Annotated in this window: 20 protein-coding genes (1 of these 20 only partly in view); 6 read left to right on the top strand and 14 right to left on the bottom strand. The window is 76.1% G+C overall.

Annotation, left to right across the window (positions count from 1 at the left end; all coding sequences use genetic code 11):
- Positions 1 to 239: 239 nt before the first annotated feature.
- The 3 genes from ACFVUH_RS21045 to ACFVUH_RS21035 all read right to left on the bottom strand — a co-directional run bounded on the left by ACFVUH_RS21045 (position 240) and on the right by ACFVUH_RS21035 (position 1,849).
- On the bottom strand, positions 240 to 746 hold the full coding sequence (locus ACFVUH_RS21045; RefSeq protein ID WP_387914857.1) for a hypothetical protein: 507 nt from the start codon (positions 744 to 746) through the stop codon (positions 240 to 242).
- A 10-nt stretch (positions 747 to 756) separates the two neighbouring features.
- Positions 757 to 1,245 (bottom strand): NADAR family protein, encoded by a 489-nt coding sequence (locus ACFVUH_RS21040; RefSeq protein ID WP_387914856.1) that lies wholly within the window; start codon positions 1,243 to 1,245, stop codon positions 757 to 759.
- Between the two features lie 91 nt (positions 1,246 to 1,336).
- Positions 1,337 to 1,849, bottom strand: coding sequence for an AAA family ATPase (locus tag ACFVUH_RS21035; RefSeq protein ID WP_387914855.1), 513 nt, complete (start codon positions 1,847 to 1,849; stop codon positions 1,337 to 1,339).
- 116 nt (positions 1,850 to 1,965) lie between these two features.
- Between ACFVUH_RS21035 and ACFVUH_RS21030 the strand changes: the two genes are divergently transcribed.
- Complete coding sequence (locus ACFVUH_RS21030) at positions 1,966 to 2,370, top strand: hypothetical protein (protein WP_387914854.1); 405 nt, start codon at positions 1,966 to 1,968, stop codon at positions 2,368 to 2,370.
- Positions 2,371 to 2,426: 56 nt separating this feature from the next.
- On the opposite strand, the gene ACFVUH_RS21025 is transcribed toward ACFVUH_RS21030, so the two are convergent.
- The 8 genes from ACFVUH_RS21025 to ACFVUH_RS20990 are packed head-to-tail and all read right to left on the bottom strand — an operon-like array spanning position 2,427 to position 37,690.
- Complete coding sequence (locus ACFVUH_RS21025; RefSeq protein ID WP_387914853.1) at positions 2,427 to 2,654, bottom strand: MbtH family protein; 228 nt, start codon at positions 2,652 to 2,654, stop codon at positions 2,427 to 2,429.
- A 29-nt stretch (positions 2,655 to 2,683) separates the two neighbouring features.
- Positions 2,684 to 3,427 (bottom strand): 3-oxoacyl-ACP reductase FabG, encoded by a 744-nt coding sequence (gene fabG, locus ACFVUH_RS21020; RefSeq protein WP_355368216.1) that lies wholly within the window; start codon positions 3,425 to 3,427, stop codon positions 2,684 to 2,686.
- The gene (locus ACFVUH_RS21015; protein WP_387914852.1) at positions 3,424 to 14,073 is read right to left on the bottom strand and encodes an amino acid adenylation domain-containing protein; all 10,650 of its coding nucleotides are present in this window, start codon (positions 14,071 to 14,073) and stop codon (positions 3,424 to 3,426) included. Before ACFVUH_RS21015 ends, fabG begins: the two co-directional genes overlap by 4 nt.
- Complete coding sequence (locus ACFVUH_RS21010; RefSeq protein ID WP_387914851.1) at positions 14,070 to 19,922, bottom strand: SDR family NAD(P)-dependent oxidoreductase; 5,853 nt, start codon at positions 19,920 to 19,922, stop codon at positions 14,070 to 14,072. The genes ACFVUH_RS21015 and ACFVUH_RS21010 overlap by 4 nt, the downstream gene beginning before the upstream one ends.
- 33 nt (positions 19,923 to 19,955) lie before the next feature.
- On the bottom strand, positions 19,956 to 23,306 hold the full coding sequence (locus ACFVUH_RS21005; RefSeq protein WP_387914850.1) for an amino acid adenylation domain-containing protein: 3,351 nt from the start codon (positions 23,304 to 23,306) through the stop codon (positions 19,956 to 19,958).
- Positions 23,299 to 26,667 (bottom strand): type I polyketide synthase, encoded by a 3,369-nt coding sequence (locus ACFVUH_RS21000; protein WP_387914849.1) that lies wholly within the window; start codon positions 26,665 to 26,667, stop codon positions 23,299 to 23,301. Before ACFVUH_RS21000 ends, ACFVUH_RS21005 begins: the two co-directional genes overlap by 8 nt.
- Positions 26,664 to 31,346, bottom strand: coding sequence for a beta-ketoacyl synthase N-terminal-like domain-containing protein (locus ACFVUH_RS20995; protein WP_387914848.1), 4,683 nt, complete (start codon positions 31,344 to 31,346; stop codon positions 26,664 to 26,666). Before ACFVUH_RS20995 ends, ACFVUH_RS21000 begins: the two co-directional genes overlap by 4 nt.
- Positions 31,347 to 31,351: 5 nt before the next feature.
- Positions 31,352 to 37,690: an SDR family NAD(P)-dependent oxidoreductase gene (locus tag ACFVUH_RS20990; protein WP_387914847.1), complete on the bottom strand. Its 6,339-nt coding sequence runs from the start codon at positions 37,688 to 37,690 to the stop codon at positions 31,352 to 31,354.
- A gap of 577 nt (positions 37,691 to 38,267) precedes the next feature.
- Here ACFVUH_RS20990 and ACFVUH_RS20985 point away from each other — a divergent pair.
- The gene (locus ACFVUH_RS20985) at positions 38,268 to 38,951 is read left to right on the top strand and encodes a DNA-binding response regulator (RefSeq protein ID WP_387914846.1); all 684 of its coding nucleotides are present in this window, start codon (positions 38,268 to 38,270) and stop codon (positions 38,949 to 38,951) included.
- A gap of 39 nt (positions 38,952 to 38,990) precedes the next feature.
- Here the strand turns inward: ACFVUH_RS20985 and ACFVUH_RS20980 are convergent, their stop codons facing one another.
- The gene (locus ACFVUH_RS20980; RefSeq protein ID WP_387914845.1) at positions 38,991 to 39,929 is read right to left on the bottom strand and encodes a LuxR C-terminal-related transcriptional regulator; all 939 of its coding nucleotides are present in this window, start codon (positions 39,927 to 39,929) and stop codon (positions 38,991 to 38,993) included.
- Between the two features lie 309 nt (positions 39,930 to 40,238).
- Complete coding sequence (locus ACFVUH_RS20975) at positions 40,239 to 41,324, bottom strand: DUF5937 family protein (RefSeq protein WP_387914880.1); 1,086 nt, start codon at positions 41,322 to 41,324, stop codon at positions 40,239 to 40,241.
- A gap of 106 nt (positions 41,325 to 41,430) precedes the next feature.
- Between ACFVUH_RS20975 and ACFVUH_RS20970 the strand changes: the two genes are divergently transcribed.
- The 4 genes from ACFVUH_RS20970 to ACFVUH_RS20955 all read left to right on the top strand — a co-directional run bounded on the left by ACFVUH_RS20970 (position 41,431) and on the right by ACFVUH_RS20955 (position 47,367).
- Positions 41,431 to 41,667 carry a hypothetical protein gene (locus ACFVUH_RS20970; protein WP_355368246.1) on the top strand — a complete coding sequence of 79 codons (237 nt, stop codon included), beginning with the start codon at positions 41,431 to 41,433 and terminating at the stop codon, positions 41,665 to 41,667.
- A 68-nt stretch (positions 41,668 to 41,735) separates the two neighbouring features.
- Positions 41,736 to 43,400, top strand: a complete 1,665-nt coding sequence (locus ACFVUH_RS20965; protein WP_387914844.1) for a WD40 repeat domain-containing protein — start codon at positions 41,736 to 41,738, stop codon at positions 43,398 to 43,400.
- Positions 43,401 to 43,574: 174 nt separating this feature from the next.
- Entirely contained in the window at positions 43,575 to 46,391 is a 2,817-nt protein-coding gene (locus ACFVUH_RS20960; protein ID WP_387914843.1) for an SdrD B-like domain-containing protein, read from the top strand.
- A 163-nt stretch (positions 46,392 to 46,554) separates the two neighbouring features.
- Positions 46,555 to 47,367: a hypothetical protein gene (locus ACFVUH_RS20955; protein WP_355368255.1), complete on the top strand. Its 813-nt coding sequence runs from the start codon at positions 46,555 to 46,557 to the stop codon at positions 47,365 to 47,367.
- Between the two features lie 60 nt (positions 47,368 to 47,427).
- Here ACFVUH_RS20955 and ACFVUH_RS20950 read toward each other — a convergent pair whose 3' ends face one another.
- On the bottom strand, positions 47,428 to 47,459 hold the 3' portion of the coding sequence (locus tag ACFVUH_RS20950; protein WP_387914842.1) for a right-handed parallel beta-helix repeat-containing protein. 1,261 nt of this gene lie beyond the right edge of the window; the window shows 32 of its 1,293 coding nt (coding positions 1,262-1,293); its start codon lies off the right edge, out of view; it ends in the stop codon at positions 47,428 to 47,430.

The raw sequence follows: 47,459 nt of genomic DNA, 5'->3' as shown, positions 1-47,459 counted from the left end.
GTGTCCCTCCGCCCGGCGCGCCGCCGGGCGGCGCCCAAGACCCAGGCCCTTTTCCCGGTTCTCCGGGGTGGGCGGGGCGGGCGCGTTCGATGTCGCGCCAGTACGTCTCGGCGTCGCGCGGGGCGGCCACGTCGCCGCACAGGATCGCGGTCCGCGCCCTGGCGGCGGCGGAACCGGCGGGTGTGAACACGGCGCGCAGGAGCTCGGTGAAGGCGGGCGGCAGCCGGGTGGGGCGGCCTTCAGGCGGGATGCGGCGACGGTGATGGTCCGGCCTCGACCACGACCTGCCGGAGCAGTTCGACGGGCTCGTCGCCCGGTTCCTCCCGGAGGAGTCCGTCGGCGCCGCGCACGCTGTACGGCCCCATGAGCCGGGTGTGGGCGGTGCTGGCGAGGAACCATCGGCCGGCGACCAGTGCCAGGGCGTAGTACGGATCCTGGGGGTCGACGTCGACGAGGGACGGGTGGGCGCCGCACAGGACGTCCAGGCCGAATCGTTCTCCGATGTGCTGCGCGAGGCGCAGGTCGGGGTGGGGTCCGAGGTCGAACGCGTGGACGTGCACCACGAGGCCGAGCGGCCACGCCGGATCCTCGGTGGGCTCCAGGCTCGCCCACAGGCTTCCGACGTCGTCCGGAACGTCGGCTCCGGGGGGCTGCACCACCAACTGCGCGCCAGGTGGGGCCAGTTCCACGAAGGTGGCGACCACGTCGGCCACGGTGAGCGCCCGCGACACGGTGATGCTGAACATGGTCGTCGGATCACCGTCGCCCGGGGGAACCGCCCCGACCGGGTCGGCCGGTTTCGGGGGGTTCGGCGCTCAACCGGCTGCGGGTGCGGACCAGGATCCGCCCGAGCATGTTCCTGCCGTTCCCGGTTCTGCCCCGGCCCCAGTAGTGGTCGGTGGTGGTGTCCTCGACGATCTCCTCGTCACCGGTGGACAGCAGGAGGGCGCGGATGTCGGCGTGCGCGCGGAACTTGGCGTCCACCGCGCGGCGCATCACGTCGTCCTTGACCCGTTCCCAGTCCCTCCGCAGAGGTCCGGACGGGTCGCGGCCGAGCTCCGCCGCCCGCAGCGGCGTGCTTGCGCGCCGGACGAGGTCCGCGTGGCGGGCGCCCTTGAACTTCTGTGCCTGGAAGTAGTGTTCCGAGCTCGGCCACCAGAACCCGTCGAGGTCGAAGCCGTGATCGGAGAAGTTCGAGAAGCATCCGTAGGGGACTTCGTCGGCGCCGTAGAAGTAGATCGTCAAGGGAACCTCGCAGGTGTCACGGACACCCGCACCGTGTCAGAGGGGCTCCGGCCGCCGCAAGCGGATTTGGCACACGGTCCGCCGTTGACGGTCAGGAGACCGCGGCCAGGTACGCCAGGGCCGTCGCGGTGTTCCGGGACGGGTCGAGCACGCTGTCCAGCACCAGCCGGTGGTCGGCCCACGGAGCGAACTCCTCCCGCCGCCGCTCCACCGCCTCCCAGGTCGGCTCGGGAAAGCCCTCGATCCCCCGCGACCGGCCCTGGAGCCGCCGGCGGTGCACCGCCGGATCCGAGCACACCACCTCGATGAACCTCACCGGCACGCCGCGGCGGGACGCCAGGGCGCGCCACTGCGCCCGAGCCTCCTCCACCGCGTTGACGGCGTCGACGATCACGCTCTGGCCCAGGGCCAGCACGCCGTCGGCCACGGTCTCGGCCACGACGTACGCGGCGAGGCCGGTCGGCTGGCTCCGCGTCACCCCCGCCCGCCACATCGCGGCCTCGATCGGGTCCACCGACACGACCGGAGCGGCCAGCTTCCGCCCCAACTCCTCGGCCACCGAACTCTTTCCCGCACCGGGCAGCCCGGCCATCGCGATCAGCACGGGCCCAGACTCGCACGCCCGGCCGACCGCCGCCGACGGAGGGGCCGGTGTCAGGTGATCGTCCGGGGCGACCCGGGCGGGACGGTCGGGTGGGCCGGGTCGTGGATGATCGGGGTGTGCTGGTGAAGACCGAGTCGGTGAGTACCGCGTTGCCGCCGCCGGGTCCGTCGGGGTTTCCGAGGGTCCGGGTGCACACGCCTGTCGGCAGCGCCACGGCGGTGTGGCGCGGTGGCGTGGAGGACGCGGTTGGCAGGCACCGCATCGAATGGGCCGTCGACGCGAACCTCCTCTGGGGCCGCAACACGTGGCCGGCCGAACTCGCCGAACCGGGGGTACGCGAGGAGGCCGGCCGGGTCGTCCTGCGAGGACGGCTCCGGCTGACCGGAGACGGCGCCGCTGTCCTTGAACTGGGCGACTCGCAGGTGCTGTTCGACGTCGGTTCACCGCCACCGCCGGACAGCGCCTGGGTGGAGATCGGCGTCGAAGTGGACAAGGTGGAGCTGTACCCCTACCTCCTCTGACCGCACATCGCCGGACGCCGGCCGAGCGGCGTCCGGCGATGTGCGGTGGAGGTGGGCTACCCCGCCGAGCCGGAGCCGGAGCCGGAGCCGGAGCGGGGGCGCAGGGACAGGGGGCGGAGGTCGGCCCAGTGGGTGTCGGTCCACGAGGCGCAGGCGTCCTCGGTGCCGGTGAAGCCGGTGGGGTGCCAGCCGGCGGGGGTGGGGAGGTGGGCGGGGTGGAGGGCGTGCTGGTCCTCGTCGTTGACCAGCACGGTCCAGTGGGCGGCGGCGGGGGAGTGGGACATCGGGGCTCCTGACGGCGGGGGGAGGACGGTCAGCGGAAGCCGCCGTCGATGCGGACGACCTCGCCGGTGAGGTAGCTCGCCCGGTCGGAGAGCAGGAAGGCCACCAGGTCGGCGACCTCCTCGGGGCGGCCGAGGCGGCGCAGCGCGACCTGGTCCAGGGACTGCTCGACGGCCTCCTCCGGCAGGTCGGCGACCAGGTCGGTGTCGATGTAGCCGGGGGCGACCACGTTGGCGCGGATGCCGTAGCGGCCGACCTCCTGGGCGAGCGAGCGGGTGAAGCCGATGATGCCGGCCTTGGTCGCCGCGTAGTTGGTCTGGCCGGGGTTGCCGCAGACCCCGGCGACCGAGGAGAGGGTGACGATGGCGCCGTGCCGGCGCAGCGCCATGCCGTCGATCACGGCGCGGCAGGCGTGGTAGACGCCGCTGAGGTTGACCTGCAGGACGTCCTGCCAGTCCTGGTCCTCCATCAGCAGCAGCGGGGTGTCGCGCAGGATCGCCGCCGAGGCGACCAGCGCGGTGACCGGGCCGAGGGCGTCCTCGGCGCCGTCGACCAGCTCGCGGACGGCGGCGGCGTCGGCGACGTCGGTGCGGCGGACGTAGGCGGCGCGGCCGAGGTCCCGCAGCTCCTTCTCCAGGGTGCGGGCGGACTCGGCGTCGCTGCTGTAGCACAGGGCGACGTCGTAGCCGTCCTCGGCCAGCCGCAGGGCGGTGGCGCGGCCGATGCCGCGGGTGCCGCCGGTGATCAGCGCGACGGGGGTGGCCGTGCGGTTCATCGGGTGCCTTCCGGTCGGGGGAGCGGGGAGGTCAGGACGCGGTGGCGCAGCTCGGTGAGCGGCAGGTCGGGGTGGCGGGTCAACAGGTCCAGCACGAGCGGCCACTGGCGCATCATGGCGGCCATCGAACGCGGGTCGACGCGGTCCGGCGCGTACAGCCACAGGCCGCGCAGTCCGGCCTCGGACTCGTGCATCATCAGGTAGAGGTCCGCGTTGTGCGGGCGCATCTCGGTGATCAGCTCCGGGATCACCTCGGCGTCGCCGACGTTGAGGTTCAGCGGCGCCGCGCTCAGACCGTGCAGGTCCAGCGGCTCGCCGGCGACGTTGAGCAGGTTGAACAGCAGCCGCAGCGGGTTGCGGTCCTCCCCGGCGTCCCGGCGCAGCCAGCGCAGCGGGACCTCCTGGTGCAGATGGGCGTCCAGGACGCCCGCGCGCACCGCGGTGACCAGGTCGCGCACGGTGGCGTCGTCGGCCGGGCGGGGGCGGACCACCACCGGGTTGATGAAGAAGCCGATCATCTGCTCGGTCTGCGGGTGCTCCCGGCCGGCCAGCGGGAAGCCCACCGCGAGATCGGCGTCGCTGTCCGCGTAGCTCTGCAGCAGCAGGTGGAAGGCGGACAGCAGCAGCATGAACAGGGTGGTGCCCTCGCGCTGCGCGGCCTCCTTCAGGGCCGCGGTGATCTCCGGCTCCAGTACGAAGCCGCTGGTGTAACCCTCGACGGCGTCGGCCTTCTGGTGCTCGGGCGCCTCGAAGCGCGGCAGCTCCGGCAGGTCGGCGAGCAGCCCCTCCCAGTGGGCGACGTGCTCGTCGAGCTCGCCGTCGGCCAGCCGCCGCCGCTGCCAGGCCGCCCAGTCCGGGTACTGGACGGCGGGCTCGGGCAGCCGGGGCTCGTGGCCCAGCACCCGGGCCGCGTACAGCTCGCGCAGTTCCCGGCCGAGCAGCGCGTACGACCACAGGTCGACCACGATGTGGTGCAGCACCAGCACCAGGACCCAGGTGTCCGGGCCGGTGGTGACCAGGGTGCCCCGCACCAGCGGGCCCTCGGCCAGCCGGAACGGGCGGTCCACCTCGGCCCCGACCAGCCGCCGCAGCGCCTCGGTCCTGGTCGCCGCGGGCTCGTCGCGCAGGTCCACGGCGGCCAGCGGCCAGCCACCGGACGGGTCGGTCAGCTGGTGCCAGGAGCCGGCGCCGTCCTCGGTGATCCGGGTGCGCAGTGCCTCGTGGCGGGCCACGATCGCGTCCAGGCTGTCGCGCAGCGCCGCCGGGTCGAGGGTGCCGGTCAGCACCGTCGCGGTGATGACGTTGTGGTGCGAGGCCTCCGGGTCGACCGGCTGGTGCATGATGTCCAGCTGGGCGAAGGAGAGCGGCACACCGCCGGTGCGGTCGGCCCGGGGGACGGCGCCGCCGCGAAGCGCGGGCCGGGCCCGGCGGGCCGGATGCCGTCGGGCCGCCGGGGGGCGGACGGGCGCCGGGCCGCCGGCGCCGGGCAGGGCGGCGCAGCTGCCGACGGCCGCGAGCGCGGCGAACCACAGCTCGGCCAGCTCGCGCACGGCGGGCTCGTCCAGCACCCCCTCCGCCCAGGTCCAGCCGGCCGCCAGGCGCGGGCCGTCGGGGCCGTCGTAGCTGACGGCGTTCAGCTCCACCGGGTGGGTCCGCAGCTCTGCCGGAGCGTCGGCCCCGCTGCCGGTGTCGGTGGCGCCCAGGGCGAGCGCCGCGTCGGCCGTGACCGGCGCCCAGGGGGTGTCCGGGCCGGTGCCGGCGAAGCGCCCGAGGTAGTTGAACGCCACCTGCGGGGCGGGCAGCGCGGCCAGCTCGGGGGCGGTCCGCGGGTTGAGGCGGCGCAGCAGGCCGTGGCCGAGCCCGTCGCCGGGCAGGTCGGCCAGCTGCTCCCTGATCCGGACCACGGCGGCGGCCAGTTCGGGCCCCGCGTTCTCGACCGACGGCCAGCCGAGCGGGCCGGCGGCGAGCCGCACCGGCTGCACGCTGGTGAACCAGCCCACGGTGCGGGACAGGTCGACGCCCTCGGCGAGGTCCTCCTGGCGGCCGTGGTTCTCCACGGCGACCAGGACCCCGCCGTCGGGCGCGCCGTGCGGGGCGCGGCGGCGGCGCCACTCCTCCAAGGCGATGCCGAACGCCGCCAGCAGCACCTCCTGCACACCGGTGTGGAAGGCACCGGGGGCGGCGGCGAGCAGCGGGGCGGTGGACTCGGGCGGCAGCGTGAGGACCAGCCGGCCGGTGCCCCCGGACGGCCCGGCGGCATCCGGGATCAGCGCCGGGGTGTCAGCCAACAGGCCTTGCCAGGAGGGAAGTTCGGCCAGACGGTGCGGATCTGCGGCCTCCTCGGCCAGCAGCTCGGCCCAGCGGCGCACCGAGGTGCCCACCGGGGCCAGCACCACCGGCCGGTCCGCCAGCACCGCCTCGCCCGCGGCCCGAAGGTCCGGCAGCAGGATCCGCCAGGAGACCCCGTCCACCACCAGGTGGTGCAGCACCAGCAGCAGCCGCCCGGGCCCGTGCGGCCCGGCGTCCAGCCAGACCGCCTGGAGCATCACCCCGGCCCGCGGGTCCAGCCGGCGCCGGGCGGCGGCGGCCTGGCGGGCGGTCAGCGCCCGCAGCTCGGCCGCGTCCAGGCCCTCGGCGTCGACCCGCAGCAGGTGGTCGGCGACCCGCACCGAGCCGGCCGGTCCGGCGTGCAGCACCCAGCGGCCGTCCGCCCGGGCGGCCAGCCGGGAGCGCAGCACGTCGTGGTGGTCGACCAGCGCCTGCAGCACGGCGGCCAGCCGCGGCAGGTCCAGCTCCCCGCCCGGTGGTACGGCGAGCACCGCCTGCTGGCTGAACTCATCGATGGGAACGTCCAGTTCGCGCAGCCACTCGGTGATCGGGGTGGGGCCGATCTCGCCCGTCCCGAGGTCCTCGACGCCCGCCGCGTCCTGCGCGGGCACGGCCACCGACGCGAGCGCGGCCACCGACGGGTGGGCGAACACGTCGCGCGCGCCGATCACCAGCCCGGCCGTCCGCGCCTGCGAGACCACCTGGATCGCCTGGATGCTGTCGCCGCCCAGGTCGAAGAAGCTGTCCCCGGTCCCGACCTCCGGCAGGCCCAGCACCTCGGCGTAGATCGCGCACAGCGCCTCCTCGGCGGGGGTGCGCGGAGCGTCGGAGCCGGTGGCCGCGGTGAACTCGGGCGCCGGCAGCCGGTCCCGGTCCACCTTGCCGTTGGCGGTGAGCGGCAGCTCCGCCAGCACCACCACCGCGGCCGGGACCAGGTACGGCGGGAGCTGCGCGGCCAGCGCGGCCCGTACCGCCGCCGGGTCCGGCGCCGCCCCCGGACGGGGGACGACGTAGCCGACCAGGGCGCGCCGGCCCGGCTGGTCCTCCCGGACCGCCGCCACCGCCTGGGCCGCCTCCGGCAGCGCGGACAGCGCCGACTCGATCTCGCCCAGCTCGATCCGGAAGCCGCGGACCTTCACCTGGTGGTCGGTGCGGCCGAGGAAGTCCAGCTGCCCGTCCGCCCGCCACCGCACCAGGTCCCCGGTGCGGTACATCCGCTCCCCGGGCGGCCCGTACGGGTCCGGCAGGAAGCGGCGGGCCGTCAGACCGGGCCGGCCCAGATAACCGCGGGCCAGCCCGGCGCCCGCCACGAACAGCTCGCCGGGCACCCCGGGCGGCACCAGGCGCAGCTCGTCGTCCAGCACGTACACCCGGGCGCCCGGGATCGGCCGGCCCACCGGCGGGACGCCGTCGCCGGGCACCAGCGGCCCGGTCAGGGTGGCGCACACCGTGGTCTCGGTCGGCCCGTAGGCGTTGACCATCCGCCGGTCGGCCGACCAGCGGTCGGCCAGCGCGGCCGGGCAGGACTCGCCCGCCACCACCAGCGACAGCCCGGTCGGCAGCCCGCCCTCCGGCACGGCGGCCAGCACGCTCGGCGGCAGCGTCACATTGGTGACGCCGTACCGCTCGCAGGTGCGGGTCAGCGGCTCGCCCGGGAGCAGCTCCTCCTTCGGGACGACGACCAGCGCGGCGCCGGTCAGCAGCGCGTCGCAGCGCTCGGCCACCGAGGCGTCGAAGCTCGGCGAGGCGAACTGCAGCACCCGGGCGCCCTCGTCCAGGCCGAAGCCCTCGGCCTGCGCCGCGACCAGGCCCGGGATGCCGGTGTGGGTGACCACGACACCCTTGGGGGTGCCGGTGGAACCCGAGGTGTAGATGACGTACGCCGCGTTCGCCGGGCTCAGCGGCCCGCTGCGGTCGGCGTCCGTCGGCGCGGTCGCGGGGTGCCCGGCGAGCTCGGCCGCCACCTCCGGCCCGTCCAGCACCAGCACCGGGACTTCGCCCGGCGCCAGCGCGCCGACCGACCGCCCGTCCGTCAGCAGCAGCACCGGGCGGGCGTCCTCCAGCAGGAAGGCGATCCGCTGCGCCGGGTAGTCCGGGTCCACCGGCAGGTAGGCGGAGCCCGCCTTGACCACGGCCAGCATCGCCACCACCGAGGCGGCCGAGCGCGCCAGCGCCACCGCCACCGGCCGCTCCGGGCCCGCGCCGCGGGCGATCAGCAGCCGGGCCAGCCGGTTGGCCTCCGCGTCCAGCCGCGCGTACGTCAGCTCCCGCTCGGCGTCCAGCACCGCGAGCCGCTCCGGGGTGCGGGCCACCTGCGCCTCGAACAGCTCCGGCAGGGTGGCGGAGGGCAGCGCACGCGAAGCCCCGTTCCAGCCGGTCAGCAGCCGCTGCCGCTCCTCGGGGTCGAGCAGCTCGACCTCGCCGATCGGCAGCCCGGGTGCCGCGCAGACCGCCAGCAGCATCCGGCGCAGCCGCTCGGCCAGCAGCTCCACGGTGGCCGGGTCGAAGACGTCGGCGTTGTACTCGATCACCCCGTCGATCCCGGCCGGGGCGCCGTCGCCCGGGGTGCGGCGGCCGGTCAGTGAGAACACCAGGTCCATCCGGGCGCCGCCGGTGTCCACCGGCAGGACCTCCTCACGCAGGCCCGGCAGGCCGAGCACCGCGTCGGGGACGTTCTGCCAGGCCAGCATCACCTGGAACAGCGGGTGGTGGGCGGTGGAGCGGGCCGGCCGCAGGGCGTCCACCAGGAACTCGAACGGCACCTCCTGGTGGGCGTAGGCGTCCAGGCCGCGCTCGCGGACCTGTGCCAGCAGCTCCCGGAAGGTCGGGCGCCCGGCGGCGGAGACGCGCAGCACCAGGGTGTTGACGAAGAAGCCGATCAGTTCCTCGGTGGCGGCGTCGGTGCGTCCGGCGACGGTCGCCCCGACCGGGACGTCCTCCCCGGCGCCCAGCCGGTGCAGCAGTGCGGCCAGCGCGGCGTGCACGACCATGAACTCGCTGGCGTCGTGCGCCCGGGCGAGCCCGGCGACGGCGGCGTGCAGCCCGGCGTCCCAGCGCAGCGCCACGGTGCCGCCGCGCCGGCTCGGCCCGGCCGGGTGCGGTCGGTCGACGGGCAGCGCGATCCGCTCCGGCAGGCCGTCCAGTGCCTGCCGCCAGTAGGCGAGTTGACGGTTCCAGGTGCTGTCCGGGTCGTCCTGGTCGCCGAGCAGCCGGCGCTGCCACAGCGTGTAGTCGGCGTACTGCACCGGCAGCGGCGCCCAGCGCGGCCGGCGGCCGTCGCGGCGGGCGGCGTAGGCGACGGCCAGGTCGCGCCCGAGCAGGGCGACGGACCAGCCGTCGGCGGCGATGTGGTGCACCACCAGGACCAGGGTGTGCCGCTCCGGGCCGTGCACCAGCAGCTCGGCGTGCACCGGGAGTTCCCGGACCAGGTCGAAGCGGTGGCGGGCGGCGGCCAGCACGGCCGGCGCCGCGTCCGCCTCGGGCACCTCGGTGACGGCCGGCGCGGCCTGCCCGGCGGCGGGGCCGAGCACGTGCTGGCGCGGGACGCCGGCGGTGTCGGGGAAGACGGTGCGCAGCGCCTCGTGCCGCTCGACCACGTCGGCGAGCGCGGAACGCAGCGCGGCGGTGTCCAGCGGGCCGCTCAGGCGGACCGCCATCGGGATGTTGTAGGTGGCGGACGGGCCCTCCAGCCGGTCCAGGAACCAGAGCCGGCGCTGGGCGAAGGAGAGCGGCAGCTCGTCGGGCCGGGCCTCGGGCGCCAGTTCGGGGCGCGGCGGCGCGGCGCCGTCACCCCCGGGGCCGCCGCCGGCCAGGTGGCGGGCCAGCCCGGCCACCGTCGGGGTCTCGAACAGCGCCCGGACCTGCACCTCGGCGCCCAGCGCGGAGCGGATCTGGGAGACCAGCCGGGTGGCGAGCAGCGAGTGGCCGCCCAGGTCGAAGAAACTGTCGTGGACGCCGACCGCGGGCACCCCGAGCACCTTGGCGAACAGCGCGCACAGCGCCTCCTCGCGCTCGTCGCGCGGGGCGACGTACGCGGCGGCGAGGTCGCGGCGCTCGCCGTCGGGGGCGGGCAGCGCCTTGCGGTCGGTCTTGCCGTTGGGGGTCAGCGGCAGGGCGTCGAGCAGGACGTAGGCGGAGGGGACCATGTAGCCGGGCAGCCGTTCGGCCAGGGCGGCGCGCAGCACCGGGACGAGCCGGCGGGTCAGCCGACGGCGGGTGCCGCTGACGTGGCGGCCCCAGTCGGGCTCCTGCGGCGGGACCTCGGCGAGGCGCGGCAGGGCATGGACGGGCGTGCCGTCGGCGCCGGTGCGGCGGGCGACGAGGGTGAGCGCGCCGTCGGGGCCGTGGCCGGACCAGTCGAGGTCGATCCGGTAGCCGGTGGCCTCGCCGAGCGCCCACAGCTGCTCGGGGTCCACGGCGTCCGGGCGCTCGGTGGGCGGGGTGCCGGCCGCCGCCGGCTGCCCGAGGGTGTCGGCGAGGTCGCGCAGCCGGGCGTTGGGCACCGCGCGGACGGCCAGCAGCGCGGGCCGTCCGGTGGCCAGCCGCTCGCGCAGCGCCTCCACGGTCAGGCCCTCGGCCGTCCAGTCCAGCCAGGCGGGGGCGGGCTCGGGGGCGGGCCGGCCGGTGGTGAGCACGACGTCGTAGCGGAAGCGGGTCAGCTCGTTGGCGGCGGCGGCCCGCTTGGGCAGCACCCGGACCTCGGTGATCGCCGGGAAGCGCCGGGGCAGGGCGGTGAACAGCTCCGGGTCGAAGACGAGTTCCTCGTCCTCCTCCGTCCGGCGGCGCACCCGGGCGAGCAACTCGGCGGCGGGCAGGCCCGGTTCGGCGTGCGCCTCCTGCACCGAGAGATGGAACGCCGACAGCAGCGGCAGGCTGCGGATGTCACCGAGGAACAGCGAGCCGCCCGGGGCGAGGCGGGCCAGCGCGCCCTCGACGACCCGCAGCAGGTAGCGCTCGTCCGGGAAGTACTGGACCACCGAGTTGAGCACGACGACGTCGAAGAGCCGCTCGGGCAGCCGGTCGAGCCGGTCGGCCGGGCAGGCGTGCAGGGCGACCTCGCCGAAGGCGCCGGCGGCGGCGTCGACCACCGTGCGCAGGCCGTCCAGGGCGACCTCGGAGATGTCGGTGCCCCAGTACCGCTCGGTGTGCGGGGCGACCCGCTGGAGGATCAGGCCGGTGCCGCAGCCGATCTCCAGCACCGAGCGCGGGAGCAGGTCCAGCACCCGTTCGGCGGTGCGGTCGGCCCACTCGCGCATCTCCCCGGCCGGGATCGGCTCGCCGGTGTAGCTGCTGTTCCACCCGCGCAGGTCCTCGCCGGGGATCCCGGCAACGGCAACGGCAAGGGCAGCTGCGGCGGGGGCCTCCGGGGCGTCCTCCGGCTCGTCGTAGGCGGTGTCCCAGATCCGGCGCCACTCGTCGACCTGGTCGGTCCACTCCTCGGCCGGGCCGCCGCCGCCGTCGCTGTCGACGCCGTCGGCGGCCGGCACCACGTACGCCACCAGCCGCTGGTCCCCGGGCACGTCCTCGCGCACCGTCACCACCGCGTGGCCGACCTCCGGGCGGGCGGCCAGCTCGCTCTCGATCTCGCCCAGCTCGATCCGGAAGCCGCGCAGCTTCACCTGGTGGTCCAGCCGCCCCAGGAACTCGATGCCCCCGCCGCGGCGTCGGCGCACCAGGTCCCCGGTGCGGTAGAGGCGCGCCGCCGGGTCCGGGTCGAACGGGTGCCGCACGAACCGGTCCGCCGTCAGCTCCGGCCGGCCCAGGTAGCCCCGGGCCAGGCCGGCGCCGCCGATGCACAGCTCCCCGGGCACCCCGGGCGGCACCAGCCGGCCCCGCTCGTCCAGCACGTGCAGCTCGGTGTTGGCGATCGGCGCGCCGATCGAGACCGGGCCCTCGCCGACCTCGGCCACCGCCGACCAGATGGTGGTCTCGGTCGGCCCGTACATGTTCCACAGCTCCATGCCGCCGGCCAGCAGCCGCCGTGCCAGTCCGTCCGGCAGCGCCTCGCCGCCGGCCAGCACCTTCAGGCCCGGCGCGCCCCGCCAGCCCGCGTCCAGCAGCATCCGCCAGGTGGACGGGGTGGCCTGCATCACGCTCGCCCCGGAGGAGGCCAGCAGCCGCGCCAGCCGCTCGCCGTCGGCGGCCGCGGCGCGCTCGGCGACCACCACCCGGGCGCCCTCCACCAGCGGCAGCAGCAGCTCCAGCAGCGAGATGTCGAAGGAGTGGGTGGTGACGGCGAGCAGGGTGTCCTCGGCCGTGAGGCCCGGCCGCTCGCCCATCGAGCGCAGGAAGTTGGTCAGCGCCCGGTGCGGGACCTGCACGCCCTTCGGCCGCCCGGTCGAGCCCGAGGTGTAGATGACGTAGGCGAGGTCCGCCGGGTCCACCGGCGCGCCCGGGTCGCCGGCCGGCTCGGCGGCGAGCTCCGCGCTCAGCTCGTCCAGGCAGAGCACCTCGGCGCCGGACGCGGGCAGCCGCTCGGCCACTGGCCGCTGGGTGAGCAGCACCGGCAGCCCGGAGTCGGCCAGCATGAAGGCGATCCGCTCCGGCGGGAACTCCGGGTCCAGCGGGACGAACGCGCCGCCGGCCCTGAGCACCGCCAGCAGTGCCACCACCAGGTCCACCGAGCGCTCGGTGCAGACGCCCACCAGGACGTCCCGGCCGACGCCGTGCCGCCGCAGCCGGTGCGCCAGCCGGGCGGAGCGGTCGTCCAGCTCGGCGTAGCTCAGCGCATCGGCGCCGCAGCGCACCGCCTCGGCCTGCGGGGTGCGGGCGGCCTGCTCGGCGAAGCGGTGGTGCACCGGTCCCGGCCCGGGCCACTCCCGGCGGGTGTCGTTCCCGCGCTCGCGCAGCTCCCGCTCCTCGTCGGCCGAGAGCAGCGGCAGCTCGCCGACCGGGCGGTCCGGGTCGGCGAGCAGCCGCTCCACCAGCAGCCGCAGATGGCCGGCGAGCTGGTCGACGGTGGCCGCCTCGAACAGGTCGCTGTTGTACTCGAAGCGGCCGTTCAGGCCCTCCGGGCGGTCGAAGACCTGCAGCTCCAGGTCGAAGCGGGCGGTGCTGCTCGCCACCTCCATCGGCTCCAGGTGCAGTCCCGCCACCTCGAAGGAGGGCATCGCGATGTTCTGGTAGACGAAGGAGACCTGGAACACCGGGGTGCGGGAGAGGTCGCGCTGCGGGTGCAGCTCCTCCACCAGCCGCTCGAACGGCAGCTCCTGGTGGGCGAAGGCACCCAGGCAGACCGGCCGCACCCGGGCCAGCAGCTCCCGGAAGGACGGCGCTCCCGACAGGTCGGTGCGCAGCGCCAGCATGTTGGCGAAGTAGCCGATCAGCCGCTCGACCTCGGGGCGGCCCCGGTTGGCGACCGGCACCCCGACGACGACGTCCTCCTCCCGGCTGTAGCGGTGCAGCAGCACCTGGAAGGCCGCGAGCATCGTCATGAACGGGGTGACGCCCTCGGCCCGACTGAACTCCCGCACCCGGTCCATCAGTTCGGCGGAGAGCGCGAACGGGCGGGAGCCGCCGCGGGTGGTCCGCACAGCCGGCCGGGGCCGGTCGGCGGGCAGCTCCAGGGCGACCGGGGCCCCGGCGAGCGCCTCGGTCCAGTACGCGAGGTCGCCCGCCGCCCCGTCGCCCTCCAGCCGCTTGCGCTGCCAGACCGCGTAGTCGGCGTACTGCACCGGTAGCTCGGGCAGCGTGGCCTCGGTGCCGCCGGCGTAGCCGCCGTAGAGCGCGACGAGTTCGTCCAGGAACACCGAGGTGGACCAGAGGTCGCCGGCGATGTGGTGGATGGTCAGCAGCAGGACGTGCTCGTCGGCGGCGAGGCGCAGGAAGCGCATCCGCACCAGCGGGCCGGTGGCCAGGTCGAACGGGCGGGCGAACTCCTCCCGGGCCAGGGCCTGCACGCCCTCCTCGCCGTCCGGCCCGGCCAGGTGCTCGCAGCGGACGACGGCGAACTCCGGCTCGGCGCCCTCGGTGACCACCTGCACCGGCTCGCCGTCCACCTCGCGGAAGGTGGTGCGCAGCGCCTCGTGGCGGCGGGCGATGGCGGAGACGGCGCGCCGCCACAGCTCCAGGTCGAGCGGGCCGCGGATCCGGGTGGCGCCGCAGACGTTGTAGGCGGTGTCGCCGGGCGTCAGCTGGTCCAGGAACCACATCCGCTGCTGCGGGAAGGAGGCGGGGAAGCGGTGCCGGCGCGGGCGGGCGGCGGCCTGCTTGCGGCGCAGGCGCTCGGCGAGCAGGGCCCGCTTCTCGGCGGCGGACAGGGCCGACGGGTCGGGGGTGGTCATCGCGGGTCCGTCCTCGTGAGTGTCGCGGGTGCTCATTCCTGGTCCCCCAGGTCGGTGGACTCCTCGGCGAGCAGGGCCTGGAGCCGGGCCTCCACCTCGTCGTCGGACAGGCCGTCCAGGTCGTCCAGGTCGTCGAGCCCGTCCAGGGCGGCCGGCCCGGCCAGGTCGGCCGCGGCGTCCGGGCCGTCCGGGTCGTCCGGCGCTTCGAGGCCGTGGAGCTCGACGGAATCGTCCCGGCTCAGGGCCTCGATGGCCTCCCCGCGGTCGCCGCCGCCGGCTCCGGCCAGCAGCCGGACGGTGTGCGCGACGGTGGGGGAGTGGAAGAAGTCCCGCAGGTCGAGTTCGGTCCCGAAGCGGCTCTGGATCCGGGTGTTGATCTGCACGGCCGCCAGCGAGTGGCCGCCCAGGGCGAAGAAGTCGTCGTCCACGCCGACCTCCTCGACGCCCAGCACCTCCCGCCAGAGCGCGGCGACGGCCTCCTCCTGCTCGGTGGCCGGCGCCACGAACGGGGTCGCCAGGTCCGGGCGCGGGTGGCTGCCGCCCAGCGGCGCCAGCTGCTCCAGCTCCCGGGCCAGCAGCTCCGGGGTGATCGAGCGGGCCAGCCGGCGCAGCGCGTCGAAGTCCTGCGGGGTGACGACCAGGTGGGCCGGCAGCTCGGCCTGCGCCAGCACCCGGGCGAAGGCCGCCCGGCCGTCCGGCTCGCCGAAGCCCTCGCCGAGCGCCGCGAGCACCCCGGTGGCCTCCGGCCGCGGGGCGTCGTCGGCGGTGTCGCCGCCCGCCGACTCGGCCTCCGCGACGGTCTGCGCGATCTGCTCCAGCAGCGCGTCCACGTCGTTGATCCGCTTGACCGTGAAGTCGGTCACCCGCACCAGCAACCGGCCGTCCGGGTCAAGGAGTTCGAGATCGCAGCTGAGGGTCTCGCCGGTCGACCCGGCCGGGTGCCGGATCTCCACCGCGACGTGCACGGTGCCGGTCAGCGGGTACAGGATCCGCAGGGAGCGGTAGGTCAGCGGCAGGTAGTACGGGTCCTCGGCGTGCAGCCGGAAGACGCCGCCGGCCATGTCGAGCAGCGCCGGGTGCAGCGGGTAGGCCTCCAGGTCGGCGAGGAAGGCGTCGTCCAGCCGCAGGGTGGCGAGCATCCGCCGCCCGCCGGTGCGGATCGTCTCCAGCACCTGCCAGCGCGGCCCGAACCAGAACTGCAGCGGTCCGCCGCCCTCCTCGAAGCGCTCCACGCCGAGCCGGCTGCGGATCTCCGCCTCGGTCGACAGCACCTCGGTCACCTCGCAGCGGGCCTCCACCTCGGCCAGGTCGCGCACCGTGTCCGGGCCGCGCTCGTGGAACGACGCCGAGCCGGTGGCGTGCTCGCGCCAGGGCGCGCCCTCGGCGGGGCGGCTGCGGACGGTGAACCGGGTGCGGCCCTCGTGCTCCTCAGCCGTGGTGTACACCGTCCGGTGCTGCCCGTCGGGGACGATCACCGGCGTCATGAACAGCACGTCGTGCAGCTCCGTCTCGCGCCCGCCGGCCTGCCCGGCCAGCGCGGCGCGGACCAGTTCCAGGTAGGCGGTGCCCGGCACCAGGCCGTGGCCCATCAGCCGGTGGTCGTCGACGATCCAGCTGTCCGCGGTGGACAGCACCGTCTCGTAGACCCGGGTGGTGCCCTCGGAGCGGACCAGCCGCAGCAGCGGGTGCCCGGTCTCCGCCCCGGCGGCGCCCGGCCGGGCGGTGAGTCCGGCGGCCATGCCGACGCCCTCCCAGGTGCCCCAGCCGAGCGAGGTCACCGGGCGGCCCTGCGCGCGCCGCCACTGGGCGAAGGCGTCCAGGAAGGCGTTGGCCGCGCCGTAGTCGCTCTGGCCGGGCCCGCCCAGGACGGCGCTGACCGAGGAGCAGAGCAGCAGGAAGTCCAGCGGGTCGTCCGCGCAGAGCCGGTCCAGCAGCAGGGTGCCGACGGTCTTCGCCGCCAGCACGCCGTCCGCCTCGGCCGGCGTGCGGCGGGCCAGCATCCCGGCCGACGGTGCCCCGGCGGCGTGCACGACGCCGTTCAACGGGCCGAACCGCTCGCGCAGCTCGGCCAGCCGGGCGGCCAGCCCCGACTCGTCGGTGACGTCGGCGCGCAGCACCGCGATCCGGGCGCCGCGCTCGCGCAGCCCGGCGAGCCGGCGGATCCGGACGCTGGTCGGGTCCTGCTCGCCGTGCGTCTCCAGCCAGTCCGGCCAGGCGTCCTCGGCGGGGAAGTCGGAGCGGCCGAGCAGACCGAGGACGGGCGCCTCACAGCCCTGGGCCAGCTGTTCGGCGAGGGCCAGGCCGACGCCGCCGAGCCCGCCGGTGACCAGGTAGACGCCGCCGTCGCGCAGCTGCGCCGGGCTGTCGGCCGCCGGGTCGGCGTCGGCCAGCGGCAGGGCGTCGAAATCGCGGACCCACCAGTGCCGTCCGCGCAGGGCGAGTTCGCGCTCGTCCGGGTCGCGCAGCAGCAGCGCGTGCAGGGCGCGCACCGCCTCCTCGGCCGGGGCGTCGGGGTCGGTGCCGGTGAGGTCCAGCAGCCGGCAGTCGACGTCCGGCAGCTCCTGCGGGACGACCGTGCAGGGGCCGGTCAGCAGCGCCTGCTCGGGGCGCAGCGGCTCCTCGCCGGTGACGGCGTGCACGCCCCGGCAGAGCACGTCGACGGTGACCGGCAGGCCGGGGCGGGCGTCCTCGACGGCCTGGGCGAGGGCGCTCAGGCTGTCCAGGCCGAGCCGGCGGGCCGCCGCCAGCCGCGCCTCGTCCAGGACGTGGCCGGCCGACGTGCCGTCGGTCGTGCCGCCGGTCGGGCCGTCGGGCGCGTCGTCGGCGAGGCTGAAGGCGTGCACCAGCCGAAGCGAGCCGGCGCTGCGGAGGTCGAGCGCGCCGAGCAGCTCGGCGAGCTGCGCGCGATCGGCCGGGTCCAGCGTCCAGGAGTGCTCGCCGCGGGCGAGCAGCGCGGGGACGCGCAGCCCGTCGCTGCGCGCGGAGCCGTCGTCGGCGCCGACCCGGACCACGGCGGCGCCCTGCCCGGCGAGGCGGTCGGCCAGGGCGGCACCGAGGCCGGTGCCGTCGCCGAGCACCACCCAGAGCGGCTCGCCCTCGCGCACCGGACGCCCGGCGGCCGGGGCGAGGCGCTTCCAGCCCGGCGTGCGGAACCAGTCCTCGACCGGCACCGGTCCGGCCGGCCGCTGCGCCACGGCGGCGGTGCCCCGGTCCGGCTCGACCCAGTAGCGCTCGCGCTGGAAGGCGTAGCCGGGCAGCCGCAGCACGCGGCCGGTGGCGGGCCCGAGCACGGCGGGGTCGACGGTCACCCCGGCGCTCCACAGCGCGCCCAGCGCCCGGGCGAGCCGCACCCGGTCGTCCTCGCGCTCGTGCGGGTGCCGCAGCGAGGTGACCACCGTGCGGCCCTCCTGCCAGGCGTGGTGGCGGCGGACGAAGTCGCCGAGGGTGTGCCCGGGGCCGACCTCCAGCAGGACCCGGGACGGGTCGGCCAGCAGCAGCGCGGCGGCGTCGGCGAACCGGACGGGCGCGCGCAGGTGGCGGCCCCAGTACTCGGGGCTGGTCGCCTCCTCGTCGGTGATCCAGGTGCCGGTGACGTTGGAGCAGAACGGGATCCGCGGCGGGTGCAGCCGCACCGCGCGGACCGCCTCGACCAGCGGGCCGACCGCGCCGTCCATGGCGGCGGAGTGGAAGGCGTGCGAGGTGTGCAGCCGGCGGCAGGGGACGCCGGCGGCCTTGAGCCGCAGCTCCAGGCCGTCCACCGCCCCGGCCGGGCCGGAGACCACGCTCAGCTCGCTGGAGTTGACGGCCGCCACCGCGAGGTCCGGGTCCTCGCCGAGCCAGGGCGCGAGGTCCCGCTCGGCCAGGAACACGGTGAGCATCGACCCGGTGGGCATCGCCTGGACCAGCCGGCCCCGGGCGGCCACCAGCCGCACCGCGTCCTCCAGCGAGAACACGCCCGCCAGGCAGGCCGCGACGTACTCGCCGACGCTGTGGCCGGCCATGGCGTCCGGCCGCACGCCCCGGGCCTCCCACTGCCGGGCCAGCGCGTACTCGACCAGGAACAGCGCCGGCTGGGCGAACTCGGTGCGGGTCAGCCGCTCCTCGGCGGCCTCGGCCGCGCCGGGGGCGGGGAACAGCAGCGCGCGCGGGTCCTCGCCGAGCTCGGCGGCGAACAGTTCGGCGGCGCGGTCGAGTTCGGCGGTGAACACCGGCTCGCGGCGGTACAGGCCGCGGGCCATGTCGACGTACTGGGTGCCCTGACCGGGGAAGAGGAAGGCGACCGGGGCCCGGTCGGCGGCCTCGGCCGTACCGGCGGCGGTGACGGCGCGCAGCGCGGCCACGGTCCGCGCCCGGTCGAGGCCGACCACCGCGTGGCGCCGGTCGAAGGCGCGCCGGTGGTGGGCCAGGGTGTGGGCGAGGTCGGCCAGGGGCGTGGCGGGGTGCGCCTCCAGGTGGTCGGCGAGCCGCCGGGCGCCCTCGGCGAGGGCCTGCGCGCTCCGCGCGGACAGCGGCAGCAGGACGGGGGCGCCGTCCTCCTCGGACACCGGCGGCGCGGACGGCGCGGGATCGGGGTCCGGGCCCTCCTCCAGGACGAGGTGCACATTGGTGCCGCCGATGCCGAAGGAGCTGACCCCCGCCCGGCGCGGACCGCCGCCGCGCGGCCACGGCCGCAGCCGGTCGTTGACGAAGAACGGGCCGGACTCCAGGTCGAGTTCGGGGTTGGGCTTGGTGAAGTGCAGCGACGGCGGGATCGCCTCCTGCCGCAGCGCCAGCACCGCCTTGATCAGCGCGGCGACCCCGGCGGCGGCGTCCAGGTGGCCGATGTTGCTCTTCACCGAGCCGATCGCGCAGTAGCCGGTGGCGTCGGTGGACTCCCGGAACGCCCGGGTGAGCGCGGCGAGTTCGATCGGGTCGCCGAGCGCGGTGCCGGTGCCGTGCGCCTCCACGTAGCCCACCGAGTCGGCCGTCACGCCGGCCATCGCCAGCGCCTCGGCGATCACCGCGGCCTGGCCGTCGATGCTCGGCGCGGTGTACCCGGCCTTCAGCGAGCCGTCGTTGTTGACCGCCGAGCCGAGCACCACCGCGTCCACGGTGTCGCCGTCACGGCGGGCGTCGGCCAGCCGGCGCAGCACCACCACGCCGGCGCCGTTGCCCGGCACCGTCCCGCCCGCCGCCGCGTCGAACGGCCGGCAGTGGCCGTCGGGGGAGAGGATGCCGCCCGGCTCGTACGCGTAGCCCTGCTCCAGCGGCGAGCCGATCGACACGCCGCCCGCCAGCGCGATGTCGCACTCGCCGTTGAGCAGGCTCTGGCAGGCCAGGTGGACGGCGGTCAGCGAGGTGGAGCAGGCGGTCTGCACGCTGAGCGCCGGGCCGGTCAGGCCGAGCTTGTAGGCGACCCGGGTGGCCAGGAAGTCCTTGTCGGAGGCGAGCAGCGTCTGGTACGGGCCCGCCGAGTCGAAGACCCGCCGGTTGGCCGTCACATTGTGCAGCAGAAAGGTGTTCATGCCGGATCCGGCGAACACCCCGATCCGCCCCTCGAACGCCTCCGGCACGCAGCCGGCGGACTCCAGCGCCTCCCAGGCGCACTCCAGGAAGACCCGGTGCTGCGGGTCCATGATCTCGGCCTCGCGCGGGTTGTAGCCGAAGAACGCCGCGTCGAAGCGGTCGGCGCCCTCCAGCACCCCCTTGGCCCGTACGTAGCCGTCCCGGCCGGACACCTCGGGGTCCACCCCGGACGCCCGGAGCCCCTCCTCGGAGAGCGCGGCGATCGACTCCCGGCCCTCCTCCAGGTTCCTCCAGAAGGTGTCGACGTCGGGGGCGCCGGGGAAGCGGCCGGCCATCCCGACGATGGCGATCTGGTCGAGTTCTTCGGACATCTCCGGCATCGGGGTCTCCTGTCGCCCTCTCACATCGGTGCCTCAGGAACGGGCGCGGCGCGCGGCCGCCTGTTGCCGCCGGGCTCCTGCCCGGCGTCGGTGCTCCGCGCGTTCACGCGCGTCCGGTCCGGGGGCCGCGGACGGCTCCCCCTCGGACCGGCTCAGATGGGCGGCCAGCGAGGCCACCGTCGGGTGCTGGAACAGTTCGACCATCGACACCCGGTGTCCGGTGTCCGCGGCGAGCAGCGAGCGCAGCTCGGCCATCAGCAGCGAGTGCCCGCCGAGGTCGAAGAAGTTGTCGTGGGCGCCGACCCGCTCGATCCCCAGCACCTTGCGCCAGAGTTCGGCCAGCGTGCGCTCCAGTCCGGCCCCGGGCGCGGCGAACGGCGCGGCCCCGGGCCGCTCCTGCGCCGGCTCGGGCAGCGCGGAGCGGTCCACCTTGCCGCTCGGGGTGAGCGGCAGGGCGTCCAGCACCGCGAACGCGGCGGGCACCATGTAGCCGGGCAGCCGTTCCCGCAGATGGGCGGCCAGCTCGGCGGGCCCGGGCGCCCCGGTGTCCGCGTCCACGGTCAGATGGGCGACCAGCCGTACGTCCCCGGACCGGTGCTCGCGGGCCGTCACCACCGCCTCGCGCACCGCGGGGTGCGCGGTCAGCACGGCCTCGATCTCGCCCAGCTCGATCCGCAGGCCGCGCAGCTTCACCTGGTGGTCCAGCCGGCCCAGGAACTCCAGCGCGCCGTCCTCGCGGAACCGCGCCAGGTCCCCGGTCCGGTACAGCCGCGCCGCCGGGTCCGGGTCGAACGGGTCCGGTACGAAACGCTCGGCGGTCAGCTCGGGCCGGTTGAGGTAGCCGCGGGCCAGGCCCCGGCCGCCGATGTGCAGCTCCCCGGGCACCCCGACCGGCAGCGGGCGCATCGCCCCGTCCAGCACGTGGATCCGGGTGTTGGCGATCGGCCGGCCGATCGGCACCGGGCGGTGCGGGTCAGGGTCCGGGCGGCAGGTCCAGTGGGTGACGTCGACGGCCGCCTCGGTCGGGCCGTACAGGTTGTACAGCCGGGCCCGGGAACGGGCCAGGAAGCGGTCCTGGAGGTCGCGCGGCAGCGCCTCGCCGCTGCACACCACCCGGCGCAGCGCGGTGCACTCCTCCACCGGCTCCCGCAGGAAGGCCTGCAGCATGGACGGCACGAAGTGCACCGTCGTCACCCGCTCCGACCGGATCGTGCGGACCAGGTAGCCCGGGTCCCGGTGGCCCTCGGGGCGGGCCAGCACGAGCGTGGCGCCGGCGGCCAGCGGCCAGAAGAACTCCCACACCGACACGTCGAAGGAGAACGGCGTCTTCTGCAGCACCCGGTCGGTGGCGTCCAGCCGGTAGGCGTCCTGCATCCACAGCAGCCGGTTGCGGATCGCCGCGTGCACGTTCATGACGCCCTTGGGCAGGCCGGTGGAGCCGGAGGTGTAGATGACGTAGGCGAGGTCCTCGCCGCCGATCTCGACGTCCGGGGCGGTGTCGGGCTCACCGCCCGGCGCGGCCTCGAACTCCTCCACGCACAGCACCTCGGCCTCGACCGCCGGCAGCCGCCCCAGCACCCGGCGCTGGGTGAGCAGCACCGGCACCCGGGCGTCGCGCACCATGTGCTCCAGCCGGGCGGCCGGCAGCTCCGGGTCCAGCGGCAGGTAGGCGCCGCCCGCCTTGAGCACCGCCAGCAGCGCCACCACCAGCTCCGGCGAGCGCTCCATCCCGACGCCCACCACCACGTCCCGGCCCACGCCGAGCCCGCACAGCCGGTGCGCCAGCCGGTTGGCCCGGCGGTCCAGCTCCCGGTAGCCGACCGAGCGCCCCTCGAAGCGCAGCGCCTCGGCCTCCGGATCGAGCCGGGCCTGCTCCTCGAAGGCCCGGTGGATCCAGCCCGCGTCGGCCGGCCACTCCTGGTTGGTGGCGTTGAACTCCTCCACCACCCGGCGGCGTTCGCCCTCCGTCAGCAGCTCCAGCAGCTCCACCGGGCGCTCCGGGTCCGCGACCGCCTGCTCGGCCAGCCGGCGGAAGTGCGCGGCCAGCCGCTCGACGGTGGACTCGTCGAACAGGTCGCGGTCGTACTCGAACCAGCCGCTCAGCCCGCCGTCCCGGTCGAAGGCCTGCAGCTCCAGGTCGAAGCGCGCGCCGCCGCTGCGCACCAGCACCTGCTCCAGCCGCGCGCCGCCCAGGGTGAGGTCCGGCACCGCCTCGCGGCCGTAGGCGAAGCTCACCTGGTACACCGGCGGGCGGCTGAGGTCACGGGCCGTGCCCAGCTCCCCGACCACCAGCTCGAACGGCACCTCCTGGTGCTCGTAGGCGCCCAGGCAGGCCGCGCGCACCCGCTCCAGCACCTCGGTGAACGACGGGTCGCCGCCCAGCTCGGTGCGGATCGGCAGGGTGTTGACGAAGTAGCCGATCAGCGGCTCCAGTTCGGGCCGGTCGCGGACCGCCGTGGGCACGCCCACCACCACATCCCGCTGCCGGCTGTACCGGGCGAGCAGCACGGTGAAGACGGCCAGCAGCGCCATGTAGGTGGTCGCGCCGCGCCGGTGGGCGAGCGCGGCCAGTTCCCGCACCAGCGGCTCGGGCAGCTCGAACGGCAGCGCGCCGCCGCGGAAGCCCTGTACGGCGGGCCGCGGCCGGTCCGTCGGCAGTTCCAGCGCGGCTGGCGCCCCGGCCAGCCGCTCCCGCCAGTACGCCAACTGCCCGGCCCAGCGGCCCTTGTCCTGCTGCTCGCGCTGCCAGACCGCGAAGTCGGCGTACTGCACCGGCAGCTCCGGCAGCGGCGAGGGCCGGCCGTCGGCGAACGCCGCGTACAGCGCGGCGAGTTCGGACAGCAGCACCCAGAACGACCAGCGGTCCGAGACCAGGTGGTGCAGCGCCAGGACGAGCACCGACTCGTCCTCGCCGGTGCGCAGCAGCGTCAGCCGCACCGGCGGCCCGGTCTCCAGGACGAACGGCTCGCCGATCGCCGCCGCCGTGATCCGCTCCTCCAGCCCGGCCGCCGTCAGCCCGGCGTCGCGCAGGTCGACCACCGGCAGCTCCGGCGCCGGCAGCGGCCGCACCACCTGGACCGGGCGGCCCTCGCGCAGCCCGAAGGCGGTGCGCAGCGCCTCGTGCCGGCGGACCACCTCGGTGAACGCCGCGCGCAGCACCCCGGCGTCCACCGGGCCGCGCACCCGTACCGCGCCCGGCACCACGTACGCCGGGTTGTCGGGGCGGACCTGCTCCAGGAACCACATGCCCTGCTGGAACACCGAGAGCGGGAAGACGTCCTCGGCCGGGCCGTCCGCGGCCCGCCGCTTCTCGGCGAGTAGCTGCTCCAGGCGCGCCCGCTGCTGCGGGGTCAGCGCGGCGAGGCGTTCGTCGAGCTCAGCCATCGGACCGCTCCGTCTCCCCGGTGACCCGGTCCAGCAGGGCGAGCAGCTCGGCGTCGTGGTCCGCGGAGCGGGTCACCCGGCGGATCGTCGCGTCCTCGTCGGCCTGCTCCGGCCCCGATCCGGCGGCCAGCCCGGCGACCACCTGCTCGGCCAGGCTCCGCACGGTGGCGCCCTTGAGGAAGTCGGCCACCGTCACCTTGACGCCGAGGCGGCCCTGGATCTCGTTGCGCAGCTCCACCGCCATCAGCGAGTCCAGCCCGAGGCCGGACAGCGGTGCGTCGGCGTCCACGGTGGCCGCGCGTGAGCCCAGGGCGGTGCGCACCCCGGCGGTCAGCCCGGCGACCAGGGTGTCGACGCGCTGCTCGGCGGGGGCCTTCAGCAGCTCCTCGGCGGTCGGCAGGGCGCTCGCCGCGGCCCGGCCGGGCGCGCCGGGCAGCGGCGCCGGACGCTCGGCGGTCCGCTCCGCCCGCTCGCGGCGCTCCGGACGCTCCGGACGGTCCGGGCGGTCCGGGCGGCCGGTCCGGGCCGGGTCCCGGCGGGTGGTCCGCACGGCGGTGACCTCGCCGCTGGGCTCGTGCCAGCAGCGGGTGGCGGCGAACGGGTAGTGCGGCAGGGGCGTGCGCGCCCGCGCGTAGTCGCGGTCGAAGCCGGCCCAGTCGACCTCCGCGCCCTCCACGTACAGCCGGCCCAGGCTCCCCAGCAGGACCTCCCAGTCGTCGTACTTGGGCCGCAGGCTGGGCAGCATCAGCACGTCGTCGCCGGTCAGCACCTCGCGGACCAGGCCCAGCAGGGTCGGTGCCGGGCCCACCTCCAGGAAGGTGCGGTAGCCCAGCTCGTGCAGCGAGCGCACCCCGTCGGCGAAGAGCACCGGCTGCCGGGCGTGGCCCAGCCAGTACTCGGTGTCCAGCGGCCGGTCCCACGGCCAGAGCCCGCCGGTCAGGTTGGACACCAGCGGCAGCCGCGGCGCGCCGAAGACGACCTTCTCCAGGGCCGTGCGCAGCGGCTCCAGCACCGGCTCGACCAGCGGGGAGTGCGAGGAGGTGGAGATCCGCAGCCGGCGCACCTCGGCGCCGCGCGCGGTGAACGCCTCGCAGAGCGCGTCGACCACCTCCCGCACCCCGGAGACGGTGGTGTTGGCCGGGCCGTTCACGGCCGCCACCGCCACCAGCGCGGCGTCATGGCGGGCGACCTCCGCGGCGACCTCCTCCGCCGGGGCCGAGATCGCGGCCATCGCGCCGGACTCGGCGAGCCGCTGCAGCAGCCGGCCGCGCTCGGCGACCAGCCGCAGCCCGTCCTCCAGCGGCATCGCCCCCGCGAAGCAGGCGGCGGTGTACTCGCCGAGGCTGTGCCCGACCACGGCGGCCGGCTCCACGCCCCAGGAGCGCCACAGCTCGGCCAGCGCGTACTCCACGGCGAACAGGCCGGGCTGCGCGAACTCCATGGTGTCGATCAGCCCGGCGTCCGCCGCCGAGGCCGGGTACACGGCGGACAGCAGCGGGGCCGGCAGGACGTCGCGCAGGATCTCGTCGCAGCGCTCCAGGGTGCGCCGGAAGGAGGGCTGGGTCTCGAACAACTGCCGGGCCATGCCCGCGCGTTGCGGCCCCTGGCCGGTGAACAGGAAGACCGGTTCGGCGCCGCCCGGCCCGTCGCCCCGGGCGGTGCCCAGCAGCAGGCCCTCGCCCGGGTCGTCCCGGACGAAGTCCGCCAGCCGGTCGGCGAGGTCCCCGGCGGAGGCGCCCACCGCGGCGAGCCGGTGCGGGAAGTGCGAGCGGCCGGTGCCGGCCGAGAAGCACAGGTCGGGCGCGGCCTGCGGGCCGGCCGCCGCCAGCCGGTCCTGGTAGCGGCGGGCGAGCTTGAGCAGCGCACCGCCGCTCTTCGCCGACAGGGCCAGTACGGACAGCGGGCGGCTGCCGTCCGGCTCCGCCGACGGGCGCCGCGGCGCCTGCTCGACGATCAGATGGGCGTTGGTGCCGCTGAAGCCGAAGCTGCTCACCCCCGCCGTGCGCGGCCCCGCACCGTCGGGCCACGGGGTCGGGGCGGTCGGGACGGCGAAGGTGGTCCCGTCGAAGGAGATGTGCGGATTGAGCTCCCCGAAGTGCAGGTTCGGCGGGATCAGCCCGCGGTCCACGCACAGGACGGCCTTGATCAGCCCGGCGATCCCGGCCGCCGCCTCCAGGTGCCCGAGGTTGGTCTTCACCGCGCCCAGGTAGAGCGGCGCGCCCTCGGCGCGGCCGTAGACCTCGGCCAGCGCCGCCACCTCGATCGGGTCGCCCAGCTTGGTGCCGGCGCCGTGCGTCTCGATGTAGCCGAGCCGCTCCGGCCCGATGCCGGCGGCGGCCAGGGCGTGCCGGAACACCTCGCGCTGCGCGGCCCCGTTCGGGGCGGTCAGCCCGGAGCTGCGCCCGTCCTGGTTGACGGCCGAGCCGCGGATCACCGCGAGCACCCGGTCGCCGTCGCGCTGCGCGTCGGAGAGCCGCTTGAGCACCACGATGCCGCAGCCCTCGCTGCGCACGAAGCCGTTGGCCGCCGCGTCGAAGGTCTTGCAGCGGCCGTCGTCGGCGAGCATCTCCGGGAACTGCGAGAAGGAGATCGCCGCGTCGGGGGAGACCACCGCGTTGACGCCGCCGGCCATCGCCAGGTCGCACTCGCCGAGGCGCAGGTTCTGGCACGCCTGGTGCACGGCGACCAACGAGGAGGAGCAGGCGGTGTCCACCGAGACGCTCGGCCCGCGCAGGTCCAGCAGGTAGGAGAGCCGGCCGCTGGCGATGCTGTGGGCGACGCCGGTGCTGGCGTGGGCGGTGATGTCGGCCGGCTCGCGGAACACCAGCCCGGCGTAGTCGTTGCTGCAGATGCCGAGGAACACCCCGGTGCGGCTGCCGGCCAGCGCGTGCGGGGCCTGCCCGGCGTCCTCCAGGGCCTCCCAGGCGACCTCCAGGACCAGGCGCTGCTGGGGGTCCATGGAGACGGCCTCGCGGCGGGAGATGCCGAAGAACTCGTGGTCGAAGCGGTCGATCCGGTCGAGGAAGCCGCCCCAGCGGGTGCTGTGCCGGCCGGGGGTGCGCGGCCGCTCGTCGTAGTACGCGTCGACGTCCCAGCGGTCGGCCGGGATCTCGCCGATCGCGTCGGTGCCGGCGGTCAGCAGTTCCCAGTACGCGTCCGGGTCGCCCACGCCGCCGGGGAAGCGGCAGCCGACGCCGACGACGGCGATCGGCTCGGTCCGGGCCCGCTCGTAGGCGTCGATCCGGTGCTGCATCCGCTCCATCGTCAGATAGGCGCGTTTCATCGCCGTCATGGACGCGGACCGGTCGTCGGGCGCGGGCGCGGGCGTGGCGGGCCGGGTGGTGTCGTCGTGTGTGGTCATCGTCCCTGTCCCCGGTCGGTCGGATCGGCATCGGAAGCGGCGTCGAACTGCTCGGTCTTGGCGAGGAGGAGGGCTTCGAGCTCGCTCTCCGAGAGGCCGTCGAGGTCGACGGGTTCGACGGTGGCGGGAGTGGTGGCGGGGGTGGCGACGGCGGCGGGTGCGGCCGGGGCGGCGGTCTCCCGCGTCGTGGCGGGCCCGGCCGGGGCGGGGCCGTTCGCCGCGGCCTCCAGCGGGATCCCCATCCGCTCGGCGAGGAAGGGCACCAGCGCGTCCAGCGTCGGGTACTGCCAGCCGAGGGTGGCGGGCAGCGGCACGCCGAGCGACAGCTCCAGCCGCGAGCGCAGCTCCAGGGTGCGCATGGAGTCGAAGCCGAGGCCGGCCAGCGGCGCCGAGGCGTCGACCGCGGCGGCGTCCGCGCCGGGCCCGTCCAGCACCCGGGCGGCCAGCTCCCGGCAGTGCCGGACCAGCAGGGCCCGGCGGCGCCGGCCCGGCTCGACCTCCAGCAGCCGTCGGCGGATCGCCGCCCCGCCGTCGGCCTGCGCCTCGGGCGCGCCGTCGCCGGTCGCCGAGGCCCGGACCACCGCGGCCGGGCTGCCCAGCAGCCGGGCGAGCGAACCGAGGCCCTCGCCGTCGACGCTCAGCGCGGGCAGCCCGAGCGCCCGGCGGTGCGCGGCGAGCGCGTCCAGGCAGGCGCCGAGCGTGCTCTCCCGGCCCGGGCCGGTGTCCGGGTCGCACAGGATGAAGAAGTCCAACTCCAGTGCGGCCGTGGCGAGGTGGAGCTGCCAGGCCTCGGCGGCCCGGGTCGCCGAGGCGCGCAGCGGGTCCTCCTGCGAGGCGGCCTCCTGCGAGGCGCCCGCCAGATGCACCACCCCGGCCAGGTCGAGCCCGGCCGGCAGCGCCGCCGGCTCCTCGCCGCGCGTCGGGTCCGCGACCGACAGCGCCACCTCCACGCCCCGGGCGCGCAGCCCGGCCACCGCCTCGGCGGCCGGGCCGGCGTCGGCGCCGGGGGAGCGCAGCAGGACGATCCGGCGCGCGCCCAGCTCCGCGAGGCGACCGGCCGCCGCCAGCGCGGCGGGCGTCGTCCCGCCGGTCACCAGGTAGCCGGCCCGCGCCGCCCGGACCACCGCCGGGCTCGGCGGCACCGCGATCTCCGGCGCCGGCTCCGGGCGCAGCACCAGCTTGCCCAGGTGCCGGGCCTGCGCCATGGCGGCGAACGCCTCCCGGGCCTCGCCGAACGGGCGGGCGGTGACCGGCAGCGGACCGAACTCGCCGGTCTCGAAGCCCCGCACCACCTCCGCGAACAGCTCGGCGAGCAGCTCCGGCCGGGCGTGGAAGGTGTGGTCGAGGTCGACCGCGAACAGCGCGCGGTTCCCCTTGAGGTGGCCGAGGCCGATCGGGCTGTCGTCGAAGATGTCACGCTTGCCCAGCTCGACGAACCGCCCGCCCGGCGCCAGCAGCGCCAGTCCGCGCCGCAGCGCCTCCCCGGTCAGCGAGTTGAGCACCACGTCGACCCCGCGCCCGTCGGTGGCCTCGGCGAGCTCGTCGGCGAAGGCCGTCGAGCGCGAGTCCATCACCCGCTCGATGCCGCCCAGTTCGCGCAGGAAGCGGCGCTTGTCCGGCGTCCCGGCGGTGGCGAACACCCGCGCCCCGCGGCGCCGGGCCACCGCCAGCGCGGCCAGCCCCACCCCGCCGCTCGCCGAGTGGATCAGCACCGTCTCGCCCGCCCTCAGCCGGGCCAGGTGTTCGAGACCGTAGACGGCGGTCAGGAAGGCGATCGGCACCGCCGCCGCCTGCTCGTCGTCCAGCGCCCCCGGTTGCGGCGCCACCAGGTGCGCCTCGGTGGTGGCGTACGCCGCCAGCGCGGAGGGCACCACGGCCATCACCCGGTCACCGACCCGCAGGCGCTCGACGCCCGCGCCGACCGCGCTGATCCGGCCCGCGCACTCGACACCCAGCGGGACGCTGCCGGCGGCGCCGGGGTAGGCGCCCATCGCCTTGAGCACGTCGCTGAAGTTCAGCCCGGCCGCCGCGATCTCGATCTCCACCTGCCCGGGCCCGGGCGCCGTCCGCTCCCAGCGGGTCGGCGTCAGGCTCTCCAGCAGGCCCGGACGGACCGCCAGGATCCGGTGGTTGGTGTCCAGCTCGGGATCGAACGGCCGCCGCTGCCAGCCGGGCTCGGTGCCGTCCGCGGAGTCCTGGGGCACCCGGACCGGGACGTGGCGGACCGGGCCGCGCAGCGCGGCCGACTCCTCCCCGGCGGGGCGCAGCAGCACGTCCAGCAGCCGGGCCGGGTCGTCCCCGGCCGGGTCCGGATCGAGGTCGACGAGCAGTGGGCGGGGCGCGCCGGGCCCCTCCGCGGCGGGGCCCCGGAGCAGCGCCTGGGCCGGGTCGGGAGCCGGGTCCCGCTCGTTCACCCGCTGCGCGCCCCGGGTGAGCAGGGCCAGCCGCGGCGTGCCGGGCAGGCCCTCCTCGGCCAGCTCCCGGAGCAGTTGGAGCGCCGGGCGCACGGCGTGCTCGCGCTCCTCGGTGAGCGGGAACGGCGCGGGCCCGTCCGGGCCGGACACGGTGTCCAGGCCCCAGGCGTAGACCAGCCCGGCCCACGGCTCGTCGCCGGCCGCCCGCAGCTCCTTGAGCAGGGCGGTGAGGTCCTCCGGGCGGCGCGGGTCGAGTTCGTGGCACAGCGGGTCCAGCCGCCGCGACCGCTCGCCGGGGGTGACGGTCACCCAGCTGCCGCGCCGGGCGACCAGCTCGGCGCCGAGCGCCGCGGCGACGCCGCCGCGGTCGGCGAACAGCAGCCACCGGCCGGGCGCGCCGCTCGCGGGCGGGGTGGCGCCGTCCTCGGCGGGGGCCCACTCCAGCGCGAACAGGGCGTGCCGTGCCTCGTCGGGCGTCCGACCGGCGGTGACGGTGGCCGTGGCCGCGCCGGGGGCGGCGGCAGCGGGCGCGGGCGGCGGTGGGAGGTCGGCCGGCTCGGGGGCGTGACGGCGGCGCTGCCACGGGTAGGTCGGCAGGTCCAGCACGGCCCGGGGCGGCGTCGGCGCCCCGTCGTGCTCCGTCTCGGTCTCGCCGGGCCCGGCCCCGGACGGCGATCCGCCCTCGGCGAGCGCCTGGAGCTCCCGCAGCGCGGTGGCCCGGTCGCCGGCCGCGATCAGGGCCCGCAGCCGGTGGCGGGCCCGCCCGGCGCCCGCCGAGTACGCGAACGCCGGATAGGCGCTCTCCGGCAGCCCGGCCAGTCGGCCGTGCAGGGCGGTGGCCAGCGCCCGCAGCGCCTCCGGGGTCCGGGCGGACAGCTCGAACCCGTCGACCGGGCCCACCGGCGCGGGGGCCGCGCCCTGGTCCTCGGCCGCGCCGACGACCACCTGCGCGTTGGTGCCGCCCATGCCGAAGGCGCTGACCACCGCGTGCCGCCCGGCCCGCTCCGGCCACGGCCGCAGCGCCGTCGGCAGGGTGATGCCGGTGCTGTCCAGGTCGATCAGCGGGTTGAGGGTGGCGAAGTTCACCAGCGGCGGCACCTCGCGCCGCTGCAGGCAGAGCACCGCCTTGACCAGGCCGATCACCCCGGCCGCCGACTCCGGGTGCCCCAGGTTGGCCTTGACCGAGCCGACCGTCAGCTCCGCCCCGCCGTTGCGGCGGCCCAGCGCGGCGGCGATCGCCTCCATCTCGATGGTGTCCCCGAGCGAGGTGCCCGTGCCGTGCGCCTCCACCAGACCGATGTCGGCGGGGGTGAGTCCGGCGTCCGCCAGCACCGCCTCGGTCAGCGCCACCTCCGACAGCACATTGGGCGCCGTGAAACCGGTCGAGCGGCCGGTCTGGTTCACCGCCGAGCCGTGCACCACCGCGTGCACCCGGTCGCCGTCGCGCCGCGCGTCCTCCAGCCGCTTGAGGACCAGCACACCGCAGCCCTCGCCCCGGGTGAAGCCGTTCGCCCGGGCGTCGAACGGGCTGCACCGCCCGTCCGGCGAGAGCGTGCCCGCCAGCTGGTGCAGCCGGGTCGCCCGCGGCGAGAGCACCAGGTTCACCCCGCCGGCCAGCGCCACGTCGCACTCCCGGCGGGCCAGCGCCTGGCGCGCCAGGTGCACCGAGACCAGCGAGGACGAGCAGGCGGTGTCCACCGTGATGGCCGGACCGGCCAGGCCCAGCGCGTACGCGACCCGGCCCACCGTGAAGCAGTGGCCGTTGCCGCCCGCCCAGTGGGTGTCCAGCTCCCCGCGGTGCCAGTCCCAGTACTCCTGCCCGGTGACCCCGACGAACAGCCCGGTGCGGGCCGCGTCCAGCCGGTCCGCCGGGAGCGCCGCGTTCTCCAGCGCCTCCCAGGCGACCTCCAGCAGCAGCCGCTGCTGCGGGTCGGTGCCGCGGGCCTCCTCGGCGCTCATGCCGAAGAACTCCGCGTCGAAGTCCATCACCTCGTCCAGGAAGCCGCCGGTGTGCGGCAGCCGCTCCCACTCGGCGGCGAACGGCCCGCGCCGCCCGGCGGGCAGCGGGCCCACCAGGTCGCGGCCGGCGGCCAGCGCCGCCCAGTAGCCGTCCAGGTCGGCGATGCCGCCCGGCAGCCGAAGGCCGATGCCGACCACGGCCAGCGGGCCGGTGCCGCTCGCGGCGTCCAGCTGCGCCCGCAGTTTGCGGACGGTGTCCAGCGCCCTGGTCAGCGGGGTGGGCGCGGAGGTCTGCTGCTCCGTCATCGCGCTCAGCCCTCGCCGTCCGTGGCCGTGTCCTGCCCGGCGGGCCCGTCCGCCGGGCCGCCCGCGCTCTCGCCCAGCAGCCGCTCCGCCAGGACGGCCGACAGCGCCCGGGGCGTGCCGTACGTCCACAGCAGGGTCGGCGACAGCCGCAGCCCGAACGCCGCCTCCAGCCGGTTGCGCAGCTCCAGGCCCATCAGCGAGTCCAGCCCGAGCGACTTGAACGGCGTGTCCCGGTCGATCGCCCCGGCGTCCAGCCGCAGCACCCGCCCGGCCAGCTCCTGCACCTTGGTCTCCAGCAGCTCCGGCCACCGCTCCTGCGGCGCCGCGCGCAGCTCGGCGAGGAAGGCCGCGCCCGCGCTGCTGCCGCCGCCCCCGTGCCGGGCCAGCTCGCGCAGCGCGCTCCAGCTCTCCAGCGTCACCGCGTCCGGGTACGCCTCCAGGTACTGCCGCAGGTCGATCGGCACATAGGCGACCACCGGCTCGTCCCCGCCGAGGAAGCCCTCCAGGGCCCGCCACGCCTCCTCGGTGGAGAAGCCGGCCATGCCGCGCTCCGCCAGCCGGGCGCCGCGGTTGTCCTCGGCGGCGGCCAGGCCGACGTCGCTGAACGGCCCCCACTGCACGCTCAGCGCCGGCAGCCCGCGCCGGCGCCGGTCCACCGCCAGCGCGTCCATGAAGGCGTTGCCCGCCGCGTAGGCCGCCTGCCCGGCGTTGCCGAACAGCGCCGCCGCCGAGGAGAACAGCAGGAAGAAGTCCAGCGGATCGCCCTCGGTCACCGCGTCCAGGTTGACCGCGCCGTCCACCTTGGGCGCCAGTACCCGGTGCAGCTGCTCCGGCGTCAGATTGAGCACCGTCGCGTCGTCCAGCAGACCGGCCGCGTGCACCACGCCGCGCAGCGGCGGCAGCTGCTCGCGCACCCGGCGCACCGCCTCCGGGTCGGCGACGTCCGCCGCGAAGGTCTCCACCAGCACGCCGCGCGCCCGCAGCGCCTCGATCCGCGCCACCGCGTCCTCGCGCGGCGCCGACCGCCCGACCAGCGCCAGCCGGCCCGCGCCCCGCTCGGCCATGAACTCCGCCAGCGACAGGCCGAGCGCGCCGAGGCCGCCGGTGATCAGATAGCTGCCGTCGCCCCGGAACCGGCCGTCGCGCAGCGGCTCCGGCACCACCGAGGCGACCGTCGACGGGTCGGACAGCACGAACTTGCCGATGTGCCGGCCGCGCGCCATCTCCCGCATCGCCTCGGCGGCCCGCTCGAACGGGTACCGCAGCACCGGCAGCGGCAGCAGCCCGCCCGCCGCGACCTGCTCCCACACCTCGGCGAACAGCCGGGTGAACAGCGCCGGGCGGCGGGCGATCACCGCCGCGAGGTCCAGCGAGGCCAGGCTGATGCCCTTGCGGAACGCCTCCAGGCCCAGCGTGCGCCCGCCGTAGATGTCCGCCTTGCCGACCTCCACGAACCGGCCGCCCTCGGCCAGCACCTCCAGGCCCAGCGGGATCGCCGCGCCGGTCAGCGAGTTGAGGACGACGTCCACGCCGCGTCCCCCGGTCGCCGCGCGCACCTGCTCCGCCCAGGCGAGGTCCCGGGAGTCGAACACGTGCCGCACGCCCAGCGCGCGCAGATGGGCGCGCTTCTCCTCGGTGCCCGCGGTGGCCAGCACCTCGGCGCCGAGCAGCCGGGCCACCTCGATGGCCGCCAGGCCCAGGCCGCCGGCCGCCGAGTGGATCAGCACCGTCTCGCCGGGCGCCAGCGCGGCCAGGTGCCGCAGCCCGTACCAGGCGGTGATGGTCACCGCCGGGAACGCCGCCGCCTCCTCGTCGGCCATCCCCTGCGGGACGGGCTGCGCGTGGTCGGCGAGCACCGTCCAGTGGGTGGCCAGCGAACCGCCGCTGGTGCAGGCGACCACCCGGTCGCCGGGCGCGAAGCGCTCGACGCCCTCCCCGGTCCTGGTCACCACGCCCACGCCGTCCAGGCCCAGCAGCCGGGCGTCGGCCGAGGGGTCGGGGTAGGTGCCCATCACCTTCATCACGTCGATGAAGTTCAGCGCCGCCGCGCAGACCACGATCTCGATCTCCCCGGCGCCGGGCGCGCGCCGCTCCAGCGGGCGGAACGCCAGACCGTCCCAGGTGCCCTGACGGTCCGGGGCGAGCCGGAACGACTGCCGCGCGGAGGTGTGTGCAGAGGGCCGGTCCGACGGCGCCGCCGCGCCGCGCACCAGCCGGCCGACCAGCCGCTCGCCGCCGCGCAGCACCACCTGGTCCGCGCCGTCCTCGGCGGCCAGCTCGGCCGCGCACCGCGTCGCCCAGGCGGCGTCCGCGCCCGCCACGTCCACCAGCACCGGCCGCAGCTCGGGGTGCTCGCCGCGCAGCACCCGTACGAAGCCCCAGTACAGGGCCGCGCCCGGGTCGCCCGGGCCGTCCGCCGACGGCGGAAGCTGGGCGTCCGCGGTCACCACGGCCAGCCGCGGCACCAGCGGGCGGGTCGCACAGGCCCGCACCAGCGCGGCCAGCGCCGGCAGGCCCGCGCGCTGCGCGGCCGGACCGGCGTCCGCGTCCGGCGCCACGAAGACCACGCCGGTCAGCCCCTCGACCGAGGCCAGCCGCTCCGCCCAGACCTCGTCGCGCTCGGCCGCCGCGCCGTCGGCCACCTGGGCCAGCGCGGTGGCGCCGAGCGCGCCCAGTGCCTCGGCCAGCGCACCGGCCCGCGCCCAGGCGGCCGTGCCGCCCACCGCGTCCGCCGCGCACACCGCCCACCGGCCGTCGGCGGCCCCAGGGCTCCCCCCGGCCTCGGCCCCGGAGCGGGCCAGCGCCCGGAACTCCATCCGGTGGATCCGCTCGGCGTCCGCCGTGCCCGGGTCCGCCGAGGCCGCCAGGGCCTGCATCCGCAGCCCCAGCAGGCTCAGCAGCGGCCGCCGTCCGGCGTCGAACAGGAACAGGTCGACCAGCTCGCCGCCGCCGTCCCGGCGCACCGCGTGCGACCACAGCGCGGTGACCGGCTCCGCCAGGTCCTGGTGCAGATGGATCCGGTCCACCCCGACCGGCACCGCCGCCTCCTCGCCGGGGAACAGCGGGATCGACGCCTGCAGCGCCGCGTCCCACAGCGCCGGGTGCAGCCGGTGCGGGTAGCCGCCGACCAGCAGGCCCTCCGGCAGCCGCACCTCGGCCAGGCACTGCGCCGCCTCCCCGCGCAGGCCCAGCACGCCCCGGAACGCCGGACCGTAGTTCAGGCCGCGCGCCGCGTTGTCCGCGTAGAACCCCTCGGCCGGGGCCGCCTCCAGGTCGAGTAGCCGCTCGGGGAAGGACGGCAGCGCGGCCGCGGTGTCCTCCGTCAGCACCCGGGCCGAGGCGTGCCGCACCCAGCCCTGGGCGCCCGGCTCCAGCGAGGAGAGCGTGAAGCTGCCCCCGCCGGTCACGTCGTCCCGCCAGCCCAGCGCCACCGTCACCGGCTCCTCGGTGAGCGTCAGATGGCTGTGCAGGCCGACGTCGACGAGCGTGCGGTGCGCCCCGCCGGTCCGGGTCAGCGCCGTGCGCAGCGCCAGCTCCAGCATCGCGGTGCCGGGCAGCACCACCGCGTCGTACACCTTGTGGTCGCGCACCCAGGGCAGGTCGGCCGGGGCCAGCTCCAGCGTCCCCGTCCACGCGCCCTGCTCGGTCACCGACGGCATCAGCCGCAGCGCCTCACCGGCGCCGCCCGCGGTCCGCCGCCGGGCCGGCTCCACCCAGTGGGCGGTCCGCTGCCACGGGTACGGCGGCACCGGCGCCCAGGCGTCCCGGGGCAGGGAACCGAACGGCTCCAGGCCGCTCACGTACGCCCGGGCCATCGACTCGCGCACCGTGCCCGGCGAGCCCTGGTCGCGCCGCAGCGTCGACAGCACCTGCGGCGGGACCGGCCGCTGCGCCGCCAGCTGCTCCAGCGCCGGGGTCAGCACCGGGTGCGGGCTGATCTCCACCACGTGGGTGACGCCGTTGTCGAACAGCCGCTCCATCGCGTCGGCGAACATCACCGGGCGGCGCAGGTTGTCCACCCAGTACCGGGCGTCCAGCTCGGGCCCCTCCAGCGGGGCCACCCGCACCGTCGACATCAGCTCGACGGCGCCCCGGCCCGGGCGCACCGACTGCAGGGCCGCCAGCAGGTCGTCCTCCAGCTCGTCCATCTGCGGGCTGTGCGAGGCGTAGTCGACGTTGACCAGGCGGCAGAAGGTGCCCTCGGCCTCCAGCAACTCCTTGAGCGCCAGGACCAGTTCGGTGTCCCCGGAGAGCACGCAGCTGTTCGGGCCGTTGTTCACGGCCAGCGACACGCCTTCCTCGAAGCCGGACAGCGCCGCCTTCGCGGCGTCCAGCGAGAGGTCCACCGCCAGCATCCGGCCCTTGCCCGAGGTGCGCCGGGCGATGGCGCTGCGCCGGGCGACCACCATCGCGCCGTCCTCGTAGGAGAGGATGCCCGCCGCGGTGGCCGCGGTGACCTCGCCCTGGCTGTGGCCGACCACCACGTCCGGCTCCACGCCGGCCGCCCGCCACACCTCGCACAGGCCCAGCGAGACCGCCCACAGGGTCGGCTGCAGCATGTCGATCCGCGACAGCCACTCCTCGCCGGCCTCGCCGGAGACGACCTCCACCAGGTCCCAGTCGGTGTACGGCTCCAGGGCCCGCGCGCAGCGGCGGATCACGGCGGCGAACACCGGGTCCGCGGCCAGGAGTTCGCGGCCCATGGCGTGCCACTGGGAGCCCTGGCCGGGGAACACGAACGCGGTGCGGCCGCGCGGCGCGGCGCGTCCGGTGAACACCCCGGCGTCGGTGGCGCCGGGGTCGGCGGCCAGCCGCTCCAGCCGCTCGGCCGCCTCGGCGGCGCCGGTGGCGGTGACGGCCGCGCGGACCGGGAACTGGTCGCGCCGCCAGGCCAGGGAGCCGGCCAGCGCCGGGAGCGCGGCGGTACCGGAGGCCAGCAGCCGGCCCAGCTCGCGGGCACGCTGGGCGAACGCCTGCTCGTTGTGCGCCGACACCGGCAGCAGCACCGCGCCGTCCTCCCCGTCGGGGGCCGGGGCGGCGGTGGTCCGCGGCGCCCCGGTCAGCACCACGTGCGCGTTGGTGCCGCCCCAGCCGAAGCTGCTCACCCCGACGAAGACCTGCTCGTCGGCGGGCAGCGGCAGCGGCTCGCGCACCACCGTCAGGTTCAGCTCGTCGAAGGCGATGTCCGGGTTGAGCTCGGCGGAGTGCAGGCTCGGCGGCACCACCCCGTGGCGCAGCGACAGCAGCGCCTTGAACAGCCCGGGGATGCCGGCGGCGGCCTCCAGGTGGCCGATGTTGGTCTTCACCGAGCCGATCGGCAGCGGGCCCGCGTCCGCGCTGCGGGCCTGCCCGAGGACCCGGCCGACCGCGCCGGCCTCGATCGGGTCGCCGACGGCGGTGCCGGTGCCGTGCGCCTCCAGGTAGGCGACCCGGTCGGCCGGGATGCCCCAGTGCCGGTAGGAGTCGCGCAGCAGCCGCTCCTGGCCGAGCGGACTGGGCGCGACGACGCTCTGCCCGCCGCCGTCGTTGTTCACCGCGGTGCCGGCGATGACGCCGTGGATCCGGTCGCCGTCCGCGAGCGCGCGGGCGACGGTCTTCACGTACAGCGCGCCGACGCCCTCGCCGCGCACGAAGCCGTTGGCCCCGGCGCCGAAGGCCTTGCAGCGGCCGTCGGGGGACAGGCCGCCGAAGTGGGTGAGGCCGATCGAGGCGGTCGGGTCGAGCATCAGGGCGACCCCGCCGATGATCGCCGCGTCGACCTCGCCGGCGCGCAGCGCCTGGGCGGCGAGGTGGGCGGCCACCAGCGCGGAGGAGCAGCCGGTCTCGACGACCAGGCTGGGGCCGGTGAGGCCGAGGAAGTAGGAGACCCGGGCGGCGATCATGTCCAGCGCGTAGCCGGGAGCGGTGTGCTGGGTGACGCCGCTGCCGCTCTTGCGGCCGACGTGCTCGTAGTCGTGCCAGCCGGCGCCGACGAAGACGCCGGTGCGGGTGCCGGCCAGCGCCCGGGCGGGCGTGCCGGCGTCCTCCAGGGCCCGCCAGGCGGCCTCCAGCATCAGCCGCTGCTGGGGGTCGAGCATCTCGGCCTCGCGCGGGGAGATGCCGAAGAAGGTGGCGTCGAACTGCTCGACGTCGTCGAGGAACCCGCCGACGGCCTGGACCTCGCGCTGCGGGTCGAGCTGGGCGGTGGCGTCCCACCGGGTGGCGGGCACGGGACGGATGGCGTCGTGCCGATCCGTCAGCAGCCGCCAGAAGCTCTCGACGTCGGGGGCGTCGGGGAACCGTCCCGCCATGCCGACGACGGCCAGGGCCTGAGTCGGGTCCTGGACCACAGGGTCTGTGTGCATGTCCTCTTCCTCTGGCATCCGTGGTGAGCGGGCTTCGGTCGTGGTCCGGCTCGGGGCCGGGGCGCGCGGGGGCGCACGGGCGGGCGGGGAACGTCCGGCGCGGGCCGGGGCCGGGGCCTTCCGGCGGCGCGCGGGCGGTGGAGGGTGTCGGGGTGGACGGCCGTCGGAGTGGCGGACGGGGAAGGCGGGGAGGGCGGGACGGACGGGTGCGGGTGGGCCGCCCGGGGCGGACGGGCCCCGAGCGGCAGTCGATCACCAGTGCGCATCGTGGTCCTGGCCGGTGACCGGCGACAAGGCTTTGACCTGCTTTTACTGACACTTGTCACGTCCCTGTCCCGGGGCATCGGGTCGGCCCCCGGAGCGGGGATAGGTTGAGGGGTCACCGCATGACACGCGTAGACCCACTGACCACGCAGGTCCCGCCGCTGTCGGCGGTCCCGGCGGTCCTGGCGCGGACATGTCCGCAACCGGACGCCCGGAGCCGTCGACGGGGCCGCTCGGGCGGCCGCAGACTGGGCCTGCGACCGAAACGATCACCATGAGTTCCGTTCACGGGATCCTCGGGGGAGACCTAGTGATGACCATTCGTGTGTTGGTAGCCGACGAGCAGCTGCTGCCCCTGGACGCGATCGCCGAGGTCCTCTCCGGCGTCAAGGACTTCGAGGTCGTGGGCGCGGTGAGCCGCAGTTCGATGATCGTCCCGGTCGCGGTGCGCCGACGGCCGGACGTGGCCGTGCTGGGCATGGGCACCGCGCAGGGCGGCTTCCGCCTGGTGCGGGAACTGGGCCGACGGCTGCCCGACTGCCGGGTCGTCATCATGACGGCCAGGCCCACCCGGACGCTGGTGGACCGTGCGGTGTCGGCGGGCGTGCTCGGGGTCGTCCCCAAACAGACGAAGATCCCGCGCCTGGTCGACGCCATCCGGGACGCCGCCGCCGTCGGCAGACCGCCGGGCGCCGGCAGACCGGGCGGAGCGAGACCGGGCCTCGGGGGGCCGGGCCTCGCAGGGGCGGCGGTCGGCGAGCCCGAGCCCGCCGTCCCCCCGACAGCGCCGGCGCCGTTCGCCGAACAGGTGCTGAGCGAACGCGAACGCGAGATCCTGCGGCTGACCGCGACCGGCGCCTCGGTGAAGGAGGTGGCCCGCGAGCTCTACCTCGCCGCCGGCACCGTCCGCAACCTCACCTCGGGCGCCATGCGCAAGCTCGACGGCCGCAACCGCTTCGACGCCGCCCGGATCGCCTCCGAACGCGGCTTGTTGTAGCCCCCCGCGGCCGCCGGCGGCGGGGCGCGGACGGCGCGGTCAGGGCGCCGCCACCTCCGGCGCCCGCTGCGCCTCGTGCTCCAATAGCCCGAGCCGGGTGGCCCGCACCATCGCGGTGAGCCGGTTGTCGGTCTCCAGCACCCGCAGGATCTCGGCGACGAACCGCCGCACCGTCCGGTCGGAGTACCCGAGGTGCCGGGCGATCGCCTTGTCGGTCGTCCCGGCGGCCATCATCCGCAGCACCAGCAGATGGGTGCCCGCGAGCACCGGCGCCGAAGCGCCGCCCCGGCGCCGCCGGGTGTACGGCTCGGCCGTCGACCAGCTGTGTTCGAAGACCCGGGTGAACAGCTGGACCAGCGGCCCGCCGTCGATCACCACATTGCGGCGCGCCCCCTCCGTCTGCGATTGGGTGACCACCTTCTCCTGGTCGACGATGACCAGCCGCAGCGGCAGCGACTCGGCGGTGCGGACCTCGGCGCCCGCCTCCTGGAGCGCGTTGACGTACTCGACGACGTCCGGACTGCCCAGGGCCGAGGCCGGAGCCACCAGCCGGTAGTGGATGCCCCGGCGCAGGAGCTCCACGTCCTCGCGGATGGACGGCTGCAGCGGCTCGCGCTCGGCCGCGCTGGGCAGCATCACCGCCACCTCCGATCGGCTGGACGCATGCAACTCCCAGAGCCTGGCGCGCAGTTGCTCCCGCGAATCGAGCACCTCGACGGCCGGGCCGGTGTCGACGACCGGGCCGCTCCCGACGGCCGGCGGGGCCAGCAGGCCGCCGGCCAGGTCGGAGATGAGGTCCTGGGCGCGGGTGAACTCGGCCAGCCGCTCCCGCTGGTCCGCCACCAGCCGGCTGAGCACCCGCTGCGGCGGGACGACGGGCGAGTCCGGATCCCGGTCGAGAAGCCCCTGCTCGGCCAGCCAGTCCACGGCCTCCCGGACGTCCTCGGGGCAGGCGCCGAGCCCCCGGGCGAGCTCCACCGGATCCGCTCGGCCGTCCTCGGCGCGGAGGAGCGCGTGGTAGACACGGTACGCAAAGCGAGCGTTGATACCGGTTGCCGCCGACATCGCCTTGAACTCCAGCCGTAGATCCGGATCGTGAGCGGGAACGCGCGATTGAACACCGGGGAAACCGATTCCCCGGCGTTCGGGTGGCGAGACTACTGCAAGGATTCGCCCGGTCAAGGGTGCCGCGGCTTAACTCCAGGCATACCCCCTAGGGGTGACGAACCGTCCGAGGTCGCACGGTGCTGTTCGTCCACGTCGCGTTCACCCCGTCGTCGGCTGTCGCTACCGCAGGACGGACTCCAGGAAGTCGCTGCCGAGCCGGGCGACGGCCGGGAGGTCGAGCTGGTGCAGGACGTAGCGGCCCCGGCGCCGGGTGACGAGCAGGCCGGCCTTCCTGAGGACCGCGAGGTGGCGGGAGACCTCCGGGGCGGTGATGCCGTACGCGTCGGCGAGCTCGCTCGTCGAGTACATGCCGCGCGCGAGGTTGCGGCACAGCCGCATCCGCATCGGATGGGTCAGCGCTTCGAGCCGCCGCGTGACCGTTTCCACGGACTCGGTGCCGCCGACCTCGTCGGTGGCCACCGGGTACTGGACGACGGGCTGCCAGCCCGGACCGTAGATGGCGAACAGGTGCGGCCACCCGAAGACGCTCGGCAGCAGGGTGACGGCCCGGCCGCGGGCCTCGGTGCGGCCGTGCACCAGCTTGTCGGCGACGATCCGGCTGCCCTGCGCGTCCTCCTGGAGGCTCAGCGCCGGCGACGCCGCCGCGAGCGCCTGGGCCAGGCCCTTGCGGCGCAGCAGTTCGGTCTTGTGCTGGGCGTCGGCGGCGAGCTGGACGCGGACCCGGCGCCAGGTCTCGGCGAAGAAGGCCTGGTCGCAGTCCTCCAGGAGCCGCCGGATCCAGGCGCGGGTGGCGGTGGGCTCGGCGAGCATCCGCTCGACGAACGCCGCCTGGCGCGGGCCGCGCGCCGCCGCCAGGTCCAGCGCGCGGCGCCGCGACCGGGCGTCGACCAGCGGTGACGGCAGGCCCTTGGCGTAGTGGCTGGTGCTGCAGGAGATCTCCAGGGCCGCGCCGACGAACCGCTCGTCGTCCATGCGGTCGAGGTCGTCCAGTTCCTCGGCGAGCGTCTCCCGGGGCCGGGTGGGCATCAGGAAGTCGGAGCGTGTCGAACGCCACATGAAGTCGGCTTCGAGCAGCCGGTCGGCCAGCTCCGGCCGGAGCGCGGCGGAGGTCGCCGTCGTCCACGCGTGCAGCCGGGTGTGGTGAGCGGGCTCGGCCAGCGCGTGCAGCGCGCTGCCGAGCTCGGCCAGCGGCGAGGGGCAGAAGGTGATCCGCTCGTGCGGCAGTCCGGTGATGTCTATGGTCACGCTCACCTCTCCATGGTGCCGGACCGGGCGGAGCCGCTGCCGCGCCATTTGACCAGGGCCGTCAATCGACGGGACCTCCGGGGCGGCCAGGGTGCACGGTGATCGCATGAACGCACTGCAGCAGCACCTCCTGGACAGCTACCGGGCCGACCGGCACGCCGAACCCGCCCCGCCGGCTCCGGGTGCCCGCGACATCGAGGTGCTGCGCGCGGTCCGCGACCACCGCCGCTTCCGGGCCGTCCTTGCCGGGCGCCCGGCCACCGGCCGCCTCCGCGCGGCCCTGCGGCGGGCCCTCGGCCGAGCTCCGCGCTCCTGGGCGCGGACCGGCTGGTCCGCCGAGTAGCGCCCACCGGTGCCGGGGGCGGGTGCCCGGCCACGGCGGTGCCGGACGGTTCCGCTACAGTCCCGGGCATGTCCGGGGAACCTGCGGGCGGCGTGCCGGCCGCCGAACACACCACCGGACAAGCGCAGGTGACGGACCACCGGTTCCTGGTGGCCGCCGACCCGGGCGAGGTGGCGACGGGGCTCGCCACGGCGCGGGGCCCCGCCGCTCGGCTCGCGGCGGCCGTGTACCGGGCGTCCGCCGAGGCGCACGGCACGGCCGACGCCGCCACCCGGCGGCAGATCCTGGCGCTGGACGCGGCCCGCTTCGGCGACCGCGCGCTCTCCGACGGCCTGGCCGCCGTGGCCCTCCCGCAGGCACCGGACGCGCGGTGGCGGGTGGACTGGGCCACCGGCTCCGGCGTCCACCCCCGCTTCCTCGGCCTGCTCGGCGCCACCGACGCGGCCGGGCCGCCGCTGGTGGACGTCGACGGCCGCCCCGCCGTCCTCGTGCGCGACCGGGACGGTGCGCTGCTGCTCCGCGACCCGGTCACCGGCGATCCGGTCCTGCGGCCGTCCGCCGCCGGCTCCGTGCCCGGGCAGGAGTGCAGCGCGCTGCTCGACGGCCGGCCGGTCACCGTCCGGTGCGACGGGAACGGCGCGCCGACGCTGCTCGACCCGGCCACCGGCGAACCGCTGGGCACGCTGGCCACCGACGAGAACGAACCCGGGCCCGCCCCGTCCACCGTCGCGGCGCTCACCTTCGACGGTCGCCCGCATGTACTGGGTGACGACGGGGCCGGGTTCGCCCTGTGGGACCTGACGACCTCCGGCCTCGCCAGCCGCATCGTGGTGCTGGAGGACGACGACCTCCGGACGTGGGCCGTGCTGGAGCTCGACGGGCGCCCGCACGTCGTGGTGGGAGGCTTCCGCGGCACGATCGGGATCTGGGACCTCCAGGCCGGCGCACGCGTCGCCGAGGAGTGCTCCGAGGACGTGGACCTCCGGCAGCCGGTCGCCGCCGCGGTCGGCGGACGCCCCCATCTGCTCACCGTCGGCAGCGACCCCTGCGGGGGCGAGCCGCTGGGGGAGGCCGAGCTGTGGAGCCTCGACCCGCTGCGGCGGGTGGACCGGCTGCCCGTCGGCCGGGGCGGGCTGACGACCGCCGTGGCGAACGGCCGGTGCTGGGTGGTCGGCGAGGGGGGCCGGGCCTTCGAACTGTCCGACACCCCGCCGGTCGGGTGCCGGACGCCGGGCCACCGGGCCGTCGTCAGGGCGATCGCCTCCACGGTGCTCGACGGCCGGCCGGTGGTCGTGAGCGGCGACGACGAGGTGCTGCGGCTGTGGGACCTCGCCACCGGCGAGCCGCTCGGCCCGCCGCTGTCCGCCGCGCCCCACGTCGACGCCCACGAGAGCGCGGCGGAGCGGGTCCGGGACCTCGCCTCCGGCGCGGAGGCCGCAGCCGAGGCCGCAGCGGAGACCGCGCGACAGGCCGGCGAGGGGGCCGTGCTCGCCCCGGAGGTGGCGGCTCTGGCGCCCGAGGGGCTGACCGCGGCGGCCACCGGTACGGTCGACGGCCGGCCCGTCGCGCTGTTCGCCGTCCGACACCGCGTTCGGGTCTGGGACCTCTCGGGCGAACCGGCCGTGAGCGATGAACTCGCCTTCCCGGAGCCGGTGGCCGCCCTGGCCGTCACCGCGGACGGCCGGGTGCTGGCCGGGTTCGGCCACGATCTGGCCGTCCTCTCCCCGCATTGACGGTCGAACGGCGCACAGTCCATCGGAACGTCTGATCTGCTGTCAAAGTTCCTGGTTTTCCTGCGAACTTGAGTGATGCCCCTTTAAGCTCCCGTTAACATGGCGGCTTTTCAGCCACACGCGAATGTCCTCGCGGGGTCCGGGCGGAAGGCCCGACTGACAATGAGAGCAGGGATGACAACGACACGTGATCAGGAGTCCGGTGCCGTTCGCGGTCCGGAGCGGCGGTGGCCGGGCCTGCCCGGACGCCGTACCGTGGGGGGCGCCGCGGCGCTGCTCCTCGGCATCGGGGCGTGCTCGCTGCTGGCCGCCCCGGCCGCGTTCCCGCAGGCGGCGGACGGGACGGTGACGGTCCACGTGATCCGCGCCGTCGACACCGACGGAGTGTGGACGCCCGGGCTGGAGCCCGGGATGGCCGGCGTCAAGGTGACCCTCACCGACGACACCGGTGCCGGGGTCGAGGGCACCACGGCGGCGGACGGCACCGTCACGCTGACGCCGGGAACCAAGCTCACCGGCGGCAAGTACCGCGTCCAGGTGGTGAACCCGAAGCCGGGCACGCTCTACCCGGCCTTCGCCTCCCGCGAGGGCCTGGGCGGCACGCCCAACCAGCTCAGCAGCAACGAGGAGTTCGTCGACGTCTCCGGCGGCAAGAACGCGACGGTGCTCACCGGGCTCTGGAACCCCGGTGACTACTGCCAGAAGAACGCCCCGCTGGTGACGACCTGCCAGCCCACCACGCGCGAGGGCGGGGCGCAGCGCACGCTGGTCTCCTTCCCGTACAACGCGCGCGGCCAGGACGGCGAGGACTTCAAGGCCACCAACGTCGCCACCAACGCCGACACCGGCACGCTGTACGGCATCGCGTGGAACAAGGCCGACCGGCGGGTGTTCTCCTCGGCGGTCGCCAAGCGCACGACGGACTACGGTCCCGGCGGCGCGGGCGGGATCTACGTGACCGACTGGGCGTCGAAGCAGACGACCCTGTTCACCACGGTCCCGAACGCCGGTTCCACCGCCCACGGCGGCGGTACCGACGACGGGTTCATCGCGGTGCCGGGCAAGGAGAGCCTCGGCGGCATCAAGGTCACCGACGACGGCAAGGACCTCTTCGTCGTCAACCTCAACGACCGCAAGCTCTACCGCTACAACGCCACGGTGGCCACGGCGGCCACGCCGAAGGCCGTCTACTCCATCCCGGACCCGGGCTGCCCGGCGGCCGGGGACTGGCGTCCGTTCGGCCTCGGCCTCCAGGACGGCACCGGCTTCCTCGGTGGCGTCTGCTCGGGCGAGTCGACCGGCAAGGCGTCCGACCTGCGGGCCGTGGTCCTGCCGTTCGACCTGGACACCGGCGCCTTCTCGGCGGCGATCCTGAACGAGCGGCTGGACTACCCGCGCCAGTCGACCGTCGGGGCGGGCACCCCCTGCGAGGGTGCGGCCTGGTTCCCGTGGACCAACGGCTGGCCGACCTCACAGAACGGCAACGCCTGCGGCACCGGCCTGCTCGCCCAGCCCGAACCCGAGCTGGGCGAGATCGCGTTCGAGACCGACGGCTCGATGCTGCTGGCCTTCCGCGACCGCTTCGCCGACCGCGCGCCGTCCGGCATCCCGTACGCCGCCGTCATGTCGGGCGGTGACCTGAACAAGGCCTGCCCGGCCAACGGCGGCTACGTCATGGACACCAACAACGGCTGCGGGCTGACCGTCCGGGGCACCCGGTTCTTCGACACCAGCTGGGGCGGTCACCGCAACACGGCGTTCGCGGGCATCGCGGACTCCAAGGTCGAGAACACCATCGCGACCTCCGCCTTCGACCCGAACCACACCGCGCTCGGTTACGGCACGTCGTTCCTCCAGCGGAACGGCCAGCAGGACCCGAAGTTCGGTTTCCGGCTCACCCCGAAGGAAGGTCCCGACCCGTTCGGCAAGGGCGCCTCGATGGGCGACCTGGAGGTGCTCTGCGACCAGGCGCCGCTCCAGATCGGCAACCGCGTCTGGTACGACCCCGAGCGCAGCGGTATCCAGCGCCCGGGTCAGAAGCCGGTGCCCGGGGCGACGGTCAACCTCTACGACGAGGCGGGGAAGCTCGTCGGCACCACCAGGACGACCGATCGCGGTGAGTACTACTTCGACGACAGCAATGTCACGGGCGGCCTCAAGCCGCGCACGAAGTACACCGTCCGGCTCGACAACCCCGCCGACTACGCCAAGGGCGGCCCCCTCTACCAGTGGGTGCCGACCGACTCGGACGTCGGCGACAACGCCTTCATCAACTCGAAGGGTGTCGTCCCGGCGGGCGGGCAGTACGCCGAGCGCGCGCTGACCACCGGCGGTCCGGGCGAGAACGACCACACCTACGACTTCGGGTTCCGCCAGCAGGAGGGCGCGCTGCGCCTGGTCAAGCACGACCAGGACGGCAAGCCGCTGGCGGGCGCGAAGTTCCAGCTCTGGAAGGAGTCCAACGGAACCGCCGGGCTGCAGAGCACCGGTGACAAGCCCGACGCGAAGGTCGGCGAGCCCTGCACCACCGGGGCCGACGGCATCTGCAAGGGCAGCGGCGTGGCCGGGTCGTACTACTGGGAGGAAGTGAGCCCGCCCGAGGGCTACTCCGCGCCGGAGACCACGGTGTTCGGCCCGCTGGTGCTGAACGCCGACAACCTGGCCGCCGGGGTCGAGGTGACGGCCGTCAACAAGCTGAAGCCGACGCCGACGCCGACGGCCACCCCGACGCCGACGCCGACGCCCACCGAGACGCCGACGCCGACGCCGACTCCCACCCCGACGCCGGTGCCGACGCAGACCCAGGCGCCGACGCTGCCGTCCCCGGCCGCGACGCCGCCGGCGCCGGCCACCCCCGCCCCCGGATCGCACCTGGCCAACACCGGTACGAACGAGGGCATCCCGGTGATGGCGGCCGGGGCGGGCACGCTGACCGTCCTCGGCGCGGCGCTCGTGCTGATGGCACGCAGGCGCCGGGCCCAGCACCGCTAACCTGCCTCCGACGGCTCAGCCCGCCGGGCCCGTGACACGGTCCGGCGTGGTGGCCGCCGAGGCACCAGGGCGGGTCCGTGGACCTCTTGGTCCGCGGGCCCGCCCGTGCGTTGCGCGGGCCCGCCCGTGCCGTTGTGACCGACCGACGAGAGAAGGCATCCGCATGGCCCGGAAGATGGCCCGGAAGACGAAGGCCGCCACCCCCAGGACCGACCCCGGGCCGGGTCGCCGGACGTACTGGCTCCGGAGCCTGATCGCGCTCGCGGTGTGCGCCACCGCCGTGGGCGGCCTGGTCGCGTACCGCACGCTGTCCGACGAGCCGGGCGAGCGGCCGGTGACCGTCGACGAGGCCGCCCGGCTGGCCCTGTCACGCCTCAACCTGTTCCAGGCCAGCCCGGTCAGGGTGACGCTCGACGCCTCCGAGGGCGGGGGAGTCGCCGTCCGGGTCGAGGGCGTCGTCGACTACCGCAACCGCCGCGGCACCGGCCGCTACCAGGTCACCGGGGCGAGCGGCGCGCTCGACCACGGCCTGGTCGTCTGGGACGCCGGCGGCCTCGGGCTCGCCCCCGAACCGGCCGGCACGGAGGGCCCGGCCTGGCAGCAGGCCGAACGCGTCCCCCGGCAGGGCTGGTCCCCGCGCGGCTACACCGCCGACCCGCTGGACGCCGGGCTCCAGCTGATCGTCCAGCTCGGCGCCGACCGGCCCGACAACCCGCTGCTGCTCGCCCAGTCCGGGGCGCGCTGGCTCGGCCGCGACCGCCTCGACGGCCGCGACCACGACCGGTTCGCCGGCCCGCGCGCCCAGGGCGCCGCACCCGACGGCGAGCGCTCGCCGCTGACCTACTGGGTCGACGGCGACGGCGGGCTGCGGAAGCTGACGATGCGGATGCCGGGCCTGGGCACCCCGACCACGGTGGAGTTCGCCGGGCGGGACGACACCGCCAAGCTCCCCGAGGCGCCCTGGCTCACCGGCTGACCGGCTGACCGTCCTCCGGCCGGCCCGTCAGCCCGTCAGCGCGTCACCCCCGTCGGCCCGTCACCGCGCCGGCTGCGGCGGCAGCGCGGCGG

The sequence above is a fragment of the Kitasatospora sp. NPDC058032 genome, assembly GCF_042885845.1.
Taxonomy (GTDB): domain Bacteria; phylum Actinomycetota; class Actinomycetes; order Streptomycetales; family Streptomycetaceae; genus Kitasatospora.
Note: the sequence above shows the minus strand (reverse complement) of the source record. Positions and strands in the feature narration are given on the sequence as shown.

Bases quoted from the DNA above. Each gene is read 5' to 3' on its own strand.
- ACFVUH_RS21045 (WP_387914857.1), bottom strand. From the start codon at position 746: ATGTTCAGCATCACCGTGTCGCGGGCGCTCACCGTGGCCGACGTGGTC.
- ACFVUH_RS21025 (WP_387914853.1), bottom strand. From the start codon at position 2,654: ATGTCCCACTCCCCCGCCGCCGCCCACTGGACCGTGCTGGTCAACGAC.
- fabG (WP_355368216.1), bottom strand. From the start codon at position 3,427: ATGAACCGCACGGCCACCCCCGTCGCGCTGATCACCGGCGGCACCCGC.
- ACFVUH_RS21015 (WP_387914852.1), bottom strand. From the start codon at position 14,073: ATGAGCACCCGCGACACTCACGAGGACGGACCCGCGATGACCACCCCC.
- ACFVUH_RS21010 (WP_387914851.1), bottom strand. From the start codon at position 19,922: ATGCCGGAGATGTCCGAAGAACTCGACCAGATCGCCATCGTCGGGATG.
- ACFVUH_RS21005 (WP_387914850.1), bottom strand. From the start codon at position 23,306: ATGGCTGAGCTCGACGAACGCCTCGCCGCGCTGACCCCGCAGCAGCGG.
- ACFVUH_RS21000 (WP_387914849.1), bottom strand. From the start codon at position 26,667: ATGACCACACACGACGACACCACCCGGCCCGCCACGCCCGCGCCCGCG.
- ACFVUH_RS20995 (WP_387914848.1), bottom strand. From the start codon at position 31,346: ATGACGGAGCAGCAGACCTCCGCGCCCACCCCGCTGACCAGGGCGCTG.
- ACFVUH_RS20990 (WP_387914847.1), bottom strand. From the start codon at position 37,690: ATGCACACAGACCCTGTGGTCCAGGACCCGACTCAGGCCCTGGCCGTC.
- ACFVUH_RS20985 (WP_387914846.1), top strand. From the start codon at position 38,268: ATGACCATTCGTGTGTTGGTAGCCGACGAGCAGCTGCTGCCCCTGGAC.
- ACFVUH_RS20970 (WP_355368246.1), top strand. From the start codon at position 41,431: ATGAACGCACTGCAGCAGCACCTCCTGGACAGCTACCGGGCCGACCGG.
- ACFVUH_RS20965 (WP_387914844.1), top strand. From the start codon at position 41,736: ATGTCCGGGGAACCTGCGGGCGGCGTGCCGGCCGCCGAACACACCACC.
- ACFVUH_RS20960 (WP_387914843.1), top strand. From the start codon at position 43,575: ATGACAACGACACGTGATCAGGAGTCCGGTGCCGTTCGCGGTCCGGAG.
- ACFVUH_RS20955 (WP_355368255.1), top strand. From the start codon at position 46,555: ATGGCCCGGAAGATGGCCCGGAAGACGAAGGCCGCCACCCCCAGGACC.